Below are 42,445 nucleotides of genomic sequence, written 5' to 3'. Positions count from 1 at the left end.
TTTGCCGAACAGGATCTTGTCGCCAGCTTTTACAGCCATTGCGATCAGTTCGCCGCTGTCCTTGCGCGCGCCTTCGCCGGTCGATACGACTTCGCCTTCGCTGGGCTTTTCTTTTGCGCTGTCAGGAATGATCAGGCCGCCTGCGGTTTTCTCTTCGCTTTCGGTACGGCGAACCAACACGCGGTCATGAAGCGGTTTCAATGCCATCTTTGCAGCTCCTTGGGCTCAAAGTTTATTTATCCTCCCCCCGCCGGACGGCGAGGCGTTAGCACTCAGGGTATGCGAGTGATAACGACGCATAGCTAGGGGGTCGCAAACGCCGAGTCAACAAGCTGTGATGGAATTTTTTTCGTCGGGCTTCAATCGCCTTGTTCCCAACTATAAGCCCAGTGTTTCAGGCCTTCCTGCCCGGCAGCGGTCAGGCTGTAGACACCCTTCTCGACTTTAGCGAACCAGCCATAGTGGTTCTCCCGCATCAGGCGGGTCGCCCCGGAGACGCCTGTGGCTTTGGCAACCTGGGCCCCTTTGGCGGCACCACCTTCGGCCAGATGCGCCGCGCATTTCAGTGCATCCTGGCGATAAGCAGTGACGATCCCATGCCGCGTGGCCCCACCCGCGTTGGGGTCACCCTCTAACCGATCGAATTCACGCAGCAGCCGCGCGGCCTTTGCTTTGTTTTTGCGCGGCGCATAAGGACCTGGGTCACACTGTACTTCAACCGCACCATCGGCCCGCACGGTGATCAACCCAAGCCCCAACCTGCGGCACAGCGCCAGATTATCCTTCATCGCCCGCCGAGCGCTGCGACCCTTTGGCTTGCAGACGCCGATGTAAACCTGATCCGTCACTTTCAGACGCGTAACGGCCTGATGAAACAGCGACAGCGTGAACCGCAGCTTCAACTCAACGATCACAGGGTCATCCCCTGCGCGCACCGCCACGATATCGGCCGCACCGACCTCACCTTTGACGGTATAGCCCTGACGCTCTAACAGCGCCTTGATGGGGGGATAAAGATCCTGCTCGCGGTCCATTGCCCCATGCTAGGCGATGCCGGCCGATGTGTTCAACCTGTTGATCCGCCTTGAACAGCGCCCTGCACCGGGGCAAGGTTCGCGCAGAGTTGACACAACCGGGATAACACCAATGCGCCTGTTCCTGCTTCTGATCTGCCTGCTTGCTCCGGCCGCGGTACATGCGGCCTGCCAGGGGCGTGATCTGAGGGCCGACCTGTCGCCCAAGATGCAGGCGGAATTGAATCAGGCCGTGTCCGGCATTCCGTTTTCCGAAGGCAACCACTGGATCGCGACCAGGGGCGACACGGTTCTGCATGTGATCGGGACATTGCATACCAACGACCCGCGCATGGATGCGGTGGTGGAACGCCTTACCCCGATGCTTAGCCAGGCAGACGCCTTCTATTTCGAAGTCACCAAAGATGAGATGTCCGCTTTCGAACAGGATCTGGCTAGGGATATGAGCCCCATTTTGATAACGTCCGGGCCGACTCTGATCGACCTTATGTCCGAGGAAGACTGGTCCGCCCTGTCCACCGGACTGGCCGAGCGCGGCATCCCTGGCTGGATGGCTGCCAAAATGCGGCCCTGGTTTCTGAGCATGATGCTTGGCATTCCGCCCTGTCTGGCGCGGGACCCCAACGCCAAACACGGGATGGATGCGCGCCTGACCGATCTGGCCGAGGAATATGACATACCGCAGCAGTCGTTAGAGCGGATTGACGATTTGATGGCCATGTTCGACAGCCACCCCATCGAGAAACAGGTGCAGTCCCTTGTGCGCATGGCCGATGCCTTTGAAGGCGGTGAAGATCAGCTGGCAACCATGGCAAATGCCTACGTCGAGGAAAAACACGGCCAGATCATTCAGCTGGCACGCCTTCAGGGCCGGGACGCGTCCGGTCTCTCGCAAGAGGTATTTGATGCGGAATGGGACGGGTTTGAACAGCAATTACTGGTTGACCGCAACAACAACTGGATGCGGCACATCCTGGGCATCAATAACCAGACTGTCGTCATCGCCGTCGGCGCCGGGCATCTGAGCGATGAGCATGGATTGCTGAACCAATTGCAACAGGCGGGATACACGCTGACGCGGGCTCCGTTCTGATTGGATCGACCGAAATTCAGACGAACCGTCGCAGCGTGATCACTGCCGGGTGACAACCTTTGCAGAGCGCCCTATAAGGCCCGCAAATTTATCATCCGCAGGACGCAGACATGACAACCCTTGTTTTTGGTCACAAATCCCCCGACACCGACTCCACAGGCTCGCCGATCCTCTGGTCGTGGTACCTGAACGAAGTTAAAGGCGAACAAACCGAGCCCGTATTGCTGGGCGAGCCCAACACCGAAGCCGCATTCATGCTACAGCGCTGGGACCTGCCCAAGCCGCGTATCATCAGCGATGTCGAGGCCGACGCACCGGTTATCATCGTCGACACAAACAACCCGGCCGAACTGCCCGCCAGCATCAACAGTGCAGACATCCGCGCCATCATCGACCACCACAAGCTGGTCGGCGGGTTGGAAACCAAAGGTCCGATCGACATCACCGTGCGCGCGCTGGCCTGTACCGCAACGATCATGGTCGATCTGATGGGCGACGACGTCGCCAGATTGCCCGACGCTATCAAAGGCGCGGCGCTGACCTGCATTCTGTCGGACACGCTGGAATTTCGGTCGCCCACCACCACGGCACATGACCGTGAGGTCGCGGAAAAACTGGCGGCCCAACTCGAACTGGATATCCCGGCCTACGCGGCGGACATGTTTGCTGCAAAATCGGATGTGTCCTCGTTCTCGGACGCTGAACTGATCCGTATGGACAGCAAGGAGTACGAGGTCGACGGCACCAAATTCCGTGTCTCGGTTCTGGAAACCACCGCGCCCGACGTCGTGCTGGATCGCAAGGCCAGCCTGGCAGGCTCGATGGTAGATGTAGCCAAGGAAGACGGCGTCGATCAGGTTCTGCTGTTCGTTGTCGACATCCTGAACGAAGAGGCCACTCTGCTTGTGCCAAACGACCTGGTCAAAGGCGTTGCAGAAAAAAGCTTTGGCGCTTCGGTCAATGGTGACGCGGTCGTCTTGCCGGGCATCATGAGCCGGAAGAAACAGATCATTCCGAACCTGAAAGTCTGATCTTTACAGAAAATTGCACGAAGGGCGCCCAATTCGGGCGCCTTTTTTCATGGCGGTCGAGGATTTGCCAGAACCATTGCGATTGATAATCTGCCCCAAGGGTAACCGGTATCAGGTTGGGTCAGACAAGGAAGATGAGCTCTCGTAAATTCAGCACCACGCGGGATATCCTGCGATTTGAAGGCAAAGACAAAGCGGCCTATTGGCGGCGTTTTGCGATGTTGCTGACTTTGTCTGTAGTCATTGCCACGATGGGCATGCTGCGCAATTCCGGCGCGGTGGTCATTGCCGCGATGCTGGTTGCTCCGCTGATGACACCTATTCTGGGCGTCGCTGCGGCCATGGTCATGGGGTGGCTGGCGCGCGCGTTCAACCTGGCCCTGATTGTCTGCTTCGCGGCTGTTCTGTGCGTTCTGATGGCCTGGTTCCTCGTCTATGTAGCGGACGTTCCACGCGGCGTGCTGATACCGGATCAGGTTCTGGCGCGCACGGATCCCGGAACCGAGGACCTGATCGTGGCCCTGGCTGCTGGCGTAGCGGGGGCGTATGTTCAGATTAACCGTTCGGAACTCGGTTTACTGCCTGGCGCGGCGATTGGCGTGTCACTTGTGCCACCACTGTCAGCCTCGGGCATCCTTTTATACTTTGGAGAACCTGCCGAGGCTTATGAGGCAGGTTTACTCTTTGCGACGAACCTCGGGGCGATCATCCTGTCGGCCTGCGCCGTCTACATTGTTTACGCCGCACGCTCTGTCGTGTTCGGAAAAGGCAGACGCAAACTGAATTTTACGGCCAGTGTGGTTGTGACTTTGGCTTTTCTGCCGCTTGTCGTCGTTCAACTTGGGAAGTCTACCTATAACCGGTATCTCGAAACCCGCACCGAAGCTCAGCTGGCGCAAGCCATCCGCGACTGGGCAGACCCCGTTTCGGTTGAAATCATCCGTGTCGACGTCAACGCCAAACGAAAGCACGCCGACTTATGGCTGATTGTCGATCTTTCCATAGAAGCAGCATACAAAGTGTCGTCCATCGTTGGGCTGCTGCCCGAGAACTTGCGGGAAACGCCGCTCATCGACGTCCTTCAGGAAGAGTTGGGCCCCGGCTATCTCGTGGTGGTACGTTTCCAGAATAGGATAGGCGCACAGATCATTCTGGGCACCGAAAACGTTCAACAAGCGCCGGACGTTGAGGAAGTAACCGAAGAAAACTGACGGGCAACTCGACTTGTTCGGACATTTTGCGATACGGGATGGTCAACACAGGAAAGCTTTGCCATAGGTACCACAACGCCGATTTCAGATCCCGAGGTCCCCCATGACGCAGATCATCCACGCGCTTTCCGAAGTATCAGACCGCTACAAGGCGCTGTTCGTTGACTTGTGGGGATGCGTCCACAACGGCATCACAGCCTTTCCCGAAGCCGTCGCAGCCCTGCAAGAATACCGGGCAAATGGCGGGGTCGTCGTTTTGGTCACAAACTCGCCCAAACCCCGCGCGGGCGTGGCCGAGCAGCTGGCGCAGTTCAATGTCCCTGCCGACGCCTATGACACCATCGCCACCAGCGGGGATTCAGCGCGTTCGGCGATGTTCCGCGGGGCCGTCGGCGAAAAGGTCTATTTCATGGGGGAATGGCAACGCGACGCCGGGTTCTTTGAACCCCTGAAATTGCTGCACCACCCCATTCACATCGAACGTGTTCCGCTGGATGAGGCCGAAGGGATCGTGTGCTGTGGCCCGTTCGACCCGATGGCAGACCCGTCGGTCAATCGTCCGGATTTCCTTTATGCCAAGCAGAAGGGCATGAAATTGCTCTGCGCCAACCCCGACATCGTCGTGGACCGGGGCGAGGTCCGGGAATGGTGTGCTGGTGCGCTGGCCAGGCTGTACACCGAGATGGGGGGCGAGAGCCTCTATTTCGGCAAACCCCACCCGCCGATCTATGATCTCGCACGGCGCAGGTTGCAGGAGCTGGGTCAGGATGTCCCGGACGGAGACATTCTGGTGATCGGCGATGGCCCGCATACCGACATTCTGGGCGGCATGGGCGAGGGCATTGATTCTCTGTTTATCTCGGGTGGGCTGGCCGCGGCCGAGACAAAAACGTCGCATCATCCGCACCACGAATCCCTAACCGACTATATTCAAAGAGAAAAAATCAATCCGAATTACACAATCGGTCGTTTGAGATAGTCAGAAAAGACTTGATTTTCTGCGCTTGCGAAGTAATAAAGTTGCCAAACACGGGCGGCTTGCATTGTTTTGTTGCCCAATGGATTCGAGTGAGGGCGACATGTTGGACAATCTTCCGCGCGGAACGATCTGTATTGAAGACATCGAAATGGGCATGACCCGCCACCTGCGTAAGGTGGTGACGGACGAAGATATAGAGATGTTCGCGCAAGTGTCTACTGACCGGAATCCGGTGCATTTGGATGATGACTATGCCCGCGACACGATCTTCGAAGGGCGTATCGCGCACGGGATGCTGACCGCTGGTCTGATCTCGGCCGTGATTGGTGAGCAACTGCCTGGCCACGGCACGGTGTACATGGGTCAGTCGTTAAAATTCCTGGCTCCCGTCCGCCCCGGCGACATGGTTTATGCAGAAGTCAAAGTGATCGACATCGATTTTTCCAAGCGTCGGGTCAAGCTGGATTGCCACTGTTCGGTCGAAGGAAAAAAGGTGCTGGTGGGGGAAGCCATGGTGCTGGCCCCGTCGCGCAAATTCGACTGATCGGGATATCTAATAACTCCAAAAAGGCGCCCATCTGGCGCCTTTTTTGTTCGAAAAATTGTATAATACCGGATTGCAGCCCCAGTCGTCACGTTCGGCGTGACCGCTTTCGCCCTTTCAAAACACCGGATTCCAGAATGATCTCGGACACCAGATGTTCGCGCCGGTAGGCCATGACATGGACGCCGGACACTCCGGCGATTTGCTGAATTTGCTGGATGAGCTCTATACAGATTTTCTTGCCTTCCTCGGCTGGCTTCTCCGCTTTTTCCATCCGTTTTATGACCAGATCAGGAATGTGAATTCCCGGGACATTGCCGCGCATCCAGCGCGCCGCACGCGCGGATGCGATCGGGCCAACACCTGCGATAATGTAAACCTGCTTGTCCAGGCCATTGTCCCGCACCCGTGCCATGAATTTTTCAAATAGCGGAATATCGTAGATGTAATTGGTCTGAATATACTCGGCCCCTGCCTCAACCTTCTTTGCCAGACGTTCAGGACGCCAGTCATAGGGCGGGATACAAGGGTTCTCCGCTGCACCAAGAAACAGCTGAGGTGGTCGCGTAATTTTACGGCCGGACAGAAATGTCCCCTGATCGCGCATAGTACGGATTGTACGCAGCAAAGTCAGGGAATCGAAATCGAATACCGGCTTTGCCCCGGGCTGATCCCCAACACCCACGCCATCGCCAGTCAAACACAACACGTTGCTCACGCCTAACGCGGCGGCACCCAACACGTCACCCTGAATTGCGATCCGGTTCCGGTCACGGCAGGAAATCTGATAGACCGGCGAATAACCTGCGCGCGTCAGCAGCGCACAAATTCCGATTGAGGACATGTGGCAGTTGGCACCCGAAGCATCGGTTGCATTGATGGCATCGGCCACTTCGCCAAGCGGTTGTGCGGCCTGAAAAACATCCTCGGGATCAGCGCTGTCGGGTGGGTTCAATTCTGCCGTCACCGCAAAACGACCCGAGCGCAAAACCCTTTCCAATCGGCTATGAGACACATAGCCTTCTTCCACGGGCACATAGCCCGTGGGCTCGACATCGCTGCGATGTGCACCGCTCATTTCTTCAGCTCCCGGTTTACCGCGTTAGGCGGCTCGGCAGCCAGCGGTGCCGCAGACGGTTCGTTTTTTCGCGCCTCAGGAAATGCCTGCGCCAAGGTCACCCGCGCGGCATCCCTGGCCTCGCGTTCCTTTGCAGCAATTTCCCGGCTGACCCGCAGCCACGAAGATGATCCGCGCAAGGTATGTTCCACCGGCGGCAAAACTTCTTTTATCCTACCCCCTCCATCACGCATGCGACTGGCCCCATCCCAGGCCAAAGCCCAGACGCATTTCATGTCGGGTTTCACCTCACAGAACTCTCCAGGTCGCACTCCGCCGCACGGCCCGTTCCGCAATTGTTTTGGGCAGTTCATCGGACAGGACATACCGGTCGAAGAAAGAACGCATTGCCCGCACATCTTGCAATCGAACAACAGGGTCTTAACGCCTTTTTCGACCAGCGCGATGGGTCGTTCGACACGGTTGTAACCGATCTTTGCGAATACAGGGTCCAGTGCGACCATGCCGCGTTCGACACATTTGTAAATCCACTCGAATGTGCGGGCGCGCCGAATCGCGAACAATCGCAATCGATACATGTTCCTGCCTCCTATGCTGGGTTCATCTGAACCTGGCTAGGCCCCCGATCCGGAGCCTTGAAGATCCTGAAGATCGGGTTTTCAGTCTACACTCAGATTTTTTTTCAAATCAAGCAGTTGCCTGACACAGGCAGGATAAACATGAGCTTACCATCGGCGTTGTCCGGCCTGAGAATAATAATCTGGGGTATTTCGTCGGGCCGCATCCTCAAAATTCAATCTGGCGCTTGAACAAATTTCCCTGCCCCGCTACGCAATCGCTCATGCGCATGATCAGGGATTTCCAGTTTGTCGAGCCTCAAGACCGAGGTGCCAGCGTGGCGATCGGGAATTTTGATGGCGTTCATATCGGCCACCAGTCGGTGATCGAACTCGCACGTAACGCCGCCCCGGATGCGCCATTGGGAGTGCTGACATTTGAACCGCACCCCCGCGAGTATTTTGCGCCCGACGCCCCTCCCTTTCGCCTGATGCGTGGCAATGCCCGCGCGCACCGATTGGAGAAGCTTGGAGTGCAGAAGCTATATGAACTGCCCTTCAATGCGGCGCTGGCCGGACTAACGCCGGAGGAGTTTGCAAGGAACGTCATTTGCGACGGGCTCGGCCTGTCGCACATTGTTGTCGGAGCGGACTTCTGTTTCGGCAAAGGCCGAAGCGGTACTGCGGATGACATGGTTCGCTTTGGGCAGGAAATGGAATTCGGCGTTACCATCGCGCCTTTGATGGAGCGAGCCGAGAATGTGGTCTCCTCTACGGCTATCCGCACCGCCCTGACCGAAGGCCGCCCCCGCAACGCGGCTACGATGCTGGGCCACTGGCACCGGATCGAGGGTGAGGTGATTGGTGGCGAACAGCGCGGGCGTGAGTTGGGCTTCCCAACGGCAAACATGTCCATCGAAGGACTGCACCCACCAAAATTCGGCGTCTACGCGGTACTGGTTGATGTCTTGGACGGCCCGCATCAGGGCAGCTATAACGGCGCAGCCTCGGTTGGAACGCGGCCGATGTTCTACGGCGAAGTACCCAATATCGAGACTTTCCTTTTCGATTTTTCGGGTGACCTCTATGGTGCGACCCTTTCGGTCGGTCTGGTTGAATATCTCCGTCCCGAGATGACCTTTGACGGGTTGGACGGTCTGGTCGCCCAGATGGACACTGATTGCGCCCGGGCCCGAACCCTTTTGGCGGCGCTATGACCACGGACCTGATTGAGCGTGATGGCCTCAGCCCCCGGTTCTGGGAACGCAAACCCCTGACCAAGATGAACCAGCGCGAATGGGAAGCGCTGTGTGACGGCTGCGGCAAGTGCTGTCTGAACAAGCTTGAGGATGAAGACACGGGCGAAGTCGCCCTGACCTGCGTCGCCTGCCGCCTGCTGGACGATGAAACCTGCCGCTGCACCCAATACGACATCCGCCACCAATTCGTGCCGGAATGTATCGTGATGAGGCCCGACAACATTGACGATCACGCCTATTGGCTGCCGCAGACCTGCGCCTATCGGTTGCTGTGGGAAGGCAAGCCTCTTTACGACTGGCATCCTTTGATATCTGGTACGCCGGACAGCGTGCATGCCGCCGGTATTTCCGTCCAGGGACAAACGGTGTCCGAATTCGAAACCCCCATCGAAGAGTGGGAAGACTATATCATCGAGGAGCCCAATTGATGTACTTCGCCTCTGACAATTCCGGGCCGGTTCACCCGCAGGTCATAGCTGCTTTGAACGAGGCCAATCAGGGCTATCAGATGGCCTATGGCGCCGACACCCTGATGAACGAAGTGCGGGATCGTATTCGCGGGGTATTCGAGGCGCCGGGCGCGGCAGTATATCTGGTGGCAACGGGGACGGCAGCGAATTCGCTGGCGCTGGCCACGCTGACCAAACCGTGGGAGACGGTGTTCTGTTCGCCGGTTTCGCATATCCACGAAGACGAATGCAACGCGCCGGAATTCTACTGCGGCGCCAAGCTGACGCTGGTGCCCGGGGGTGACAAGATGACACCCGACGCACTGCGTCGCTCCGTTCAGGCCGAGGAGACACGCGGTGTTCACGGCCCCCAGCGCGGACCGGTGTCGATCACACAGGTCACCGAGCGTGGTTCGGTTTACTCTCTGGCAGAATTGCAGGCGCTGTGTGGCGTCGCCAAGGAATATGGCCTGCCCGTCCATTTGGACGGCGCTCGGTTTACCAACGCGCTGGTCGCACTGAACTGTTCGCCAGCCGAGATGACGTGGAAAGCGGGCGTGGACGCGGTCAGCTTTGGTGGCACCAAGAACGGCCTGATGGGGGTTGAAGCCGTTGTCTTCTTTGACGAATCCAAAGCCTGGGAATTCGAACTGCGCCGCAAACGGGGCGCGCATCTGTTTTCCAAGCACCGCTACCTTTCGGCCCAGATGGCGGCTTATTTGCAGGACGACCTGTGGCTGAATTTGGCACGGCAGGCGAATGAGAACTGCGCCCGGCTGGCAGAGGGTTTGCGCGCCAAAGGGGCTTCGTTTCTGCACGATCCGCAGGCCAACATGATCTTCGCCCAATTCTCACGCGCCCGACACAAGCAACTGCATGAAGCCGGGGCGGTCTATCATCTTTGGGGTGCCGAGTTGGAAGGCGCGGATGATCAGGAAATACTGGCCTGCCGGCTGGTCTGCGACTGGTCCATCGGAACCGACGAAATCGATCGGTTTCTTGCACTTCTATGATCGGACGGTGCACCGCCGTCACGGGCGCGTCTCCGGAAAATCTCTAACCGGAAACTGAGGGCTGGCTGGCCCAGAAGTTCTGGATACATGCCGCCGTGCCTTTCGGATGCGAGATCGGCACCATGTGGCCTGCACCATCGATGACCACGGTCTGAGCATTGGGCAACCGCCGACACAATCCCTGAATCACGGCCGGGATTACCGGGTGCGTTTTTGAGCCGCCAAGGATCAGGACAGGCATGTTCGCGCGATCCAGCATGCCGGGTTTCAGCAATCCATGTGTGTCCTGAAACAGCGCCCCTTCCACCGCGGCGACAACATGAACACCCCGGATCATCGCTGCGCGTTTTTTGTCCGACAAGTCGGGCCAGCACGGGCTGTCATCAGTGCCCCACATTCGGTTGAACGTTCTTGCGGCAAGTTCCATGTCGCCCGCTGCACGGGCCTCGGCGTAGGGTCTGGCATCCTCATCGTGCTGCCGGAGCAAACGCGGCGCATCCTGTGCTGCGATGGCAAAAAACACCGGTTCGATCAGAACGGCGCTACGGACAAGATCGGGAAATTCAACGGCCAGCCGCAAAGCAATCATGCCGCCCATGGAGTGCCCGATCACATCCATTGGCTCGGATAAGTGCTGGGCAGCTGTTTCAGTGACGCGGTCAAAATAGTTGCCCTTCCCGCCCCAGTCCGGGCTGCTTCCATGCGACAGCATATCCGGAGCGATCAGGGTCGCCTGATCGTCAAGGGCTGCGGCCAGTCCAGACCACGCCCCCGAATGCGCCATGGTACAGTGAAGGGCGAGCGTCCTGCGCGCGCCCTCGCCCAACTGCCTTACAAATGCGGGTTGTGACGGTACAGTTTCATCGTTCACCCATTAATCTCCGTCAGGTAATGGTCCAGATCTGCAAGTCGATCCTGCCCCCAGAACCGTTGCCCATCCTCGGTGATGTAGAACGGCGAACCAAATACGCCGCGATCGACGGCTTCTTCCAGATTGGCGGCATAGGTTTCCGCCCCGACCAGCAAGCCGCTGTCAGCAAGGCCCGGATCAAACCCGGCCTGGGACAGGCACTCGCGGATCACGTCATCCTGAGCGATGTCCTTCTCCTCGGCCCAGCAGGCCCGCACGAATGAGTGGACCAGTTTGCCTACGTTGCCCGAGCCGTCCTGAACAGCGGCAATTATCGCGTAGGAAGAGGGCGCTGCGTTGGTGGGCCAATGCGCCGGTTGCAGGTTAAACTCCATGCCGAGGTTTTTCGATTGGCGCAGCAGTTCCTGCGCCCGGTACTCAACTCGTGATATGTGCCGGTCCTTTGGCGGTGTCCCCCCCGTGCGCCCGAACAGTGCCATAATGTCCAGCGGCTTGTAGTTGATCGTCGCATCATGTTTCGCCGCGATCTCTTCAAGGCGCGTGCCCGCCAGATAGGTGTATGGCGAGAGTGTCGCAAAATAGTAGTCAATGTTGGCCATGTGCACTTTCTCCGCAGCGTTATCTTTGCGAGACGGTAAGGCCATGCTAAGCGGTGTCAACATCACGAATCTGTCACATTTGCCATTGCTGCCCGGGGACCTCAGCCGATGCCGACACTTCACGAACCCAAGCTTATCGCTGGGAACGCTAATCTTCCGCTTGCCGATTCTATTGCACGTCGCATGAGCCTGTATCGCGGCGTCGATCAGGGATTGGTCGATGCACGGGTCGAACGGTTCAACGACGGCGAGATATTCGTCGAAGTGTTCGAGAACGTCCGCGGCGAGGATATGTTCATCGTCCAGCCGACCTCGAACCCGGCCAATGACAACCTGATGGAACTGCTGATCATCGCCGATGCGCTGCGCCGTTCGTCGGCCCAACGGATCACCGCTGTGATCCCCTATTTCGGCTACGCCCGTCAGGACCGCCGCACCAAGGCCCGCACGCCGATCAGCGCCAAGCTTGTGGCGAACATGCTGACCGGTGCAGGGATCGAGCGGGTTCTGACAATGGACTTGCACGCCGCCCAGATTCAGGGCTTTTTCGATATTCCGGTGGACAACCTGTACGCCTCGCCAATTTTTGCGCTGGACGTGAAGAACCAGTTCAAGGGGCAGATGGAAGAAATCATGGTGGTCTCGCCCGATGTGGGCGGTGTGGCCCGCGCCCGCGAACTGGCCAAGCGGATCAACGCACCCCTGTCGATTGTAGACAAGCGCCGCGAAAAGGCTGGCGAAGTGGCAGAGATGACCGTGATCGGCGACGTCAAAGACAAGATCTGCCTGATCGTGGACGACATGTGTGACACGGCGGGTACGCTGTGCAAAGCAGCGCAGGTGCTGCTGGATAACGGAGCGAAAGAGGTTCATTCCTACATCACCCACGGCGTCATGAGCGGCCCGGCTGTCGAGCGTGTGACAAACTCGGTGATGAAGTCGCTGGTGCTGACCGACACGATCCAGCCGACGCCCGAGATAAACAATGCCAAAAACATCCGTATCGTGCCGACAGCGCCTATCTTCACGCAGGCGATCCTGAACATCTGGAACGGTACCAGCGTGTCGTCGCTGTTCGAAGACAAAACGCTGACACCGATCTACGAGTCGATGTACCACGGGGATTGATAAGGCTGGCGGAGTGCCTGCCACCCCACCCAAAACGGACGTCTTCCTATTCTCATGTGAACTGCGGAATTATTGAAGGCTGCGTTTCCCGGCAGCCTTTATTTTCTTTTTCTGATGCGCATTTTGAGCGCCGTTCCAAAATACTGCCACGGGTTTCTTTTGGCGTGGTCCCTTTGCCGGATGGCTGTTTGGAGTTTGGCGTGCAATGAGCCGTTGAAACCCAGATCATCTCCCAGTCGTATATTTGGTTCACATTCTGTTGCGTATTCGATCATCGTAGATGCCGCAATGTTTTCAACGATATGTCCAACTTCCTCTAGAGTAAATTGAATACCTTCACCGGGCTGCTGCACTTGCTTCGGCTTTGCGAACACCTCGGAAGTACCAAAGAACTTTTCGGCTAATTTCCGATTGCTTTCTTTGAATTGGTTGTAAAAACCTTCCCGGCGTGGATCAGACAGTTTTGCGACATCCAAAGAGCCGCATCTGGATAGCGTGTCTTTCCACCTGATATTTACGGCGTTAATACCTCCTTCTTCTCTGAGGTATGGTAAGGCCTTGTTTATTCCCCGAAACGCGCGAATTTTTAGATAAGAAAGGCTCTCATTTGAGCTCTCAATCTCATAGGATAAGCTTGGTATCGTCCACCTCAATTGGTAAAGCTGTCAGGAAATCCTTGCGCAAGTCGCCTTGCAAAAAAACCATTGCGGTCATAAACGCGCAATTCCGTGTTCTCTTTACCGAAAGCGCCGGCCCAGAATTCCGCAAGGTTATAGTAGTTATAGTAGTTGCCTTCGGTATCGACGCTGCTCTGGAAATTCTCAATGGCTCCGGTGTTTCCATATTTAACCGCTGTGGAATAAAGGCTTTCTCGCAAATCCCATTGCGGGCGCAAATAGCACAGCACTTTGACACTCTCAAAATTGCCCTCAAAGAGAGACTTGAGCCTTGCAACTTCTTCAGGCTTTTGAATACGGCTATGGAAGTGTTCAGAGGTTATCACCATAGAGTGGTGTTTTTTCGAGGCCTTCGCTATTTCAGCCTGAAATTTTTTCGAAAAGCCCCGGAAGTAACGCTCTTTGTCTTCCAGGGTCATTATCCGATTCGTCTCGGTAAATTCATCAAGAGATGACTGGCAATACGAGACAAGCCTGCGGTTGTTTCCGGATCCGCAAACTTTGCTTAGAAAAACACCCTGTTCGGAAAGCGCTTCTTTATTTGCGTACAACCACTCTTGCAAAAGAGTCGTACCCGTTTTTTCCGTGCCAATATGTAAAAGCAATTTCAAGGGAAGGATCTCCTGGAATTTTAGCGCTTGGGCAGGGCGGCTTTCAGTTGTATCAACTCGGTGCACTTGCAGGCACCAAAGCCATTGAAACTGGGTCTATAGGCGTTCGTTGAATGGTCGTCAATTGTGACACACTTTGATCCCAAGGTAGGGAAAAGAGGCAAGATCAACAACGTTTTCCAGTTGTAATTTCTACCACACTTTTAGTGTCGGGGCCCATAACCAAATGGTCACGGTAGTGGCCAAAACGATTGCCGCGTATTCATCACGAGATGTCCCAGTCATCCTCATGAGCGATCTCGCCAATCGCAGTCCATGCCACACGGATGCGTGCGATACGCGTGTCCGACCATGTCCGGAACACAGCACTGAACCCTTCAAGCGTTATATCCTCGGCCGTCACTTCGGCGCGCAGGGCCGAGGACGTGTCTACATCCCACAGCGACACGCTAATCTGAACCACGGGTGCGGACCGGAAGGGTTGACTGAAGGTAATGTCCGAGCGCCGTTCACGTGCGCCCTCACCGGTCCACATGTCGCCACCATCGGCGAATTCGGAAAACAGCACTGCCTCGCCTTGGTCTATACCAATTGGGTGGGTTCGAAACGTCTTCATTCTGTCGTCTTTATGCTCTAATTCCGAAACCTTACTTCCATGCTTCTGAAAAATCACGACAAAAAACGGCCCCGCAATGGCAGGGCCGTTTCAACTATCTGAATGCTTTGGCCCTTACAGGCTCATATGCGTTCCAAGGGCTTCCATGTCGGCCAGCAGTTTGGCAGCGTCATCGACAATGGTCCGGTCATCGCCATTCAGTGCCGCCTCGTGTGAAGCGCGCGCCTCGGCGATCAGGTCGTCCAATTGCGACCGGGTCACTTCAGCCACCGGGATAGCCTTTTCGGCCAGAACCGACAGGGCATCGCCGTTGATCTGGGCAAACCCTCCGGTGACCAGGTATTCGCTGGTCCCTTCGGGCGCCTCGACCTTAAGGATACCCGGGCGCAGCGTGGTAATCGTGGGGGCATGGTCGGGCATCGCCGTCATGTCCCCGTCCGCGCCGGGAATCTGCACCGCGCTTGCCTGAAGCGAAGCAAGGCTCCGCTCCGGGCTAACGAGGTCAAATTGCATTGTGTTTGCCATCAGGGATACTCCTTAGGCGGCTTCTGCGGCCATCTTCTCCGCTTTGGCGATCACTTCGTCGATGCCGCCAACCATCAGGAAGGCCGCTTCGGGCAAGTGATCGTATTCGCCGGCCACAACGGCCTTGAACGACGCGATTGTGACATCCAGAGCAACCTGAACGCCCGGCGAACCGGTGAAGACTTCGGCCACGTCGAACGGCTGCGACAGGAAGCGTTCGATCTTACGGGCACGGGCCACGGTCAGTTTGTCCTCTTCCGACAGTTCGTCCATGCCCAGGATGGCGATGATGTCCTGCAGCGACTTGTAGCGCTGGAGGATCTGCTGAACGTCGGTCGCAACCTTGTAGTGCTCTTCGCCAACGATGGCCGGGTCAAGCAGACGCGAGGTCGAGTCGAGCGGGTCAACCGCAGGGTAGATACCTTTTTCCGAGATCGCACGGTTAAGAACGGTGGTCGCGTCCAGGTGGGCGAACGATGTTGCCGGCGCAGGGTCGGTAAGGTCGTCCGCAGGCACGTAGATCGCCTGCACCGAGGTGATCGAGCCCGACTTGGTCGAGGTGATGCGTTCCTGCAGGGCGCCCATGTCGGTGGCCAGCGTCGGCTGGTAGCCCACCGCCGAAGGAATACGACCCAGCAGAGCCGAAACCTCGGAACCCGCCTGCGTGAAGCGGAAGATGTTGTCGACGAAGAACAGAACGTCGGTACCGGACTGGTCGCGGAACTGTTCCGCCAGGGTCAGACCGGTCAGAGCAACACGGGCACGTGCTCCGGGAGGTTCGTTCATCTGACCGTAAACCAGAGCCACCTGCGATTCCGACAGGTTGTCCGGCTTAATAACGTTCGATTCGATCATCTCGTGGTACAGGTCGTTCCCTTCACGGGTCCGTTCACCAACACCCGCGAACACCGAGAAGCCCGAGTGCACTTTTGCGATGTTGTTGATCAGTTCCATGATCAGAACGGTTTTACCAACGCCGGCACCGCCGAACAGGCCGATTTTACCGCCTTTGGCGTAAGGGGCCAGCAGGTCCACAACCTTGATGCCGGTTACCAGAACTTCCGACTCGGTCGACTGTTCCGCGAAGGTCGGTGCGGGCTGGTGGATGGCGCGGGATTCGGTCGCTTCAACCGGGCCTTTCTCGTCGATCGGCTCGCCGACAACGTTCAGGATGCGGCCCAGGGTGGCGTTACCAACCGGCACCGAGATCGGTGCGCCCATGTCAATAACTTCGGCACCACGGACCAGACCTTCGGTCGCGTCCATCGCGATGGTGCGCACGGTGTTTTCACCCAGGTGCTGGGCAACTTCCAGTACCAGACGCTTGCCGTTGTTTTCGGTTTCCAGCGCGTTCAGAATTTCAGGCAGCTGATCTTCGAAGTGCACGTCGACGACGGCCCCGATGATCTGTGTGACTTTGCCTTTTGCATTCGCCATATTGTTGTCTCCGGTTTTCTTACAGCGCTTCGGCGCCGGAAATAATTTCAATCAGCTCGTTGGTGATCACGGCCTGACGCGAGCGGTTGAACTGGATCGTCAGCTTGTCGATCATTTCACCCGCGTTACGTGTCGCGTTGTCCATCGCGGACATCCGTGCACCCTGTTCCGAGGCTCCGTTTTCGAGCAGAGCCGAGAAGATCGCGGTCGCAACCCCCTTGGGCAGCAGGTCGGCCAGGATTGCCTCTTCGCTGGGCTCGTAATCGAAGACGGCACCGCTGTCGTCACCCTCGGTGTCCTCGAACGAGGCGGGGATGACCTGCTGAGCCGTCGGGATCTGGGTCACAACGTTCACAAACTTCGAGTAGAAGATCGTTGCAACGTCGAACTCACCTCCGTCGAAACGGGACAGGATGTCCTTCGCGATGTCCTGCGCGTTGGTGTAACCCAGACGCTTGACCTCGCTCAGGTCGATATGCCCAACGAACAGATCGCCAAAATCACGTTTGAGCGCGTCGCGGCCTTTTTTGCCGACGGTCAGAACTTTGATCGTCTTGCCCTTGGCGCGTAGCTCGTCCGCCTTTTGACGGGCCAGCTTGGCGATGTTCGAGTTGAAGCCGCCGCAGAGACCGCGTTCGGCTGTCATAACAACCAGCAGGTGGACATCATCGCTGCCCGTACCCCGGAGCAGCTTGGGGGCGCTGTCGCTGCCCCCGACCGACGCCGCCAGCCCGGCCATCACAGCATTGAACTGTTCGGCATAGGGACGCGAGGCTTCGGCAGATTCCTGGGCGCGGCGCAGTTTTGCAGCCGCGACCATCTGCATGGCCTTGGTGATCTTGCGGGTCGATTTGACCGACTCGATCCGGTTTTTAAGGTCCTTAAGATTTGGCATAAGCCCGCCTCTCCCTTAAGCGAAGGTTGCGGCGTATTCGTCAATCGCAGCCTTGATCTTGTCGGAAGCGTCGCCCTTGATCTTGGGATCTTCGTCGGTGATCCACTGAAGCAGGTCGGCGTGCTTGCCACGCAAGTGTGCCAGCAGGCCAGCTTCGTAACGGCCAACATCGGACACTTCGATCTTGTCGAGGTAGCCGTTGGTACCGGCGAAGATGACGCAGACAATCTCAGCGTTGGTCAGCGGCGAGTACTGCGGCTGTTTCATCAGCTCGGTCAGACGCGCACCACGGTTCAGCAGCTGCTGGGTCGCGGCGTCAAGGTCGGAACCGAACTGCGCAAACGCAGCCATCTCGCGGTACTGAGCCAGCTCCAGCTTAACCGGGCCGGCGACCGACTTCATCGAGTTGGTCTGAGCCGAAGAGCCCACACGCGAAACCGACAGACCGGTGTTCACAGCAGGACGGATGCCCTGATAGAACAGCTCGGTTTCCAGGAAGATCTGGCCGTCGGTGATCGAGATCACGTTGGTCGGAATAAACGCCGAAACGTCACCACCCTGCGTTTCGATAACCGGCAGAGCGGTCAGCGAACCGGCGCCAAAGTCTTCGTTCAGCTTCGCCGAACGCTCCAGCAGGCGGGAGTGGAGGTAGAAAACGTCGCCAGGATAGGCTTCACGTCCGGGCGGACGGCGCAGCAGCAGCGACATCTGACGATAAGACACAGCCTGTTTCGACAGGTCATCATAGATGATCAGCGCGTGGCGGCCGTTGTCACGGAAGTACTCGGCCATCGCGGTTGCGGCATAGGGTGCCAGGAACTGCATTGGCGCCGGGTCGGACGCGGTTGCGGCCACAACGATCGAGTAATCAATCGCACCGGACTCTTCCAGTTTTTTCACCAACTGCGCAACGGTCGAGCGCTTTTGACCGATCGCAACGTAAACGCAGTACAGCTTCTTCGACTCGTCGTCGCCCGCTGCGTCATTGTAGGTTTTCTGGTTCAGGATCGCGTCCAGTGCAACGGCAGTTTTACCGGTCTGACGGTCGCCAATGATCAGCTCACGCTGGCCACGGCCGATCGGGATCATCGCGTCAACCGATTTCAGGCCGGTTGCCATCGGCTCGTGAACCGATTTACGCGGGATGATGCCGGGGGCTTTTACGTCTGCAACGCCGCGCTTGGAGGCGTTGATCGGACCCTTGCCGTCCAGCGGGTTGCCCAGACCGTCAACAACGCGACCCAGCAGTTCGTCGCCAATCGGAACGTCCACGATCGAGTTGGTGCGCTTAACGGTGTCACCTTCTTTGATGTCCCGGTCGGAACCGAAGATAACGACACCGACGTTGTCGCTTTCCAGGTTCAGGGCCATGCCCATGATGCCGCCGGGGAATTCGACCATCTCACCGGCTTGCACGTTGTCCAGGCCGTATACACGGGCAATCCCGTCACCGACGCTCAGCACGCGGCCGATCTCGGCCACTTCGGCTTCCTGACCAAAATTCTTGATCTGGTCCTTCAGGATTGCAGAAATCTCTGCAGCTTGGATTCCCATTTATCCGACCTCTTTCATTGCATTCTGTAGGGAGTTGAGCTTCGAACGGATCGAGCTGTCGATCATCTTCGAGCCCACTTTAACGACAAGACCGCCGATGAGGCTTTCATCAACGGTCGCATTGATTGTCACGGTCTTGCCCACACGCTCGGACAGCGTCTTGGACAGTTTGTCCATTTGGGTTTTGGTCAGCGCCTTGGCGGATGCGACATCGGCGGTCACTTCGCCGCGCTCGTCTGCCAGCATGTCGCGCAGAACCTGCACCAGTTGCGGGATAACAAACAGGCGGCGTTTCTCTGCCATCAAACCCAGCGTGTTGCGCAGGATGGTATGCAGACCCATCTTGTCGGCAATCGCGGTAATCGCGGCTTCCTGCTCGGAGCGCGAAATCAGCGGCGATGCGATCAGGTCGCGCAAATCGGCGCTTTCGGCCAAAGCTGCTGCCAGATCATTGATCCCGGTTTCCAGACCTGCAAGGTCATTATTCTCTTTGGCGATCTCAAAGATCGCTGTGGCATAGCGCTCGGCAATGCCAGTGGAAATCGAAGCTGGTTCGGACACGTCCACCCTTCCGATATTTGAGGCCCCGAATGTGTGTAGCGGCCGCTACCCGGGGCGTGAGGAAACCCCGTCCATAAAGGGCGGGGATCAAAATCACCGGGGATGTAGCAGAGGTGAACCAACCTCGCAATATAGTATAGTTATTACGAGGTTATCCACAAATCTTTTGAATTCAATAACTTACACGAAGTGCGACCCTTTGAGCCGGGCAGACCGATTGAAAAATGTTACGAAAGTGTAGGTTTTTACGATTCCTGTGACCTATTTCCCTCAATTTTCACGGTTTCACGCGGGTAAACAGCGTGATGCCATTAGGCAGGCTTTAAAAGACCATCCAATGCTTTGATCGGACGGCGCTCAGCGTCCTTTGTAACGTTGCCGCTGGGTGGGCGGATATGTTTCGTCACCTCGACCATCAACACGCCCCCCGCCATAATCGTTGGCAAGCGCTGCCCCGTTTTCTCAATCAGGTTGCCTGATTTTAACCAGAACCGCCGGAAGGACGGCGGCAGATACAGGGCTGAGCAGTGCTTTTCTGGAATGAAGTGATGCGCCTTGAGCTGGCTTTCCAATTGTGACGCCGAATATGGCCGCCCGAACCCGAACGGCGTCCGGTCTGAGCGCGACCACAACCCGGTACGGTTCGGGACGACAAACAGCGCACGACCACCGGGACCAAGCACCCGCCAGCATTCGTCCAGCAACTCGCTGGGGCGGCTCGACGTTTCCAACCCATGCATCACGACCAGCTTGTCCACATGGCCCGTTTCAACTGGCCACATCGTCTCTTCCGTCAGGACCGAGACATTGGGCATCCCGGCAGGCCACGGCATCACGCCTTGTGGCCCTGGCATCAGGCCGATCACCCGCCGAGCATCAGCCAGATAGGGCCGCAGCAGAGGCACTGCAAAACCGAAACCAGCCACCGTTTGACCTTTGGCTTCGGGCCACAAATCGATCAACCGCCCGCGTATCGCGGCCTGCGCCGCTCGCCCCAACGTGCTGCGGTAGTAGAAATTTCTAAGATCCTGCACATCAAGATGCATTGCGGACACCCGGTCAATCGGCTTAGCTGAGCGCAGTCTAGCAATGAAAGGGCAAAAGGCCATGCCTCTTGAGATCGTAACCGTTCCATGTCTCAGCGATAACTACGCTTTTTTGGCGCATGATGCCGCCAGTGGTCAGACGGCGCTGATCGATGCGCCCGAACCCGGTCCGATTCTGGCCGAACTGGAGGCCCGCGGCTGGACACTGTCCCACGTCCTGTTGACTCATCATCATTGGGATCATGTGGATGGGCTGGCCGGCATTCTCGAAAGACACCCGGCCAAGGTTATTGGTGCGGCTGCCGACGCGCACCGCCTTCCGCCACTGGATCAACAGGTGAGCGAAGGCGACACCTTCGAAATCGGCGGCGAGCCGGTTCAGGTCTTGGATGTCTCTGGCCATACCGTTGGACATATCGCTTTCTACATGCCGAAAAGCGCGGTTGTGTTCACAGCAGACAGTCTGATGGCCTTGGGATGTGGCCGCCTGTTCGAAGGCACGGCACCACAAATGTGGGCCTCTCTTAGCAAACTGGCCGCCCTTCCCGACGAAACAATCGTGTGTTCTGGTCACGAATACACACAATCCAATGCCAAATTCGCTGTAACGGTCGATCCGAACAACGCCGCGCTGCAGCAGCGTGCGGCCGATATCGATCGCGCTCGGGCCGCCGGAGAGCCCACGGTTCCGTCGACTCTGGCGTTGGAAAAGGCCACAAACCCGTTTCTGCGCGCGACTGACCCCGTGATTCAGGCCCATTTGGGCATGGAGAATGCTGACCCCGTAGCGGTTTTTGCGGAAATAAGGGCTAGAAAAGACCGTTTCTAGTGCCTATTTCACGCTCTTCACGGCCACGGTCACAGGAAATGTGACTGTCAAGTGAAAGAAAACCCTTGAAGCCGCGCCACGATCAACCAAACTCTAATAGTATGAGGACATGGTTGGATGGGGTTCCGGCCGAAGCCTGCCCCCCCTTCGACCCAAGACAGAGGAGCACCCGCGTGCCTTCATTCTCGAGCACATTAGAACAAGCCATTCACGCGGCCCTGGCGGCGGCGAATGAACGGCGGCATGAATTCGCAACGCTGGAGCATCTGCTGCTGGCGTTGCTGGAGGAACCCGACGCCATCCGCGTCATGAAAGCGTGCAGTGTCGATCTGGACGAATTGCGCGGCACTCTGGTCGAATTCATTGATGAAGATCTTTCGAACCTTGTCACCGATATCGACGGGTCCGAGGCCGTACCGACGGCCGCTTTCCAACGCGTGATTCAACGCGCGGCCATTCACGTACAAAGCTCGGGCCGAACCGAAGTAACCGGGGCCAACGTTCTGGTCGCCATATTCGCCGAACGCGAAAGCAACGCGGCCTATTTCCTGCAGGAACAGGACATGACCCGTTACGATGCGGTGAACTTCATCGCGCATGGTGTGGCCAAAGACCCTGCCTATGGCGAAAACCGCTCGGTATCCGGTGCGGATCAGGTCGAAGAAGAAGTTCCTCCCAACGCTGGTGAAGGCGAACAAAAAGAAAGCGCGCTGGGGAAATATTGCATTGATCTGAACGCTAAGTCGCGCGCAGGAGAAGTTGACCCGCTCATTGGCCGCGCCGATGAGGTCGAGCGCTGCATCCAGGTGCTCTGCCGCCGCCGCAAGAACAACCCGCTGTTGGTGGGCGACCCTGGCGTGGGCAAAACCGCTATCGCCGAAGGTCTGGCGCACAAGATCGTTGCCGGTGAAGCACCTGATGTGCTGTCCGAAACCACGATCTATTCGCTGGACATGGGCGCACTGCTGGCAGGTACACGTTACCGAGGTGACTTTGAGGAACGGCTGAAGGCGGTCGTGACCGAGTTGGAAGATCACCCCGACGCCGTCCTGTTCATTGATGAAATCCACACCGTGATCGGTGCCGGTGCCACCTCGGGCGGCGCGATGGATGCATCAAACTTGCTGAAACCTGCCTTGCAGGGCGGCAAGCTGCGCACCATGGGCTCGACGACGTATAAGGAATTCCGCCAGCACTTTGAAAAGGACCGCGCCCTGTCGCGTCGGTTCCAGAAGATCGACGTGAACGAACCTTCGGTCGAGGATAGTGTGAAAATCCTGCGCGGCCTGAAGCCCTATTTCGAAAAGCACCACGAGATCAAGTACACGGCGGATGCGATCAAAACCGCCGTGGAGCTGTCGGCGCGGTATATCAATGACCGCAAACTCCCGGACAAGGCGATCGATGTAATTGATGAGGCCGGTGCCGCGCAGCATCTGGTCGCGGAAAGCAAACGCCGCAAAACCATTGGTGTGAAGGAAATCGAGGCGGTTGTCGCCAAGATTGCCCGCATCCCTCCCAAGAATGTCACCAAGGACGATGCCGAAGTTCTGAAAGATCTCGAAGCTTCGCTGAAGCGGGTGGTGTTCGGTCAGGATGAGGCCATCGAAGCGCTGTCCAGCGCGATCAAGCTGGCGCGTGCGGGTCTGCGGGAACCTGAAAAGCCAATCGGCAACTACCTGTTCGCCGGCCCGACCGGTGTGGGTAAGACCGAGGTGGCGAAACAGTTGGCGGATACGCTGGGTGTTGAACTGCTGCGCTTTGACATGTCCGAATACATGGAGAAGCACGCGGTTTCCCGCCTGATCGGCGCGCCTCCGGGCTATGTCGGGTTTGACCAGGGCGGTCTGCTGACCGATGGCGTGGACCAGCATCCGCATTGTGTGCTGCTGCTGGACGAGATCGAAAAGGCACATCCGGATGTGTTCAATATCCTGCTTCAGGTCATGGACCACGGTGAACTGACCGACCACAACGGCCGCACGGTGAATTTCCGCAACGTGGTGCTGATCATGACGTCGAACGCGGGCGCGCAGGAACAGGCCAAGGCCGCCATCGGCTTTGCCCGTGATCGTCGCGAAGGTGAAGATACCGCCGCGATTGAGCGCATGTTCACGCCGGAATTCCGCAACCGTCTGGATGCGGTGATCTCCTTCGCGCCGCTGCCGAAAGAGGTCATCCTGCAAGTGGTCGAGAAATTCGTCCTGCAACTGGAAGCACAACTGCTGGATCGCAACGTGACCATCGACCTGACGCCCAAAGCAGCCGAATGGCTGGCGGACAAAGGCTATGACGACAAGATGGGTGCGCGCCCGCTGGGCCGCGTCATCCAGGAGCACATCAAGAAACCTCTGGCCGAGGAATTGCTGTTCGGAAAACTGGCCAAGGGTGGTGTGGTCCGCGTTTCGGTCAAGAAAGGTGAGTTGGATCTTGAAATTCTCGGACCGGATCAGCCGCGTATCCCGGGGGACAAACCTCCGTTGCTTACAGCGGACTGAATGCGCGCCATTCCAATAGTCTTGTTTGCGCTCGCTGCCGACCCGGCGGCGAGCGATTTTCTTTTGCGCCAGCCAATCGACTGTGTGTTGGGTGAAACCTGCTATATCCAGAACTATTTAGACCATAACTCTGCGCAGGGGAAGGCTCAGGATTTTCGATGTGGCGGGCTGGCCTATGACGGACACATGGGTACAGACTTTGCTCTGCCGACCCTTTCCGATCTTGAAAACCGGGTCACTGTTCTGGCCGCCGCAAGTGGCGTTGTCACTCATATCCGGGATGGCGTCACCGATGGCGGGACCGATCAGTTTCCTGCAGGCCAGGATTGCGGCAACGGGGTTCTCATCACGCATGAGGACGGCTGGGAAACGCAATACTGTCACATGCGGATGGGATCAGTCCAAGTAGCGCCCGGTGAACGTGTTGAAGCAGGCGCAGCGCTGGGGGAGGTCGGGCTCAGCGGCAATACCCAATTTCCGCATGTCCACCTTTCCGTCCGAAAGGATGGACAGCCGATCGACCCTTTCGCCCCGCAGGGCGACGACGATTGCAGGGTGCCCAACCAGACCCTGTGGGAAACCCCCATCGACTATGTCGCCGGTGGCCTGCTTACGGTGGGGTTTTCCGACGTGGTGCCGGAATTTGATGACGTTCAGGCCGGAACGGCAGAGCGAAGCGTTCTGACTCAGAAGGCTGATGCGATTGTCCTGTTTGGCCACGCCTTCGGCAGTCGGAAAGGCGACATTTTGCGACTGGAAATCTCTGGCCCCCAAGGGACGTTCCTGACCGAGGACCTAGTTTTGGACAAGCAGCAGGCACAGGTTTATCGCGCTGCAGGTCGGCGCCTTACCCTACCGAACTGGCCTGTTGGACCTTATCGGGGCCACGTCACCATGATCCGCGACGGGCAGGCAATCAGTCGCAAATCCGTCACCATCACGGTGGAATAACAGTTACCGCTCAGTCAGTTTCAACTCGATCCGGCGGTTCTGCGCGCGTGCCTCCGGCGTGTCTGCGGGATTGACGGGTTGAAACTCGCCAAATCCATTGGCGGCCAGCCGGTTCGGGGGGATACCCAGCGCCTCGACCATATAGCGCACCACCGACAAGGCCCGCCCCTGACTAAGTTCCCAGTTGTCGCGGTACCGACCCGACCCGGCTAGAGGCACATTGTCGGTATGCCCGTCGACCCGGATTACCCAGTTCAGACCTTCAGGAATCTCGGCAGCTACACTGCGCAGGATGTTGGCCACTTTTGCAACTTCCTGCCGCCCGGCCGACGACAGGACGGCCGAACCCGTGTCGAACAGAACTTCCGAAGAAAACACGAACCGGTCCCCTTCGATCCGAACGCCCTCCTGATCGCCCAGCACATCCCGCAACCGGCCAAAGAACTCGGACCGATAGCGTTGCAAATCCTCCGCCTGTGCTGCCAGTTCCTCGTTCCGGCCAGACAGTGCCTCGGCTTCAGCTTCCAGACGGACGCGTTCGGCCTCTTCCAGCAGGCGGCGGCGCCGTTCTTCGGAGGCAGCGCGGGCCAGTGCCGCGTTCAGATCCTGTCCCAGCGTCTGAATGCGAATATCGGCGGCGGCGTTGCGTTCCTCGTAGTCGTCCAGCAATGCCTGTAACCCACCCAGTTGCTCGCGCAGCGCCGCCATCTGCTGGTTCAGCAAAGCGGTTTCACGCTGCGCTTTCTCGGAAATCGCTTTTTCGCCAGAGAGAGTATCGCGCGCCACCGCCAACAGGGCAGCGCGTTCCTCGGCCAGCGACCTTTGAGCCTTCGCCTCAGCCTGAGCCTGCGTCTGAGCGGCCAATGCAGCCTCAAGCTGGGCTTTTAGTTCTTCGGGGTTCAACTCTCCAAACTGGCGTTCCAATTCAGCTTTGGCGGCCTGTGCCGCCGCCAGCAGGGTCAGCGTTTCCTCGGCCTGTTTACGCTGCGCTTCCAACGCAAGCGTCATGGCTGTCAGCTCGGCATCGGCATTCTGCAACCGGTCGCGCAGATTTTCGGCTGCGGCGGCTTCTGCAAGTTTGGCTGCCTCTTCGGCGCTCAGCTGTTCCTCAAGCTCGGTGATGCGGGTAGATTGGGCGGCGTCGCTTTGCTCAAGATCCGCGACGAGAGCCTCCAGCGCTTCGCGTTGGGCGGCGGCCAGCCTCGCGGCCTCGGTCTGCTCATCGACCTCGGCACGGCTTTGCGCAAGGGCCAGATTCAGCGCGTCCTGTTCGCTCAATAACTCTTCCCGCTGCGATTCCAGTGTTTCAATCGCCCCCTGGGCGCGCTCCTGATCCAGCAGTAGGGCCGCAACCTGAGCCTCGAAATCAGTCAGCTGAATCTGCGCCTGAACCAGTTCGGTCTCAACCTGCGTCAACGTCGAGTTCAATACGCCCAGACGCGCCTGCAGCCGGCTGTTCTCCCGCTCTTCCAGACCCAGCGCCCCGGCCAGTGCGGCCACTTCGTCAGAAAGGGCGGTCAGTTCGTCCTCTTGCCCCGAGATGGTTTCGCGCAGCACGAACTGCACCACCATGAAGATGGTCAGAACAAAGGTCAGCACCATCAGCAACCCGGTAATCGCATCCACGAACCCGGGCCAGACCGAGCCCTGGAAACGCTGACCTGTGCGTCGGGACAGAGCCATAAGTTACTCTCCTTCCGGAGCGGTGCGCACGGCGCCTCGGGGCAGTGTCAGGGCCTTGACGAGCAGTTCGATATCCTTGCGAAACTCGCTCATGCTTTCCTGGCGGCCGGCAGAGATTTCTTCGAGGATGCGCAGCAACTGAACGTCCATCGAACGCAGGCGCATCCGGCTTTCGGCATCAATCCCTTCACCCGCGCCATGTTCGCGCATATGATCCAGCAGCGCGTCCTGCCCCAGCGCCACGCGCTCCAAAGCTGCGGTTACATTTTCGTTCCCCGATTGTCTCAGGTTCATCTCACCAATCGAGTCAGCCAACTGGCCGAGCCTCGACGAAACAGCTGCGCGATCCGCCTCCTGCGCCGAAAACAGATCCTGCAAAGCGTTCATCTGTTCGGACATCGCGTCCAGAACGGGGGTCAGCACCGCAAGTTCGGCGCCGCCCTCATCCCCTGCAGCAAAGCCGACACGGGTGATTGAAGACAGCCATTCCTCAAGCTCACGGTAGAACCGATTTTGGCCGTGACCCGCGAAAAGCTCCAGCAAGCCGACAATCAGCGATCCGGCCAGCCCCAACAGCGAGGACCCAAAGGCTACGCCCATGCCCTGCAACTGCGATTCAAGCCCGACCATCAACCGGTTGAAGACGGCCAGCCCCTCTTCACCCTCTTGCGGGTTGAGGCTGCGGATCGTGTCGACAATGGCCGGAACAGTGGTCGCCAGCCCAAAAAACGTACCCAAAAGACCAAGATAAATCAAAACGTTAGTGATATATCGCGTAATCTCGCGCTCTTCCTCGACCCGTTCCGCGACCGAGTCCAGAATTGACCTTGTAGAAGTGGAACTGATCTGTGATCGCGCGCCTCGCTCGCGCAGCAATGAGGCCAGCGGCGCCAGCAATTGCGGCGTACGGGCGTCTTCGCGGACAACGCCACCCACAAACGCTTCGATCCAGCGGACAGATCCGATCAACTGTGTCACCTGAAAAAAACAGGCGAAAACACCGATGACAAAGACCAGAATGATAAAGCCGTTCAGGTACGGGTTGGCCTGAATCACCGGCATCACATATGGCAGGGCCATGAAAACACCCAGCCCCGCCAAGCCAATTGCGACTAACATCATCACAATCTGACGAATGGGATGCGAGAAATGGGGTCTCGCGCCCTGATGTGCCTGCGCCATGCGCGTGGCTCCCGGTTTTTGCCTGCTCTGGAGCGAATCTAGCGAAAATCAGCCGGTGACGCCAAGGGTTTATGCGGTAAGGCTACGCACCCGTTGCGCCAACCACTCAAGATCGGGATCACGCAGGTCAATCTCGGCCAGATGTTCTGCAGTGTTGTACAGGTATTCGGTGTTAGGGCCGCGCCCACCAACGGCATGGGCGATGATCTGAGCCTGTTCTTCCAACGGCAAGCCGCCGCAATATTGCACGTGATCGGCATCAATCACATAGGTCACGGCGTTCACCATCTGGCCACCGTCCAGATGCACATCCAGCATTTTCTCGACATAGGCCGAGGATATCAGCTCGCGTTCCCGCAATTCGTGCAACGTGCGCTCTTCGTGGCCCGCCTCAACCGCAAGGGCCAGACCTTTGCAATCGGCCTCCGCCTGTTCGTCCAGCGCCAGAACCAGCCCGGGATGCTCTTCGGTTCCGCGGTGATGGATCGAGCTCATACAGAACGATCGCGCATAACCGTGCAGCGTGGCCCGTTCGCTACGGGCCACCGGAAAGCCCGGATTCCACAGCAGCGATCCATATCCGAAAACCCACATCGTCATAGCTCTGGTCCTTGCCCGTTTACGCCTATAAACATCAATTCCGAGGCGGGAAAAAGGGCCATCTGTCATGCGCGGTCTGGTACGAGTTATCATTTTTATCGCACTCCTCTGGAGCGCTTATTGGTTCGTTGCCGGTTTTGGACTGCGCAATGCCATCACGTCGTGGTTCGACAAGCAGCAGGATCAGGGCTGGCAAGCTGATTTTTCCGATGCGGAAACTGCGGGCTACCCGTTCCACCACATGACCCGTCTGAACAACCCGGCGCTGGCCGATCCGGTCAACGGCACCGCCTGGAGCGCCGACTGGATCGAATTCCAAAGCCCCGCGATCTGGCCCGGCCGGCAGGTCCTTCGCTTTGCTGATACGCCCCAGCGCCTGTCCTATTTCGACCAGACCTCAACCATACAGGCCAGCGACTTGCAGGCAGAACTGCAACTGCAGCCCGGCGTGGCACTTGTGCTGGAAAAGATGGCTCTGACTGCCGGGCCATGGTCAATCAACGATGATACCGAGGCTCTGGCTGGTGGCGACACGCTCGCCCTTGTGATGGAACAGACATCGATTCCCGAAGCCTATGCAATCAGCGCGCGGATGGATGGCTTCACGCCCGGAGACGATCTGCGCGATCTGATGCGCTCTGCCGCTACATTGCCACAGGCATTTGAAACGTTTGAGCTGGACATGACCGCCACGTTCAACAAGGCTTGGGACCGCTCGGCGCTGGAACAAAGCAGACCGCAACCGGTGAAGATCGATCTGCATCTGGCCGAGATGAAATGGGGCGCGCTGCGATTGTTCGCAGCCGGAGAACTGGATGTGGACGAGAATGGCATCCCGACAGGTGAGATTGCAATAAAAGCTGAAAACTGGAAGGACATGATCTCCATGGCCAATGCGGCCGGCGCCCTACCCGATCAGGCCGTCGATCCGGTAACCCGCGCTCTGAATTTCATGGCCGGGTTGGGCGGCAATCCAAACGCTTTGGATATGCAGCTGAATTTCCGGGATGGCTTTGTCGCTTTGGGCCCCCTGCCCCTGGGACCAGCTCCGCGTCTGATCCTGCGTTAACGGCAGAAAGGACCGCGGCGATGGCGCGCCGTGTCCAGATGAAAATGATCCCGGTGATAGCGGTCTGAATTTGGCCCCAGAACAGTACCAAACGGGCCACACGCGCCGCGCCATACCTTTATCAATTGGCTTTGCGATGGATTCTTGCGCCAGCCGTTCAGAACTGTCACCACCTCTCCATCCGCCAACTTGAAGCCCGAGATATCGATGGCCCGCCCCTTACCGTGTTCGGAAATACGCGCGCCTTTGCGATTGTTGCGGGTTCGGCAGGCGTAGTGCGCGGCGACCTGTAATTCGACCACCGGGCCGCGCCGCTTGAAAGTCGGTTTGACCGTTTTATCGACCCACTCATTCAACGCTATTGCTGTGCCACAATCCATCGTGGACGGGCGGCTTAACACAACCCCCGAAACCGACGTGATCTGAACGGCTTCTTGAATGCCGCACGCTTTGATCTTGCCGGGCACTTTGCCGACGGGCTTGCCCTGGATGTCGATGTCACCGCATACAGACCCTTTGCGCAGTTTGCGTCTTTTGAAAAATGCCTCTTGCTCCAGAGATTTGGGCCGCAAGTAGGGCATCAGGGACGTGTCCGGCCCGAGCAATGGTAAATCCGTCGGGCGGGCGGCCACCGCAAGCACCTGAGGCGAAACCGGGCGCAGTTCGGGACGCATTTTCGCGTCTGGCACTACAGCGGCAAAGGCCAAAATTGGCGCGACTGACGGCCGTGCAACCGGGACTAACGAGCTTTCTGGAGGGGCCGCATGTGTCGATGTGGCGCTGACCGCCACAAGTCCAACCAGCAAACTCCTCCAGCCTCGTATCATGGGTTCGCTTTCCCCCGACCGAAATCGGGCGCATCCGTGTCCTGCCCGGCATCGATGATCCCGCGCCGGATCGCACGTGTTCGGGTAAAATAGTCGAACAGGTGTTCACCGTCACCGGTCCGAATAGCACGCTGAAGAGCAAACAGTTCCTCGGTAAAGCGCCCTAGAATTTCCAGCGTCGCATCCTTGTTGCTCAGAAACACATCCCGCCACATCGTCGGGTCCGAGGCAGCGATGCGAGTGAAGTCCCGGAAACCGGCGGCGGAATATTTGATGACCTCGGTGTCGGTCACGCGGCGCAGATCGTCAGCAACACCTACCATCGTGTAAGCGATCAGGTGAGGGGCATGAGAAGTCACTGCCAGAACCAGATCATGGTGGTCCGCATCGATCTCATCGACATTGGAGCCCATTCCCTCCCACAGCGCGCGCAACCGGGCAATCGCGTCCGAGTCCGATCCTTCAACCGGTACCAACAGACACCAACGGTTGTCGAACAGTTCGGCAAAGCCGGATTCCGGCCCCGAATGCTCGGTCCCGGCCAGCGGGTGCGCAGGGATGAAATGCACGCCCTCAGGGATATGTGGTGAAACGGCCTGAATAACGTGCCGCTTCACCGAGCCCACATCGGTCACAGTCGCACCAGGTTTCAGAGCCGGAGCGATGTCCTGCGCGACTGCCCCCATGGCCCCAACCGGTACGCATAGCACAACCAGATCGGCACCCTCGACCGCCTCCAGCGCGCTGTCGCAAACACGGTCGCACAAGCCGATGCGGCGGGCCGTGTCGCGAGTGGCTTCGGATCGGGCATAGCCGGTGACTTCGCCCGCAAGCCCGGTCCTTTTGATGGCCCAGAACATGGATGAGGCGATCAGACCCAATCCGATCAGCGCCACACGGTCGTATATATGGCTCATGCGGCGCCCCCTTTAAACGCGGTAATTGCCGCAACAACTCGGCGGCAGGCTTCTTCGTCGCCCACGGTGATCCGCAGAGCGTTCGGCAGGTTGTAGCCTGCAACCCGGCGCACGATCAAACCCTGGGTCTTGAGGTAATCATCGCAAGCCTCGGCCTCGGCCTGATCGGCAAAGCGCGCGAGGATGAAGTTGGTGCACGACGGATCCGAGAGCACACCGATTTTGGCGAGCTCCTCGGACAACCACACCCGAAGGCGCGCATTTTCTGCGTGACAGAAGGTCAGATATTCCTCGTCCTTCACCGCCGCCTCGGCAGCCGCCAAAGCGGTCAAAGACAGGTTGAACGGCTGACGCACGCGGTTCAGCACATCAATTATCGCCTGCGAGGCATAGCCCCAGCCAACGCGCATCCCGCCCAGACCGTAAATCTTCGAGAATGTGCGTGTCATGATCACGTTTTCAAACCGGTCAACCAGCGACGCGCCGCCATCGAAACCCGCGACGAACTCGGCATATGCTCCATCAATCACCATCAAGCAGGACTGCGGCAGCCCCTCGGCCAGGCGCACCAGATCCTCGTCAGGGATCATCGTCGAGGTCGGATTGCCCGGATTGGTAACGAACACGATCCGCGTCTGATCGGTGACGGCGGCAAGGATGTTGTCCACATCCACATGACGATCCCTTTCCGGCACCATCACCGGCGTTGCGCCAGCCATACGGGCAATGATCGGGTACATTGAGAACCCGTGCTCGGTATAGAGGACTTCATCGCCTGGCCCGGCATACGCTTGCGCCACGAATTGCAGCACCTCATCGCTGCCGACGCCGCAGATGATCCGCGTCGGGTCCAAGCCGTATCGCTCGCCAATCGCGGCACGCAGGCTGGCGTGGTCAGTACTGGGATAGCGATGCAGGGTGGCCGCACTTTCGCGCACCGCTTCGATCGCCTTGGGGCTGGGACCGAACGGGTTTTCGTTCGAGCTTAGCTTGATCACATGCTCCACCCCGGCCACATGCGACTGGCCGCCCTGATAGAGCGCAATATCCATGATGCCGGGTTGTGGGGTGATCTTGTTCATAAGGGGCTCCGTTGATTGAGCCCCTCATACCCGTCTCAACGCGTTGAGAAAAGCGGCAATTCCCTTACGCCGCTTTGAAGCGGGCCGTCGCCGGGTCTGCGTTGTAGTACGGCACGAATTCTTCGGTCCGGCGGGACAGGTCATTGACGCTGTCGATAATGAACTGAACCGTCTCTTCGCTCATGAGATAGGAAAAGTTCAGCCGCACCCATCCGGGCTTTTTCATCTCTTCGCCAGCCGAGAGCGCCGCATGCAGTTCATCCGATGTCGCCCGATCTATCCCCAGCAGACGATGCGCATAAGGCCCGGCGCAGGCACAGCCGCCGCGCGCCTGAATGCCGTAGATATCGCTGAGCATCCGGGTGAACAGCTGCTGATGCACCGGCTGGCCGGAATTGTCCCGCACAAGGAAGGAATAGATCGGCAGACGATGCGGGTTGTCAGCGCCCAGCAATGACAGGTTCGGATTGTCGCCCCACGCCTGCAGCGCCATGCGGTTATAGAGCGCCTCGCGTTTGGCGATTTCTTCCGTACCGACGACATCCTTGACGATAAAGGCAAGCGCCGCACGGATATCGCCGATCACATTTGGCGTTCCGGCTTCTTCCCGTGTGGCCAAATCTTCGCTGTAGTCGTGCCGCCACGGCGAAACGAAACTTACGGTGCCACCACCGGGCCAGCTGGGGCAAGTGCGGCGCACCGCATTCTGATTGACGATCAGCACACCGGATGCGCCCGGCCCGCCCGGGAATTTATGCGGCGAGACGACGATGGCGTCCTTGCGCGCATCTTCTGGTCCCATATCCATCGGCAGGTACGGCCCGCCGCCGGCATAATCCCAGACAGCCATGGCGCCATGATCCTTGAGCAGCCGGGTGATCGGATCTGGGTCAGTGATGATGCCGGTTACGTTCGACGCGGCCGAAAACGACCCGATGATCAAATCGGACGCGGTGTTCGCGATCAGCGCCTCTTTAAGCGCAGCCAGATCGACCCCGCCATCCGCGGCTTCGGGAATCTCGATTACCTGCGCTTTACTTTCGCGCCAGGGCAGAATGTTCGAATGATGCTCATACGGCCCGATCAAAACGACCGGCCGGTCAGCCGCATCCACACCCAGTAAGCTGACCAGCCGGTTCAGACCCGCCGTGGCACCAGACCCGGTAAAGATCACCGCGTCCTCTCCCTTGGCACCAACTATGCGGGCAATCTCTGCGCGCGCTTCGCGGCGCAGTCTGGTCATGTAAGACCCACAATAGGAGGCTTCGGTGTGGCTGTTGGCATAGAAAGGCAGCACCTGTTCGGTGACAAAATCCTCGACCTGCCGCAGCGCACGACCGGAAGCAACGTAATCCGCATAAACCAGCGGCACGTCCCCTTGCAGACCCGGGATCAGAACATTCTCTCCGATCAGCCCGTCGCGCAGGTTGGAATCGCGAGTGGTGGTTTGAATTTCTGCACGAAATTTGGACAGGGTCATGTGAAAGGCTCCGTATTGCATAATCCAATATGATTGAGAAGCAGCGTGGAATCTTCACCTATCTTTTGATAGATTCCTTAAATTTTGTGTCATATGCTTAGATATGGCCGAAAAATTAGATCAGATTGACAAACGAATCCTGCGAGAGCTGCAAACCGACGCCACGCTGTCTCAGCGCGAGTTGGCGGACAGGGTGGGCCTGTCGCAAAATGCCTGCTGGCGGCGCCTGAAGGCATTGAACGAAAACGGCGTCATAACCGGTTCTACCGCGCGGATCGCGCGCGAGAAGCTGGGACTGAGCCTGGTGGTTTTTGTCATGTTGCGTACCCGGCACCACTCGGCCGAGTGGCTGCAGGCCTTCCGCAGCCATGTGCTGACCATCCCCGAAGTGGTGGATTTCCACCGCATCGGCGGCGACTATGACTATCAATTGAAGGTCGTGACCGAGGACATGGCGTCTTATGACAAGGTCTACCAGCGCCTGATCGAGAAAGTCGAACTGGACAGCGTAACCTCGTATTTCGCAATGGAGGCGATCGCCGAGGGGCGACCTCTGCCGATTTAAGCCAGAGGTGTGATGCGCAGCTCGTCAGCGAGAAGCTAAAAATACTCATCGTACGTGCTTTGGGAAACGTATCCGAAATGCACGTACTGCAACTTCATCATGAGCTTTCAATTCCTCACTCAGCGCTAGCGTGCCAGTGGAGTAGCCCAGCAGGTAATTGCCAATCACCCATGCGCAACCTTCCGGCTGCTAATAGGCCCGTGGCATTGAAGATTTCTTCCAGTTCACTCGCTGGGATATGCACTTTTGGTTTCCCTGGCCCAACCACTAAAAGCGGAGCGCAGAGAATTTCTAGAACAGTTGCAAATCCTTCGCGCCGCTTTGGATTTCAGCGAAGTTCGGCATGTTCTGGATCGCCACAGGTGCCGGTGCCGCACCCGGCATTGCCACTGTCGGTTTCATCGCCGCCGCCATGCCAAAGGTTGGTTGCTCCAACTCCCCACGGATATCGCGCAGAAGCGTTTTGTGATCCGGCATCGCTTTGATTATCTGCGCTAGGTCCGCTTTCGCGCGCTTCATACCCTGGAACCAAATCGGTTTCTTCAACGGTCGCAGACGATCGCGGATGCCAGCGCCATAGCCCGTATCATATGCCTGTTTGCCCAAAAGAACCGTCTGATATACGCGACTGTCAAAAAGCGTGGCAAACTCAATATCGTGGTCCATCGGCAGGCGATGCTGCCACAACTCCAGGTTCTCGGCCAACCGGTCCGGCAACTTCATCTCGGTGCGCGCGTCGATCCAATATTGGTCATCCGTGCGATTTCCCAATCGATAATGCAGACAGATGAATTCCAGAACCTCGTTATAGAGCTTGTCCATCTGCCGGTTATATCTGGCCCGCAATGACGGCTCGATGTCGCGCGTGGGCAGGTGCTCCGCGAACCAGCGCACCGCGTGATCAATCATATGGATCGCGGTGCTTTCCAACGGCTCAATAAACCCGCCTGACAGACCGATCGCCACACAATTCTTGACCCAGGCATTGCGCACGCGCCCGACGCGCATCGGGATCACGCGCGGCGTCGCGCCCTTGCCGCTGTCACCCAGCCATTCGAGGTATTCATCTGCCGCCTGATCATCCGTCCGATGCGCGGATGAGTACACATAACCCGTGCCCACGCGGTTGTAGAGAGGCACCCGCCATGTCCAACCCGCGCCAAGTGCGGTGGACCGCGTGAGGCTCTCGATCTTCTCCGGATCGGGATGCTCGACCTGCAACGCCATGGCGCGATCATTGGGCAGGTAGTCCGAATAATCCATAAACGGCTCGCCAAGTGCCTGATTGATGATCAATCCGCGGAACCCGGTGCAATCTATAACCATTTCGATGTCATGGCGGCCCGAACGCTCCAGCTTCAAATGGCTGACATTGCCCTGTTCATCCAGCTCAACCGCCTGAACTTCATCCTGGATATGCTCTACGCCGCGCTTCGTGCAGACCTTGGTGAGCATTCCCGCAAATTTCACAGCATCCAGATGATACGCGTAGCCAAAGCGCTGTTCAAATTCGGGCTGGCCCAACTGCCGCGCGCCCTTGCACAGGCGGCCCAGATGATCGTGCGGCGAGATGGACTGTGTAAAGTCCCGATCCCCATTGCCAAAGCGCAAGAAATACTCGGCGGTTTCCAGCCCCTCCAACATCTGGCCATGGGCAAAGGGGTTCACGTAATCGATGCGATTGCCCTTGGGGTCCTTATTCCAGTTGCAAAACTTCACACCCAGTTTGAACGACGCGTTGGTCTCGCGGAAAAAATTCCGCTCTGAAATGCCCGCCTGGCGGAGCGTAACCGGCATGCGCGGCACGGTAGCCTCACCTACACCCACTGTGGAGATATTGGGACTCTCGATCAGGCAGATGTGCGGGCGATCCTTGGGCGCCGAAGTGCGGGAAAACACCATGTCCAGGATCAGCGCGGTCATCCAACCTGCCGTGCCGCCACCCACGATAGTGATTTTGCGCAATCGATTGTTCATGTTTTTCTGTCCCTGTTGGTTTTGGGGTATATATAGCTGCTTCCCCTTTTTGGTTTTGAGGATTGTATTACAGCTTTCCCTTTTGGCTTTAGGAAAAACATAGCAGCTTTCCTGCATTCAGCTAGGGCCTATGACGCCGTGACCTGTATGCAATTCCGCCCATCCGGCCCCGAGTCTTACCAAGACAGGCCTTCCGCCCCCGGCTCCACACAAAAAGCCTCTTCGAAATGGAAATGCTGCGATGTCGCCCGAAATTTTAACGCCTTGAGTGGGCCAATCAGGCGGGCCGCGAGATAAATCGACCCTTGCGCCAGCAAGAGCCCGCGCTTTCGGCCATGGATTCCCATCGCTGTGTTCGAAGAAAAAATCGAACGGGTTTTAGTTGATATGCAACGGACTATATTTTTGGATTTCCAGTCGAAGTTGCATGAAACGCTAACGATTGCGCTTTTGGTAAAAAAAGGCCCCCGCATCGGGAGCCTTTTTAGATGCTTAACAGTATTTCACTGCAAGCTAATTAGTTCTTCGCGTAGAATTCGACGACCAGGTTCGGTTCCATCATGACCGGGTAAGGCACATCGCCCAGGCCCGGTGCGCGCACGAAGGTCGCGGTCATTTTCGAGTGGTCGGCATCGATGTAGTCAGGAACATCGCGCTCTGCCAGGGCGACGGCTTCCAGAACAACAGCCAATTGCTTGGACTTGTCACGCACTTCGATCACGTCGCCTTCTTTGACGCGGTAGGACGGGATGTTCACCCGCTTGCCGTTCACTTTGACGTGGCCGTGGTTCACGAACTGACGTGCAGCGAATACGGTCGGCACGAACTTGGCGCGGTAGACGACGGCGTCCAGGCGGCGCTCCAGCAGGCCGATCAGGTTTTCACCGGTGTCGCCTTTGACACGCTCGGCTTCGGCGTAGATGCGGCGGAACTGCTTCTCGGTCAGGTCACCGTAGTAGCCCTTCAGCTTCTGCTTTGCGCGCAGCTGCAGACCGAAGTCCGACAGTTTGCCCTTGCGGCGCTGACCGTGCTGGCCGGGGCCGTATTCACGGCGGTTGATCGGGGATTTCGGACGACCCCAGATGTTTTCGCCCATCCGGCGGTCGATTTTGTACTTGGCAGACGTGCGTTTGGTCACGGCTGATCTCCTTCTTAAGGTCGAGGCCCGTTCAGGCCACTATGAAGGGCGTTGTCCTCTTGAGGTTTCCCCCATGACAGGCATCCCCTTACGGGGGCCACCAACACCAATGAAGCCGCGCTTATATCCGTAGAAAGCGCAGAGTCAACATGCCTTTTCGTACAGCTTGGGATACTTTGCGGATTAGGAGGGCACCCGGCCCGGTCGACTAATCAGTCACCTCTGCGACCGGCATAGGCCACCGATCGGCGCTCCGGAGAAGCCAACCTGTTATCCATCCGGGGTTTGGGCGGAAATACAATAACTGTGTCGTCTGTCTGAGCTGCTTCGCCGCTTTGAAGTTCAGTTTCGGTAAATGCGCTGATCCAGAACTCCTGGTCCCGCGCAGGGCATTCATTCTCAAATACCAGTAACGGGCCCGATTCGCCTGCGCCTGAAATCAACGTCGCTGTAAATTGCTGCGCCCCATTGGTCAGAACAAGAAGGCCGCTCGCCGCATCCGATACATCCGGAAACGGAGAGGAGGAACTCAACATCCTCGTGGCGTGACCCGGTGCACCACCGTTTCTTTGCTGACTCTGATCGGCTGAATCAACCAGGAAACGTGCTTGTCCGCGCCATGCCCAGGCGGCGCCGACACTAAGGTAAGACAAAGGCGCTACCTCTAGTCCGTCAATTTCCGTTTGATCCCATCGAATGGCTATACGACCGTTTTCTCCGGCTCTCATTGTACCCGCCCGTACCTTTCAACATATCACTGCTCACATCGCCACCCTTATCAGTGTAAATTTTGGCGGAAAAGAGACGTTAATGCAGCATTAACGAAATTGTTGCTTTAGAGAATCATTTTTCAGCCAGGCGTGAGGCGGTTTCGCTGAACCACCGGCTTTTCGATGATCGTGGCAATTAACCTCGTCGACCTTCTCGCAGATGGCAAACACTTTAATTGCCCCGAGAGTTAGAAAGAGGCGCACCTCTGCTCTGCTGGTCAGGCGAAAAACTGTACTAAGAAATGTCGCCCAGACCAATTAACACCGACCCTGATCCACTGTTCTGACAGAGTGGGTTCAACAAAGCCGACGAAACCTACCCGCAACAGCTATGCCCTAACTGAACTGGGGGGCAAGGGACTGTTGCATAGGAGCAATAGACACAGCAATCGCCTTCAAGCGGCCTCAAAACAACCGCACACGACTTGCATTCGTAATACCACTGGCAGGCGTCTGTTGGCATTGTCTCAACCTCGACGTGACCGCATTCGGGGCACGTCAATTTGCTTTCAAGCACCGCAGTTTGTTTTGTCATTCTCACATCCGCACGGTTATGTAGTTTTTGATCCTGGCTCCAATGAACACGATAACCCATGCAATCCGGTCATTGCAGAACTTCCGGCATGCTTCCACTTCAGTCACGAAATCGACCCGTGTCGGAATCTGTCGTCCTGGTGGACCAAAAGCCGTCAAGCACGAACAATCTTATTCGACCACTTGGATGGGGCTCATCAATAAAACACAACCAGCGGCCGGTCGTTGCAGGCGCAACTCGAAAAAACTTCTGAGAAAAATATCCAGCGCCGACGGCATCGGGAGAAACTACCAAAGTAAAGGATACACGCCAATTCCCTCTGGTACGGTCGGAAAATGCGGAAAGCGCCCGTTCTACAATTCAGACGCCTTCCAAATGCTAAGAAAACAAGGTGTGTTCAATGCTTGGGCAGCAATAACCTTGTTTATGGGTGCCAAAACCGCCGAAATGGGTTCGTATTGTCTGGCGGTTCACAAAATAGAAAAACTCTCTTACCTATCCGCACTTGGAATGCCCGCAACTGCGGCAGGTCATACATCCTTCGATCATCACCATATCAAACTGCCCGCAAGACGGGCACGCCTTGCCACGCGGGGCATCCATGTTGACGACTTGCGCCTGAGGATCCGACTTCAGCCCCATGCCTTCGCCTTCCAGGAAGCCGATATTGATCAGGTGTTGTTCGATCACGCCACCAATCGCGGCCAGGATCGACGGGATGTACTTGCCCTTGACCCAAGCACCGCCGCGTGGGTCGAACACAGCCTTCAACTCTTCGACCACAAAGGAAACATCTCCGCCCCGCCGAAACACGGCCGAGATCATCCGGGTCAGCGCCAGCGTCCATGCGTAGTGCTCCATGTTCTTCGAGTTGATGAACACCTCGAATGGGCGGCGGCGGCCTCCGATCACGATGTCGTTGATGGTCAGATAGATCGCGTGCTCGCTGTCGGGCCACTTCAGCTTATAGGTCGAACCCTCCAGCGATTGCGGGCGATCCAGTGGCTCCGACATATAGACGACCTCGCCACCATCAACCTCATGCGGAGCATTGGCGCTTTCGCCCGGCGCTTTGTCGTCGCTTTCCGAAACGGTCAGGACCGAACCCGTCACATCATTGGGGCGGTAGGTCGTGCAGCCCTTACAACCCTGATCCCAGGCCTGCATGTAGACGTCCTTGAACGCGTCAAAGCTGATGTCTTCCGGGCAGTTGATGGTTTTCGAGATTGAACTGTCGATCCATTTCTGCGCTGCCGCCTGCATTTTGACGTGATCGGACGGGGAAAGCGTCTGTGCGTTGACAAAGTAATCCGGCAACTCCTTGTCACCGAATTGGTCGCGCCACATCTGCACTGCGTAGTCGACTACTTCTTCTTCAGTGCGCGACCCGTCTTTCTGCAGCACCTTACGGGTATAGGCATAGGCAAATACCGGCTCGATTCCCGAAGACACATTGCCCGCGTACAGAGAAATCGTCCCCGTCGGAGCAATCGATGTCAGCAACGCGTTGCGGATACCATGCTCACGGATCGCATCGCGCACATCCTCGTCCATCTGCTGCATTGTGCCACTGGCCAGGTATTTCTCGGCATCAAACAAAGGGAATGCCCCTTTTTCCTTCGCCAAGTCGACCGACGCCAGATACGCGGCGCGGGCGATCGCGTGCAGCCAGCGTTCGGTTTGACGCGCCGCCTCGTCGGAGCCATAGCGCAGCCCCAGCATCAGCAGAGCATCGGCCAGACCCGTCACGCCCAGCCCGATACGGCGCTTGGCCTGCGCCTCGGCGGCTTGTTCGGGCAGCGGGAACTTCGACGCGTCCACCACGTTGTCCATCATCCGAACGGCGGTCGCGACCAGTTCCTGCATCGCTGCTTCGTCCAGATGCGCGCTCTTTTTGAACGGCTCGGCCACCAGACGCGCCATGTTGATCGAGCCCAGCAGGCACGCCCCGTAGGGCGGCAAAGGCTGCTCACCGCAGGGGTTTGTCGCCGCGATGGTTTCGACATAGCTGAGGTTGTTGGCCTGATTGATGCGGTCGATGAAGATCACGCCGGGTTCGGCATAATCATAAGTCGCCTGCATGATCTTGTTCCACAGGTCGCGGGCCTGAACGGTGTGATAAACCTTGTCTCCGAACACCAGTTCCCACGGGCCATCTGCCTTTACGGCCTCCATAAAGGCATCCGTTACCAGCACGGACATGTTGAACATGCGCAGGCGGGCCGGATCGGATTTGGCGGTGATGAACTGTTCGATATCCGGGTGGTCGCAGCGCATTGTCGCCATCATCGCGCCGCGGCGAGATCCGGCGGACATGATGGTGCGGCACATGGCGTCCCACACATCCATGAACGATAACGGTCCAGAGGCATCTGCCGCCACGCCATGCACATCCGCTCCGCGTGGGCGGATGGTCGAGAAATCGTAGCCAATCCCCCCACCCTGCTGCATGGTCAGCGCGGCCTCCTTCAGCATGTCGAAGATTCCGCCCATGCTGTCGGGCACCGTGCCCATTACAAAACAGTTGAACAAGGTTACCTGCCGCGCGGTGCCCGCGCCCGCCGTGATGCGACCGGCAGGCAGGTATTTGAAATCCTCCAGCGCCTCGAAGAACTTCTCTTCCCAATGCGCGGGGTCTTTCTCCACCCGTGCCAGATCGCGGGCGATGCGCCGCCAGCTATCTTCGACCGTCTGGTCAATGGGGGTGCCATCCGCTTTCTTTAAGCGGTACTTCATGTCCCAGATCTGCTCGGCGATGGGGGCGGCAAAGCGGCTCATTGGTGATTCCCTGTATTGAAAGAGGTATCCAGACTATCCTAAATCATACCTCCACCACAACACCTTGATGACGGCGCTTGGTGAGCTACAATATAAAGAGGAAGTTCGGGACGACTCTGTGGGAAAGCTGTGGATAAGTACGTAAACCTGATAAAACTCTCGGTCGGATCGGAAAGCGTCGACACGCTGATCGAGTGGCAGGACAGCCGCAAACCGCTTTATGAGGACGGGTGCCCGCGCCACGTCACCCGCATGTGGCCCAAACGCGAGGCCGAGATTCTGAATGGCGGATCAATATATTGGGTGATCAAGGGTGTCATTCAGTGCCGTCAGCGTATCCGGCGGTTGGACGAAGTACGCGGCGAAGACGGTATCCGCCGCTGCGCCATTGTGCTGGATCCCGAGGTGCACCGAACCCAAACTGCCCTGAAACGCCCGTTCCAGGGCTGGCGTTATCTGAAACCCGAAGACACCCCTGCCGACCTACCGCAGGGGCGCGAGCAGGACGATGCCCTGCCCGACGATCTTAACCGCGCGCTGGCGGAAATCGGGGTGCTTTAATCAGCTCAGACGATCCATTACTTCGGACAGAACGGCCTTGCTGTCGTCGTTATAGCTAGCCACCCGACTGCGCCAAAGCGTTGCCTGCGATTGCAGGATCAGCCCATCCGTCAGGATTTTCAGGTGGTTCGCCCGCAGGGTTTCACCGGTCGAGGTGATATCCGCTATCGCCTCGGCCGTTTCATTCACGACGGTGCCCTCGGTCGCGCCCTGGCTGTCCACGAGCGTGTAATCC

43 protein-coding genes (1 of these 43 running past the window's edge) are annotated in these 42,445 nt (G+C 57.8%); 15 read left to right on the top strand and 28 right to left on the bottom strand.

What is annotated here, in order from left to right:
* Both GOX66_RS16100 and GOX66_RS16095 read right to left on the bottom strand, forming a co-directional pair.
* A partial coding sequence (locus GOX66_RS16100) for a co-chaperone GroES (RefSeq protein ID WP_170763760.1) occupies positions 1-207 on the bottom strand: 207 nt, incomplete at its 3' end.
* Positions 208-359: 152 nt separating this feature from the next.
* Entirely contained in the window at positions 360-1,034 is a 675-nt protein-coding gene (locus GOX66_RS16095; protein ID WP_170763759.1) for a DUF2161 domain-containing phosphodiesterase, read from the bottom strand.
* Between the two features lie 112 nt (positions 1,035-1,146).
* Here GOX66_RS16095 and GOX66_RS16090 point away from each other — a divergent pair, with 112 nt between their 5' ends.
* From GOX66_RS16090 to GOX66_RS16070, 5 genes are all read left to right on the top strand, one after another.
* Positions 1,147-2,127: a TraB/GumN family protein gene (locus GOX66_RS16090; protein WP_170763758.1), complete on the top strand. Its 981-nt coding sequence runs from the start codon at positions 1,147-1,149 to the stop codon at positions 2,125-2,127.
* Positions 2,128-2,237: 110 nt separating this feature from the next.
* Positions 2,238-3,158, top strand: coding sequence for a manganese-dependent inorganic pyrophosphatase (locus GOX66_RS16085; RefSeq protein WP_170763757.1), 921 nt, complete (start codon positions 2,238-2,240; stop codon positions 3,156-3,158).
* A gap of 134 nt (positions 3,159-3,292) precedes the next feature.
* Entirely contained in the window at positions 3,293-4,369 is a 1,077-nt protein-coding gene (locus tag GOX66_RS16080) for a DUF389 domain-containing protein (protein WP_170763756.1), read from the top strand.
* 103 nt (positions 4,370-4,472) lie between these two features.
* A complete protein-coding gene (locus tag GOX66_RS16075) occupies positions 4,473-5,348 on the top strand; it encodes an HAD family hydrolase (RefSeq protein ID WP_170763755.1) in 876 nt (291 codons plus the stop codon).
* A 100-nt stretch (positions 5,349-5,448) separates the two neighbouring features.
* The gene (locus tag GOX66_RS16070; protein WP_170763754.1) at positions 5,449-5,892 is read left to right on the top strand and encodes a MaoC family dehydratase; all 444 of its coding nucleotides are present in this window, start codon (positions 5,449-5,451) and stop codon (positions 5,890-5,892) included.
* 88 nt (positions 5,893-5,980) lie between these two features.
* Here GOX66_RS16070 and GOX66_RS16065 read toward each other — a convergent pair whose 3' ends face one another.
* Both GOX66_RS16065 and GOX66_RS16060 read right to left on the bottom strand, forming a co-directional pair.
* Positions 5,981-6,970 carry a methylenetetrahydrofolate reductase gene (locus GOX66_RS16065; protein WP_170763753.1) on the bottom strand — a complete coding sequence of 330 codons (990 nt, stop codon included), beginning with the start codon at positions 6,968-6,970 and terminating at the stop codon, positions 5,981-5,983.
* Positions 6,967-7,548 (bottom strand): methylenetetrahydrofolate reductase C-terminal domain-containing protein, encoded by a 582-nt coding sequence (locus GOX66_RS16060; RefSeq protein WP_170763752.1) that lies wholly within the window; start codon positions 7,546-7,548, stop codon positions 6,967-6,969. The genes GOX66_RS16065 and GOX66_RS16060 overlap by 4 nt, the downstream gene beginning before the upstream one ends.
* A gap of 263 nt (positions 7,549-7,811) precedes the next feature.
* Between GOX66_RS16060 and GOX66_RS16055 the strand changes: the two genes are divergently transcribed.
* Genes GOX66_RS16055 through GOX66_RS16045 form a run of 3 tightly spaced genes read left to right on the top strand, consistent with a single transcriptional unit; the run spans position 7,812 to position 10,248 of the window.
* Positions 7,812-8,744 (top strand): bifunctional riboflavin kinase/FAD synthetase, encoded by a 933-nt coding sequence (locus tag GOX66_RS16055; RefSeq protein WP_170763751.1) that lies wholly within the window; start codon positions 7,812-7,814, stop codon positions 8,742-8,744.
* Positions 8,741-9,214 (top strand): YcgN family cysteine cluster protein, encoded by a 474-nt coding sequence (locus GOX66_RS16050; protein WP_170763750.1) that lies wholly within the window; start codon positions 8,741-8,743, stop codon positions 9,212-9,214. Before GOX66_RS16055 ends, GOX66_RS16050 begins: the two co-directional genes overlap by 4 nt.
* Positions 9,214-10,248, top strand: coding sequence for a threonine aldolase family protein (locus GOX66_RS16045; RefSeq protein WP_170763749.1), 1,035 nt, complete (start codon positions 9,214-9,216; stop codon positions 10,246-10,248). The genes GOX66_RS16050 and GOX66_RS16045 overlap by 1 nt, the downstream gene beginning before the upstream one ends.
* A gap of 43 nt (positions 10,249-10,291) precedes the next feature.
* Here the strand turns inward: GOX66_RS16045 and GOX66_RS16040 are convergent, their stop codons facing one another.
* Together GOX66_RS16040 and GOX66_RS16035 are read right to left on the bottom strand one after the other, a co-directional pair.
* Positions 10,292-11,119, bottom strand: a complete 828-nt coding sequence (locus tag GOX66_RS16040) for an alpha/beta fold hydrolase (RefSeq protein ID WP_336509491.1) — start codon at positions 11,117-11,119, stop codon at positions 10,292-10,294.
* Positions 11,116-11,718: a 2-hydroxychromene-2-carboxylate isomerase gene (locus GOX66_RS16035; protein ID WP_170763748.1), complete on the bottom strand. Its 603-nt coding sequence runs from the start codon at positions 11,716-11,718 to the stop codon at positions 11,116-11,118. The genes GOX66_RS16040 and GOX66_RS16035 overlap by 4 nt, the downstream gene beginning before the upstream one ends.
* 108 nt (positions 11,719-11,826) lie before the next feature.
* Here GOX66_RS16035 and GOX66_RS16030 point away from each other — a divergent pair, with 108 nt between their 5' ends.
* The gene (locus GOX66_RS16030) at positions 11,827-12,846 is read left to right on the top strand and encodes a ribose-phosphate pyrophosphokinase (RefSeq protein WP_170763747.1); all 1,020 of its coding nucleotides are present in this window, start codon (positions 11,827-11,829) and stop codon (positions 12,844-12,846) included.
* A 98-nt stretch (positions 12,847-12,944) separates the two neighbouring features.
* On the opposite strand, the gene GOX66_RS16025 is transcribed toward GOX66_RS16030, so the two are convergent.
* The 9 genes from GOX66_RS16025 to GOX66_RS15985 form a co-directional block, all read right to left on the bottom strand.
* The gene (locus GOX66_RS16025) at positions 12,945-13,322 is read right to left on the bottom strand and encodes a hypothetical protein (RefSeq protein ID WP_170763746.1); all 378 of its coding nucleotides are present in this window, start codon (positions 13,320-13,322) and stop codon (positions 12,945-12,947) included.
* Between the two features lie 173 nt (positions 13,323-13,495).
* Positions 13,496-14,134, bottom strand: coding sequence for a hypothetical protein (locus tag GOX66_RS16020; protein ID WP_170763745.1), 639 nt, complete (start codon positions 14,132-14,134; stop codon positions 13,496-13,498).
* 265 nt (positions 14,135-14,399) lie between these two features.
* Positions 14,400-14,750, bottom strand: a complete 351-nt coding sequence (locus tag GOX66_RS16015; protein ID WP_170763744.1) for an H-type lectin domain-containing protein — start codon at positions 14,748-14,750, stop codon at positions 14,400-14,402.
* A gap of 114 nt (positions 14,751-14,864) precedes the next feature.
* A complete protein-coding gene (locus GOX66_RS16010) occupies positions 14,865-15,275 on the bottom strand; it encodes a F0F1 ATP synthase subunit epsilon (protein WP_170763743.1) in 411 nt (136 codons plus the stop codon).
* A 12-nt stretch (positions 15,276-15,287) separates the two neighbouring features.
* On the bottom strand, positions 15,288-16,712 hold the full coding sequence (gene atpD / locus GOX66_RS16005; protein ID WP_170763742.1) for a F0F1 ATP synthase subunit beta: 1,425 nt from the start codon (positions 16,710-16,712) through the stop codon (positions 15,288-15,290).
* Between the two features lie 19 nt (positions 16,713-16,731).
* Positions 16,732-17,607 (bottom strand): F0F1 ATP synthase subunit gamma, encoded by an 876-nt coding sequence (locus GOX66_RS16000; RefSeq protein WP_170763741.1) that lies wholly within the window; start codon positions 17,605-17,607, stop codon positions 16,732-16,734.
* Positions 17,608-17,622: 15 nt separating this feature from the next.
* Positions 17,623-19,161, bottom strand: coding sequence for a F0F1 ATP synthase subunit alpha (gene atpA, locus GOX66_RS15995; RefSeq protein ID WP_170763740.1), 1,539 nt, complete (start codon positions 19,159-19,161; stop codon positions 17,623-17,625).
* Positions 19,162-19,722: a F0F1 ATP synthase subunit delta gene (locus tag GOX66_RS15990; protein ID WP_170763739.1), complete on the bottom strand. Its 561-nt coding sequence runs from the start codon at positions 19,720-19,722 to the stop codon at positions 19,162-19,164.
* A gap of 311 nt (positions 19,723-20,033) precedes the next feature.
* A complete protein-coding gene (locus GOX66_RS15985) occupies positions 20,034-20,768 on the bottom strand; it encodes a class I SAM-dependent methyltransferase (RefSeq protein WP_170763738.1) in 735 nt (244 codons plus the stop codon).
* Between the two features lie 61 nt (positions 20,769-20,829).
* On the opposite strand from GOX66_RS15985, the gene gloB reads away from it, so the two are divergent.
* From gloB to GOX66_RS15970, 3 genes are all read left to right on the top strand, one after another.
* The gene (gene gloB, locus GOX66_RS15980) at positions 20,830-21,597 is read left to right on the top strand and encodes a hydroxyacylglutathione hydrolase (RefSeq protein ID WP_170763737.1); all 768 of its coding nucleotides are present in this window, start codon (positions 20,830-20,832) and stop codon (positions 21,595-21,597) included.
* A gap of 173 nt (positions 21,598-21,770) precedes the next feature.
* The gene (clpA, locus tag GOX66_RS15975; protein ID WP_170763736.1) at positions 21,771-24,095 is read left to right on the top strand and encodes an ATP-dependent Clp protease ATP-binding subunit ClpA; all 2,325 of its coding nucleotides are present in this window, start codon (positions 21,771-21,773) and stop codon (positions 24,093-24,095) included.
* Positions 24,096-25,046, top strand: coding sequence for a M23 family metallopeptidase (locus tag GOX66_RS15970; RefSeq protein WP_170763735.1), 951 nt, complete (start codon positions 24,096-24,098; stop codon positions 25,044-25,046).
* A 3-nt stretch (positions 25,047-25,049) separates the two neighbouring features.
* Here GOX66_RS15970 and GOX66_RS15965 read toward each other — a convergent pair whose 3' ends face one another.
* From GOX66_RS15965 to GOX66_RS15955, 3 genes are all read right to left on the bottom strand, one after another.
* Positions 25,050-26,729 carry a peptidoglycan -binding protein gene (locus tag GOX66_RS15965; RefSeq protein ID WP_170763734.1) on the bottom strand — a complete coding sequence of 560 codons (1,680 nt, stop codon included), beginning with the start codon at positions 26,727-26,729 and terminating at the stop codon, positions 25,050-25,052.
* A 3-nt stretch (positions 26,730-26,732) separates the two neighbouring features.
* A complete protein-coding gene (locus GOX66_RS15960) occupies positions 26,733-27,911 on the bottom strand; it encodes a biopolymer transporter ExbB (protein ID WP_170763733.1) in 1,179 nt (392 codons plus the stop codon).
* A 69-nt stretch (positions 27,912-27,980) separates the two neighbouring features.
* Positions 27,981-28,511, bottom strand: a complete 531-nt coding sequence (locus tag GOX66_RS15955; RefSeq protein WP_170763732.1) for a gamma-glutamylcyclotransferase — start codon at positions 28,509-28,511, stop codon at positions 27,981-27,983.
* A gap of 67 nt (positions 28,512-28,578) precedes the next feature.
* Here GOX66_RS15955 and GOX66_RS15950 point away from each other — a divergent pair, with 67 nt between their 5' ends.
* Complete coding sequence (locus GOX66_RS15950) at positions 28,579-29,580, top strand: DUF2125 domain-containing protein (RefSeq protein WP_170763731.1); 1,002 nt, start codon at positions 28,579-28,581, stop codon at positions 29,578-29,580.
* On the opposite strand, the gene GOX66_RS15945 is transcribed toward GOX66_RS15950, so the two are convergent.
* From GOX66_RS15945 to GOX66_RS15930, 4 genes are all read right to left on the bottom strand, one after another.
* Complete coding sequence (locus tag GOX66_RS15945) at positions 29,577-30,407, bottom strand: extensin-like domain-containing protein (protein WP_170763730.1); 831 nt, start codon at positions 30,405-30,407, stop codon at positions 29,577-29,579. The genes GOX66_RS15950 and GOX66_RS15945 overlap by 4 nt on opposite strands.
* Positions 30,404-31,324, bottom strand: coding sequence for a prephenate/arogenate dehydrogenase family protein (locus tag GOX66_RS15940; RefSeq protein WP_170763729.1), 921 nt, complete (start codon positions 31,322-31,324; stop codon positions 30,404-30,406). Before GOX66_RS15940 ends, GOX66_RS15945 begins: the two co-directional genes overlap by 4 nt.
* Positions 31,321-32,406 carry a histidinol-phosphate transaminase gene (gene hisC, locus GOX66_RS15935; protein WP_170763728.1) on the bottom strand — a complete coding sequence of 362 codons (1,086 nt, stop codon included), beginning with the start codon at positions 32,404-32,406 and terminating at the stop codon, positions 31,321-31,323. The genes GOX66_RS15940 and hisC overlap by 4 nt, the downstream gene beginning before the upstream one ends.
* Positions 32,407-32,470: 64 nt before the next feature.
* Positions 32,471-33,886 carry an aminotransferase class V-fold PLP-dependent enzyme gene (locus tag GOX66_RS15930; protein WP_170763727.1) on the bottom strand — a complete coding sequence of 472 codons (1,416 nt, stop codon included), beginning with the start codon at positions 33,884-33,886 and terminating at the stop codon, positions 32,471-32,473.
* A gap of 103 nt (positions 33,887-33,989) precedes the next feature.
* Here GOX66_RS15930 and GOX66_RS15925 point away from each other — a divergent pair, with 103 nt between their 5' ends.
* Positions 33,990-34,451 (top strand): Lrp/AsnC family transcriptional regulator, encoded by a 462-nt coding sequence (locus GOX66_RS15925; RefSeq protein WP_170763726.1) that lies wholly within the window; start codon positions 33,990-33,992, stop codon positions 34,449-34,451.
* Between the two features lie 291 nt (positions 34,452-34,742).
* Here the strand turns inward: GOX66_RS15925 and GOX66_RS15920 are convergent, their stop codons facing one another.
* The 5 genes from GOX66_RS15920 to GOX66_RS15905 form a co-directional block, all read right to left on the bottom strand.
* Complete coding sequence (locus GOX66_RS15920; RefSeq protein WP_170763725.1) at positions 34,743-36,428, bottom strand: tryptophan halogenase family protein; 1,686 nt, start codon at positions 36,426-36,428, stop codon at positions 34,743-34,745.
* Between the two features lie 517 nt (positions 36,429-36,945).
* The gene (rpsD, locus tag GOX66_RS15915; RefSeq protein ID WP_170763724.1) at positions 36,946-37,566 is read right to left on the bottom strand and encodes a 30S ribosomal protein S4; all 621 of its coding nucleotides are present in this window, start codon (positions 37,564-37,566) and stop codon (positions 36,946-36,948) included.
* 212 nt (positions 37,567-37,778) lie between these two features.
* Positions 37,779-38,102, bottom strand: coding sequence for a hypothetical protein (locus GOX66_RS15910; protein ID WP_170763723.1), 324 nt, complete (start codon positions 38,100-38,102; stop codon positions 37,779-37,781).
* A gap of 550 nt (positions 38,103-38,652) precedes the next feature.
* Positions 38,653-38,871, bottom strand: coding sequence for a GDCCVxC domain-containing (seleno)protein (locus GOX66_RS25845; RefSeq protein ID WP_237212634.1), 219 nt, complete (start codon positions 38,869-38,871; stop codon positions 38,653-38,655).
* 495 nt (positions 38,872-39,366) lie between these two features.
* The gene (locus tag GOX66_RS15905) at positions 39,367-41,649 is read right to left on the bottom strand and encodes an adenosylcobalamin-dependent ribonucleoside-diphosphate reductase (protein ID WP_170763722.1); all 2,283 of its coding nucleotides are present in this window, start codon (positions 41,647-41,649) and stop codon (positions 39,367-39,369) included.
* A 129-nt stretch (positions 41,650-41,778) separates the two neighbouring features.
* Here GOX66_RS15905 and GOX66_RS15900 point away from each other — a divergent pair, with 129 nt between their 5' ends.
* A complete protein-coding gene (locus GOX66_RS15900; RefSeq protein ID WP_170763721.1) occupies positions 41,779-42,210 on the top strand; it encodes a DUF1489 family protein in 432 nt (143 codons plus the stop codon).
* On the opposite strand, the gene hisG is transcribed toward GOX66_RS15900, so the two are convergent.
* Positions 42,211-42,445 carry the 3' portion of an ATP phosphoribosyltransferase gene (gene hisG / locus GOX66_RS15895; protein ID WP_170763720.1) on the bottom strand. It continues 455 nt past the right edge of the window, so the window shows 235 of its 690 coding nt (coding positions 456-690); its start codon lies off the right edge, out of view; its stop codon occupies positions 42,211-42,213.

Origin of the sequence: Ruegeria lacuscaerulensis, assembly GCF_013031245.1 — a bacterium.
Classification (GTDB): domain Bacteria; phylum Pseudomonadota; class Alphaproteobacteria; order Rhodobacterales; family Rhodobacteraceae; genus Ruegeria; species Ruegeria lacuscaerulensis_C.
Note: the sequence above shows the minus strand (reverse complement) of the source record. Positions and strands in the feature narration are given on the sequence as shown.

Bases quoted from the DNA above. Each gene is read 5' to 3' on its own strand.
- GOX66_RS16095 (WP_170763759.1), bottom strand. From the start codon at position 1,034: ATGGACCGCGAGCAGGATCTTTATCCCCCCATCAAGGCGCTGTTAGAG.
- GOX66_RS16090 (WP_170763758.1), top strand. From the start codon at position 1,147: ATGCGCCTGTTCCTGCTTCTGATCTGCCTGCTTGCTCCGGCCGCGGTA.
- GOX66_RS16085 (WP_170763757.1), top strand. From the start codon at position 2,238: ATGACAACCCTTGTTTTTGGTCACAAATCCCCCGACACCGACTCCACA.
- GOX66_RS16080 (WP_170763756.1), top strand. From the start codon at position 3,293: ATGAGCTCTCGTAAATTCAGCACCACGCGGGATATCCTGCGATTTGAA.
- GOX66_RS16075 (WP_170763755.1), top strand. From the start codon at position 4,473: ATGACGCAGATCATCCACGCGCTTTCCGAAGTATCAGACCGCTACAAG.
- GOX66_RS16070 (WP_170763754.1), top strand. From the start codon at position 5,449: ATGTTGGACAATCTTCCGCGCGGAACGATCTGTATTGAAGACATCGAA.
- GOX66_RS16065 (WP_170763753.1), bottom strand. From the start codon at position 6,970: ATGAGCGGTGCACATCGCAGCGATGTCGAGCCCACGGGCTATGTGCCC.
- GOX66_RS16060 (WP_170763752.1), bottom strand. From the start codon at position 7,548: ATGTATCGATTGCGATTGTTCGCGATTCGGCGCGCCCGCACATTCGAG.
- GOX66_RS16055 (WP_170763751.1), top strand. From the start codon at position 7,812: ATGCGCATGATCAGGGATTTCCAGTTTGTCGAGCCTCAAGACCGAGGT.
- GOX66_RS16050 (WP_170763750.1), top strand. From the start codon at position 8,741: ATGACCACGGACCTGATTGAGCGTGATGGCCTCAGCCCCCGGTTCTGG.
- GOX66_RS16045 (WP_170763749.1), top strand. From the start codon at position 9,214: ATGTACTTCGCCTCTGACAATTCCGGGCCGGTTCACCCGCAGGTCATA.
- GOX66_RS16035 (WP_170763748.1), bottom strand. From the start codon at position 11,718: ATGGCCAACATTGACTACTATTTTGCGACACTCTCGCCATACACCTAT.
- GOX66_RS16030 (WP_170763747.1), top strand. From the start codon at position 11,827: ATGCCGACACTTCACGAACCCAAGCTTATCGCTGGGAACGCTAATCTT.
- GOX66_RS16015 (WP_170763744.1), bottom strand. From the start codon at position 14,750: ATGAAGACGTTTCGAACCCACCCAATTGGTATAGACCAAGGCGAGGCA.
- GOX66_RS16010 (WP_170763743.1), bottom strand. From the start codon at position 15,275: ATGGCAAACACAATGCAATTTGACCTCGTTAGCCCGGAGCGGAGCCTT.
- atpD (WP_170763742.1), bottom strand. From the start codon at position 16,712: ATGGCGAATGCAAAAGGCAAAGTCACACAGATCATCGGGGCCGTCGTC.
- GOX66_RS16000 (WP_170763741.1), bottom strand. From the start codon at position 17,607: ATGCCAAATCTTAAGGACCTTAAAAACCGGATCGAGTCGGTCAAATCG.
- atpA (WP_170763740.1), bottom strand. From the start codon at position 19,161: ATGGGAATCCAAGCTGCAGAGATTTCTGCAATCCTGAAGGACCAGATC.
- GOX66_RS15985 (WP_170763738.1), bottom strand. From the start codon at position 20,768: ATGCATCTTGATGTGCAGGATCTTAGAAATTTCTACTACCGCAGCACG.
- gloB (WP_170763737.1), top strand. From the start codon at position 20,830: ATGCCTCTTGAGATCGTAACCGTTCCATGTCTCAGCGATAACTACGCT.
- GOX66_RS15970 (WP_170763735.1), top strand. From the start codon at position 24,096: ATGCGCGCCATTCCAATAGTCTTGTTTGCGCTCGCTGCCGACCCGGCG.
- GOX66_RS15965 (WP_170763734.1), bottom strand. From the start codon at position 26,729: ATGGCTCTGTCCCGACGCACAGGTCAGCGTTTCCAGGGCTCGGTCTGG.
- GOX66_RS15960 (WP_170763733.1), bottom strand. From the start codon at position 27,911: ATGGCGCAGGCACATCAGGGCGCGAGACCCCATTTCTCGCATCCCATT.
- GOX66_RS15955 (WP_170763732.1), bottom strand. From the start codon at position 28,511: ATGACGATGTGGGTTTTCGGATATGGATCGCTGCTGTGGAATCCGGGC.
- GOX66_RS15950 (WP_170763731.1), top strand. From the start codon at position 28,579: ATGCGCGGTCTGGTACGAGTTATCATTTTTATCGCACTCCTCTGGAGC.
- GOX66_RS15945 (WP_170763730.1), bottom strand. From the start codon at position 30,407: ATGATACGAGGCTGGAGGAGTTTGCTGGTTGGACTTGTGGCGGTCAGC.
- GOX66_RS15940 (WP_170763729.1), bottom strand. From the start codon at position 31,324: ATGAGCCATATATACGACCGTGTGGCGCTGATCGGATTGGGTCTGATC.
- hisC (WP_170763728.1), bottom strand. From the start codon at position 32,406: ATGAACAAGATCACCCCACAACCCGGCATCATGGATATTGCGCTCTAT.
- GOX66_RS15930 (WP_170763727.1), bottom strand. From the start codon at position 33,886: ATGACCCTGTCCAAATTTCGTGCAGAAATTCAAACCACCACTCGCGAT.
- GOX66_RS15925 (WP_170763726.1), top strand. From the start codon at position 33,990: ATGGCCGAAAAATTAGATCAGATTGACAAACGAATCCTGCGAGAGCTG.
- GOX66_RS15920 (WP_170763725.1), bottom strand. From the start codon at position 36,428: ATGAACAATCGATTGCGCAAAATCACTATCGTGGGTGGCGGCACGGCA.
- GOX66_RS15910 (WP_170763723.1), bottom strand. From the start codon at position 38,102: ATGTTGAGTTCCTCCTCTCCGTTTCCGGATGTATCGGATGCGGCGAGC.
- GOX66_RS25845 (WP_237212634.1), bottom strand. From the start codon at position 38,871: ATGACAAAACAAACTGCGGTGCTTGAAAGCAAATTGACGTGCCCCGAA.
- GOX66_RS15905 (WP_170763722.1), bottom strand. From the start codon at position 41,649: ATGAGCCGCTTTGCCGCCCCCATCGCCGAGCAGATCTGGGACATGAAG.